Genomic DNA, 57,671 nt, shown 5'->3' with positions numbered 1-57,671 from the left:
CCCCGTCCACATCGGCCGCTTCATAAAGATCCTTCGGAATCGTAGTCAGGACACTCATAACGAGAAGCATGGATACCGGGATACCTACCCACATATTAACGATAATAACGGTCACTTTGGCCCAGACCGGATCGGTCAGCCATGGCAGGCCTTCCAAACCGAAATATCTTAAATACTGGTTGATCGGTCCGAATTGCCCGTTAAACATATTACGCATGACGAGCAAGGAAATCAGCTGCGGAATCGCATATGGAATGATCAGAATGACACGCCATACGCCTTTGAAACGAATTCCTTTTTGTTGAATAAGGAGTGCAACGAGCACACCGCCAAAATACGTCGTTACCGTTGCCAGCACTGCCCAGATGATCGTCCAGGTCAGGACGCCGAAGAACGTATGGCTCCATGATTTCAATGCAACGAGATTGGTGAAGGTTTTGAAACCGACCCAGTCAACCAAATTTGCCGGCGGCAGATTGTTTGGAGCAGAATAGTTCGTAAACGCCAGCATGACCATGAAGATAATCGGCATGACCGTAAAAAACAAAATACCGATGGCCGGCAGCGTCAGGAAAGATTGCGCGAATTTCCATTCAAAAATATAGTAAAGGGTCTGTCTGAAGTTGTTGGGTTTTCCACCCTGTCCCCTTAGTTTTCCAGCGTTATATGCGTTTTTGATATTGGCGTAATACCCAATAAGAAAAAGCGCAAACATAATCATGGTGATAAGTCCTTCAATCAGCAGATTGATGGAATGGTCACCTGCTACCATTTGGGTTAATCCGTTGACTTTCTCTAAATGGCTTCCCTGTTCCCCCAAAGTTGTCATTCCCCAGATGGCATCACCCAGGTTGTTGATGAAGTAATACAGACTGAATATACCTACGATAAGTAAAAGAACGCCTTTGATCCATTGCCGATTGTAAAGCTGACCCAGACCCATACAGATGGCTGATAATACGGCTGCTGTCGTACGATGTTGACGCATGCTCCCTCCATTCTCCTCTCCATATAATCGAGGAATCACCCGCCGGTTGTTCGGCGGGTGAACTTCTTCATCTATCTCGCATTATATAAGAACGTAATTACTCGCCAGCTCCACCACTGTTGAGATCTTTCACTTGACTTACAGCTTTATCAAGCGTTTCTTTCACGTCTTTGTTGTTATCCCAGATCTCAGCCAGTGCAGCGCCTACAGGAGACCATACGTTAGCCATTTCAGGAACGGATGGCATCGGTTGGGAAGATTTGAACTGCTCTGTGAATGCCGATACATACTCGTCATTCTTGATTTGATCATCTTGTTGTGCTTCGTTGTTAGTTGGAACCGATCCAACCAGTGCGCTCAGTTTCAATTGAGCTTCCTTGCTTGTCGCAAAGTCAGCGAACAAACGAGCGGCTTGCGGATATTTCGTGAACGAGCTTACGTACCAAGCTTTGATACCGGAGAACGATACAGCAGGCTGACCGCCGATGGTTGGGATTGGAGCAACGCCAAGCTTGTCGCCAAGCGCTTCTTTGTATCCGCCGAGCTCCCATGGTCCGTTAATGTCCATAGCCAGGTCGCCGGCCGTGAACAATCCGCGTTTGATATCAGGCGTAATGTCGCCGGATTTAACCGGAAGAATTTCTTTCAGGCTTGCATACACTTCCATACTCTTGACTGCGCCTTCGTTGTTGAGGCCGATATCGTTGACATCTGCGCCGCCGTTACCGAAGATGTAGCCGCCATTGGAAGCAAGGAATGGATATGCGAAGTACAGGTTGCCTGTTTCGAACATGATTCCATATTTGTTTTTGGATTTGTCTGTGAAGGTTTTGCTGAACTCAATAACTTCTTCCATCGTTGTTGGAACTTCTTTTACCAGGTCCTTGTTGTAGTACATCAGGTATGTTTCAGCAGCGCGCGGGTATCCGTACAGAACACCGTCGTAGCTTACGCCTTGGATAGCGGCTTCCGAGTTGCTGCTCTTCGTTTTTTCTTCGAAGTAATCATTTGGGAGAACCAGGTTGGTAGCTACGGCCTTACCCAGATTATCGTGAGGGAACAATACAACGTCAGCGCCCAATCCGGATGGCCCGTCTTGTTGAAGCTTGGTAACTTGGTCGGTTGGAGACAATTCTTCGATGGTTACTTCAACGCCGTATTTCTCGGTAAATTCTTTAGCAACCGCATCGGTGTAGGCTCTTTCGTCTCTACTTTCCCATACGATCAATTTAGCGCCTTCCTCCGGCTTAAGTTCCGGTGCTTCTGTATTTTCGGCCGGCGTCTCCTGGGCTGGTGGATTCTCAGCAGGTGCCTCAGCAGCGGGAGCAGGTGAATTTCCTCCGCACGCTGTAATGGAGAACGCCAACGTGAAGGTTGCAGCTAGCGTAAGTAGTTTCTTCATCTTCATTCCATGATTACCCCTCTCAATAAATGATCAGAAAATGTTGGAAATCTGCGCAAACGATTTCAGAAATTTTCAGCGTCTCTTTTTCTATGTAGCATCTGGCGAGATACTCAGGAAAAATCCCGTCGAGAAAGCGCTTCATTCACTGAAAACATCATACAACATTTATTATCGAATGTAAAAACGTTTGCACAGATCATTTTTACCCGTTTTAAGCATATAATCTCTTGTTACCTTCACTATTCACTGTATTTCGTAAGTTATCATAAAAATAGTTGTGCATATGCAGTGCAATTCAGTCATTCTACTCCCCAAATCGGACAAGAATGGCTGCAAAACGCTCCAATGTTGCACAAACGTTTGCGCAATAGTTGCGCTTCTTTCTTTCACTGATATATATATACCATTGACGCCCTTAAAATTAGACGTCACCCCGGTTAGAAAGTAGCCCAGCCCCATCCTTATCTTTCATATGCGTTAATAAGCTTGATTATTCCGTGACCAGGGGGCCTTAGAATATAATAGACCCTGGTGTTTGCTGCACCAGGGCTAAAGAAACTTATTTATTATCAATATGCTAGCAAATGGGCTACAACCAATCTCTTTTTTCAACAAAACGCTTCCCCATTAACAAATATACGATACCTGTAAATAACACGATGAACCACAGGCTATAAGGTTCAACTCGCGGCGCGTAGAGCGCTGCCTGTGGCATCATGACATAGTAGGGAATCGTGAATGGAAGCCAAGCCCCAATGGCAGAATGAAAACCTGTCAGCACGATATTCGGCACCACATATCCCAGAGACATCGCCAGGGAGGCTCCAAAATTCCGAACTCTTATTGAAACGATAAGCTGTAAGGCAGCAAGAGGTAAAATACCGATCCATCCTCCGATAATGGAATAGAGTAACGTCTCCCACGGAATCTCACCAGGCGCTTCAACAAGATATCCCGTTGCTACATAACCGAGTAAAAAAACGACCTGCACCAGCCCCAAAATCCCAATGAGCATCATATATTTTGCATAGAAGAGCCTGTTGCGGGGGATCGGCATACTCATGACTATCTTCCAGCCCCCGTCCCGGTGCTCATATAAGCATAATAAGGAGGCTATAATTGCGCTGTACAAAGGATAGAAAAACATAGAGTGTAAATTAACGCTATGGATATAGAGCGTCAACCAGCTGGGCGGGAAAAATTCCTTTAAGCTCTCAAGCTGCATCGCTCCCATCGCTGAGTTAATCAGCGTGTCCAATACGATGAGCACTGTGATGACACTCCATTGAAGCTTGATTCCTTCAGCACGTATCAGCATTCTCATAATGGCAGCACCCCCTATTCAAATTCTCTTCTGGCAAACAGGAGAGCTCCCAGCACCGTCAGCATGAACCCTACTCCAAGTGAGATTCCTATCCACTGCATATGGCCAGGGATCAGCGGGCTGGATAGTGCCGGATACGACCAGGGAAGGATTTGAATGATAAGAGAATTGCTTCGCGCTAAAAACAAGCTGGTTATGGAGCCGAATATCCCGAGAGCCAGCGGTAAAGCCTGGTTCGAAAACACCGTGGACAGCCAGAGCTGAATAGCCATCATCGGCAATGTCGATAAGCAGGCGAACAGAGGCTGCAATATCATGATTCCCCAAGGTATCGGTTCATTCGAATACAGAACCCAAATCAGGCACATCCCCATGATCGTAATGATTGCGGCACATAACTGTAATACAAGGATCCATAAAAGTTTAGCCAGATACACAGACGCTTTGGGAACAGGCATCGCAAGCAGCTGCTTCCATGCCTTGGTTTCGTGCTCGGTACCGGCCATAATGCTGGCTAGAAGCGTAATCCCCAATAAAAAAACGAAAGACAAAAACATGTACATGACCGCAAAGCCGGCATAGATTCCACCTGGACCTTGACGAAAATAAAGATACCACTCCAAGGCCGTCATGCTGATCAGGATTATGCCCTGGATTACAGGCATCCACCGGCATAATAACTTAAGTTTTAATCCTTCTGCACGCATCAGCTCCAGCATCATAAGCTGTTCTCCTGACCGGTTAATTCCAGGAAGATTTCCTCAAGGGTTTTCTTCTTCTCCGTTACCCGGTAGACATCATACTGATGATTGACAAGGAAACGAATCATTTCGGCTGATTGCGGCCTGTCGATCATGGAGGTACGGATCTGACCTGTTGTTATTTCCGGCACCGCATCAAAGCCTTGACTATTCAGAGCTGCTGCTGCTTCCAGGGGCCGGTCCATCTCCACCCAGACATAAGGCTTACTGCGATCCGTTAATTCCTGCAGCGGTCCTTGGAAGATCAATTCCCCTTGATTAATAATTCCTACCCACGTTGCAACCTGCTCGATTTCACTCAGCAAATGGCTTGAAAGCAGTACAGTGATATCAAAATCGCGGGGAAGTCGTGTAATCAGCTCTCGAATTTCTTGAATTCCCGATGGATCAAGTCCATTTGTGGGCTCATCTAGAATCAACAATTTGGGATTTGTAATAAGCGCCATCGCGATCCCAAGCCGCTGCTTCATACCAAGAGAATAACTTTTGACCGGCCGATGAGCCGCCTGGCTCAGTCTCACCCATTCCAGAACCTCCTGAATCCTGGATTCTTGTATTCCATGGATTAACGCCATAATCTTCAGATTCTTATATCCTGATAGGTGAGCATAGTATGAAGGGGATTCTACGAGAGAACCGACATCCTTTAAAATGTCCATTCTGTACTTGTTCAGATCCTTGCCTAGGATACGAATATCACCTGATGACGAACGGATCAGTCCAAGGAGCATTCGAATCGTTGTTGTTTTACCAGCGCCATTGGGCCCCAGAAATCCATAGATTTCCCGCTTAGGGACCTTCAAATTAATCTGCTTAACCGTTTCCCGCTTCCCGAACCGTCGGGTCAACTCCTGTGTATCGATTGCATAATCGTCCATTATTAATTCCTCCTGCTTGGCATTGCTAATACTTTAAGTTTAGCAACGGAAAATTAACAACAGGTAAACAAGGAATGAACGATATAATAATTTACAGGCGGACCGGCAACACAATTTCAACACGGGTGCCCTTACCCTCTGCGGGCAGAATGCTCATGCAGCCTGCATGGGCTTCCACAAAGGCATTGGCTATAGCGATTCCTCTACCGGATTGATCCAAAGCCTGTCTTAATACCGTATCCTCGATCCCGTTTCCATCATCCTCGATCACAATGAAACATTTGTTTCCTTTAATAGAGATATTGCATTTAACCTGGGTGCCGGACGGATTATGGATAACCGCATTCATTAATACATTTTGAAAGGCTCGTCCTAACAGATTTCTGTCAAAATCCATCAAGCAAACATCCTTTTCGGTAGTAAACATAAATGACGCATTCTCAGCTAACGGGTGGTTTGCGATATCTATCATCATATCGCGCAGAAAATTCACTATATCATCAGATTTTCTATTCATCGGGAACTGTTCGACTGACCACCGGCCTGTTTGGTTTAAATCATGAATTAGCTGCTTCATTTCCATGGTCTTGCCGCTGATCTGCCTGCTAAAATTCTGTTTCTCCTCATCGGTCCAATCATAATCGGCGGCTGAGAGCATATGAGCATAGCCTTCGATGTACGACAAAGGCGTCTTGAGATCATGGCTGATCGACGCAATCCATTCCTGCTTCTTGACTTCCATATTTAATCGCTCGGTCTCACTTTGCAGGAGTTGATTCGATAATTGCGTCATTCGATCAAATAATTCTTTATATAAGATATACGGATAACGATAGTTGTTATGAGGTAATGAGCCTTCGCTCGGCTGATGGAAATGTTCCTGCGGCTGGCTGTAATTTCTTTCGGATAATTGGTTGATCCAGCGTATTAAATAAGTAAGCGGTTTGCCCACGCACCAACCGAAAGCCATGAAAAAAATAGCCATTAACACGATGCCCGTAACAGCTAAAAAAGTCTTCATGGATATCGTGCCCCGGGGACTCATCCAATCCTGAAGATATATAAATATCACCGTGCATAAAATAAAACTCAGGACAAACATCATCACCAAAATAATGGTTATCTTGATAAAGCGAAAAGCCATTGTGACCATTGGATTCATTCTTTTTCCTTTCTTGGGGCCAGCATTTTGTAGCCAAGTCCACGAACGTTAACAATAAACCTTGGGTTTCTGGAATCAGGCTCCACCCTTTTTCGCAGTCTGAAAATATGGATTACAACCGTCTTCTCATCTCCAAGGTAGGGCTCCTTCCAGACCGATTCGTATAATTGACGCGTACTAAAAATACGGTTCGGATGTCGGCACAGAAATACAAGCAGCTCCCATTCACGTGCCGGGCACTCCACTTGCTTGCCATTTACGATCAGTTCCCCGGCTGCAAGATCCAGCCTAAAATAACCAAAATCCAGTTTGAGTTAATCGCGGCTGAGCCTCTTGTTCCCGCTGTGTTTTATATTTCAGACGAGCTTTGGTGCGGGCAACAACCTCCAACGGATTAAATGGTTTCGTAATATAATCGTCCCCGCCAATGCCAAACCCCATCAGCTTGTCCAAGTCAGCATCCCGGGCGGTAAGAAAAAGGATCGGCGTTTCGGTCATTTTGCGAATTTTTCGGCACACCTCGAAGCCGTCCTCATCCGGAAGCATGACATCCAGTATGATGACGTCCGGATTAAACTCCGTTAATGTTCGCACCGCTTCCTGCCCTGTGCCCACACTTCGAATATGCCGAAAGCCTTCCTTCTTCAACACGGTAGTCAACATATCGCATAAGCCTTGTTCATCATCTACAAGCAAAACCGAAATGTTATCCATAGCATTTTTCTCCATCTTTTCATATTTCAACAAACAGTTGCTTTTATTATATAACAGAGTCAACTCCCAAAGACTCAGAATATCTGTTGAAAGGTGCTGGGAATGGATCAACTCTATCCTTTCTTATTCATCCTATCTATGCAAAGTTAACATTAGGTAAACAGAAACTGAACGAAGCATAAATTAATACAAGGCATCATCGTGCAGCGTACGGCTATCTGCTCCTATTACGGACAGCGCCTATGGTCCCATTCCAGACAGACACATTTATGTTAGAGTTAAGTTTATGCAAAATAATCAACTGACCAAAGAGGTCTGAATAGACGTTAGGCCCGTGAATCCATTTATGAATACAAACAAAAGGAGTCTTCTTCAAGAAGACTCCTTTTGTTTCAATTATATTTATTTTATCAGTCAAAAAAATGACTCTACACAAGCGCCTTCAGCGCAATATCCGTCCGGTTCTGCTTGCCTTCAAACAAAATCGCTTCTGCACGCTCATACGCTTTCGCCCGTGCGGATGCGATATCTGCCCCTAGTCCGACAACGCCCAGGACACGGCCGCCATTCGTTCTCCACGTTCCATCAGCATCGCGGGAGGTTCCCGCATGAAATACAATCGTTCCGTCCTGCTCGTTATCCAGCCCATTGATGGCAATTCCTTTTGGATACGATGCAGGATACCCGCCGGAAGCCAGGATGACGCATACCGCTGCTTCGTCACTCCACTCCAGTTCTAAATCAGCCAGGTTTCCGTTAACGGCAGCAAGGAATACCTCAAGCAGATCCGTCTTCAAGCGCGGCAATACGACCTGTGTTTCCGGATCGCCAAATCTGGCGTTGAACTCAATGGTCTTCGGTTTTCCGTCCGGCGTAATCATCAATCCGGCGAACAGAACGCCCCGGAACGGACGACCTTCCGCAACCATCGCTTTCGCTGTGGGCTTGATAATCGTCTCAATGGCCTCTTCAATGACAGATGACTGAATATGAGGCAATGGAGAATACGTTCCCATCCCACCTGTATTCGGTCCCAAATCTCCATCATAAGCCGGTTTATGATCCTGTGCCGCCGACATCGGCTTCACGGTTTCACCATCCACAAAGGCGAGGATCGACATTTCCTGGCCTTCCAGGAACTCCTCGATGACCACCCGGCTTCCCGCATCGCCAAACACCTTCGATTGCATAATGTCGCTGAGCGCCTGCTCGGCTTCCTCGATCGTCCGCGCAACGGTAACACCCTTGCCGGCTGCGAGCCCGTCCGCTTTCACGACGATCGGTGCGCCTTGCTGGCGCAAGTAAGCTAGCGCCTTCTCGTAATCGTCGAACTTCGCGTAGGCTGCCGTCGGAATGCCGTATTTATGGAGCAAGTCCTTCATAAAAGTTTTGCTGCCCTCAATTTCGGCTGCATTTTTGCGCGGACCGAATACCGGGATGCCTGTAGCGTCGAATGCATCTACGATGCCGTCAGCCAGCGGATCATCCGGACCGACAACAATGAGTCCCACCTGCTTCTCCACGGCGAATGCCGCCAGCTTCTCAAACTCCGATACCGCGATCGGCACGCACTCGGCCAGCTGTCCGATACCGGCGTTGCCGGGTGCGCAGTAAATCTTATCCGCTTTCAGGCTCTTTGCCAGTGCCCATACGATGGCATGCTCTCTTCCGCCACCTCCGATAACCAAAATATCCATGGTTTACCCCTCCCAATTCATTTCAACTTTACCGTCAACATTTCATAACATGAATGATTTACAGGGCGAAGCGTGAGATCATCTTCACCTTCTGGTTCCCTTAAACTTAAAGGCGGCGCGCTCGAAAGAGCGGCGTCGCCTCTATATGTTGCTGATTGAAAGGTGATCTTCAGCTGCAGCCTCATGGTTGCAGCGAAGCCCCTTTTTATGCTCATGAATTAGTGTTTAAAATGCCGCACGCCAGTAAAGACCATGGCGATCCCGTATTCGTTGGCTGCCTTGATGGATTCCTCATCCTTAATGGAGCCGCCCGGCTGAATGATGGCGGTAATGCCGGCTTTCGCTGCAAGCTCCACGGTATCTCCCATCGGGAAGAACGCATCGGAAGCGAGAACGGCTCCCTTGGCTTTCTCTCCTGCCTGTTCCACCGCAATACGCGCCGAGCCGACACGGTTCATTTGGCCTGCGCCAACGCCAACGGTCATGTTGTCTGCAGCCAATACGATCGCATTAGATTTCACGTGCTTGACCACTTTCCAGCCGAAGAGCAGCTGCTTCAGCTCTTCTTCCGTTGGTTTCCGGTCCGTTGCAACTTTCAGATCAGCGGCGTCCAGGGAATGCACATCGCTTTCCTGTACGATCATGCCGCCTTCGATGGTTGTCACCGCAAGTGTGCTTTGGCGCTCCTTGGCCGAGCCGAACTCGCCCATCTTCAGTAGACGGATATTTTTCTTTTTCGTCAGAATCTCCAGCGCCTCCGGTGTGAAATCCGGTGCCAGGATAATTTCAAGGAAAATATCCTTCAGCAGATCCGCCGTCGGAGCGTCAATTGTCCGGTTCGCCGCCACGATGCCGCCGAAGATGGATGTCGGATCAGCGTTGTAAGCTTTTTGGTAAGCTTCCAGCACATTTGTCCCGATGCCGACGCCGCAAGGGTTCATATGCTTCACGGCCACCACGGTTGGCTCATCGAATTCCTTCACGATCTGCAGGGCTGCGTTCGCGTCATTGATATTGTTATAGGAGAGCTCTTTGCCGTGCAGCTGCTCCGCGGTCGTCAAAGTACCCGCTGGTGCCAGCGGTTTACGGTAAAATGCCGCTTTTTGATGTGGATTCTCGCCGTAACGAAGGTCCTGAATTTTCTCGTAGGTGACGCTAAAGCGCTCAGGAAGCGGATCGCCCGTTACATTCGACAAATAGTCGGAAATCAACGTATCGTAGGCCGCCGTATGACGGAATACCTTGGCTGCAAGACGTTTGCGGGTTTCCAGCGTCGTGTCGCCGCCGACGCGGATTTCCTCGATCACGCTGCCATAATCCGCCGCATCGACAACCACGCTCACAAAAGCATGGTTTTTCGCAGCCGAACGCAGCATCGTCGGCCCGCCAATGTCGATATTTTCGATTGCATCCTCATACTCGACACCCGGCTTCGCGATCGTTTCCTGGAATGGGTACAGGTTCACCACGACCAGATCGATGTAATCGAGGCCCAGCTCCTGCATCTGACGTTGATGCTCCTCGCTGTCGCGAATGGCAAGCAGACCGCTGTGCACGGCTGGATGAAGGGTTTTGACGCGTCCGTCCAGAATCTCAGGGAATCCGGTCACATCGGAGATGCCGATGACAGGAACTCCTTCTTTGGCGAGGAGGTTCTTCGTTCCCCCTGTCGAAATGATCTCTACACCCAATGAAGACAACTCGCGGCAAAACTCCACGATGCCGGTTTTATCCGAAACGCTGACCAAAGCTCTTTTGATACCCACGTTCATACCCCCTATTATGAATGAAATTAACTAAGTAAGCCTGTCTTGATTCCGTAGATGCTGTCGAAGATCCATAATTGCAAATTATTTCCCGAGAAATATCGAACATGTCGATTCACCGAAAGACCTTGTCCGCTTTTATTACAAAAGCCTATTCGGTAATCGTCACATTCCGCCCGTTCAGCGAAATTCGCCCCTGGGCGAACCAGGAAACGACTTCAGAGTATAACTTCTGCTCCACGGCATGAATGCGTTCTGCCAGCACTTCTGCCGTTTCGCCTTCCTTGATCTCTACGGCTTTTTGAGCAATAACAGGTCCGGTATCCATGCCGCCATCCACAAAGTGAACCGTGACACCAGTCATCTTCACACCATAGTCCAGCGCTTGGCCAATCGCGTCTTTTCCTGGAAAAGCAGGCAGCAGCGATGGATGAATGTTGATGATCCGGCCGCTATAGAACTCGACAAAGGACGGACTCAATAACCGCATATATCCTGCAAGAACAATCAATTCGACACCGCGCTGCTGAAGTTCTACCGCAATTTCACGTTCGTAATCTTCCTTCGAGGCATAATCCTTCGGCTGAAAGGCGAATACATCCACATTCGCCGCTTGAGCCAGCTCCACGACGGGAGCCTGTGGCTTATCGCATACCAGGATGCTGATCACGCCGCCCAGGGCCCCCCTGTGCTGCGTATCTACCAAAGCCTGAAAGTTACTGCCCCTGCCGGAAGCGAAAACCGCAATCCGAAACGGCATCATTACACCTCAGCTCCCGTAAAGGTTACGATGCGCTCGCCTTCGGTGACCCGGCCGATCACATAAGCCTCTTCGCCTGCGGAGCGGAGGTATTGAAGCACTCCGTCTGCATCCTGTTCTTTGACGACAAGCACCATGCCGATTCCCATATTAAATGTCGTAAACATATCCTTGTTCGAAATGCTGCCTTTTTCCTGCATTAGCTTAAAGATCGGCAGAATCGGCCAAGAGCCGTATTCGATGTCGACATTGACGCCATCCGGCAGCATACGCGGAATATTCTCGATGAATCCGCCGCCCGTGATATGCGCCATACCCTTTACTTCGATCTCTTTCAACAGTCCGAGCAGCGGCTTCACATAAATCTTGGTCGGAGCGAGCAGTACGTCGCCAAGACGTCCGCCCAGTTCCGGAAGCTCTTGCTGCAGGGAGTAGCCTGCGTCCTCCAGAAGCAGCTTGCGAACAAGCGAGAAGCCGTTACTGTGCACACCGCTGGATGCTAGACCAATCACCGCGTCGCCTGCCGCGATATTCGACCCGTTGATCATTTTGCTTTTGTCGACAATGCCTACGGTGAAGCCCGCGATGTCATACTCGCCTTCACTGTACATGCCCGGCATCTCTGCCGTTTCCCCGCCGATCAGGGAACATCCCGCTTGGTTGCATCCGTCGGCGATCCCTTTGACAATGGATTCGATTTTGGACGGAATGACCTTATCACAAGCTAAATAGTCGAGAAAAAAGAGCGGTTCTGCGCCTTGCACCACAATATCGTTCACGCACATCGCTACCGCATCAATGCCGATGGTATCATGTTGGTCCATCGCGAATGCGAGCTTCAGCTTTGTGCCGACGCCATCCGTGCCTGAGACGAGTACCGGCTCTTCATATTGGTCTTTATTCAGCTTGAACAGTGCGCCAAAACCCCCGAGGTCGGTCATGACTTCCGGTCTGAAAGTCGTTTTGACATGCTTTTTCATACGCTCTACCGCTTCATTGCCTGCAGCGATATCCACGCCTGCTTGTTTGTAAGTATCCGACACGCGCTCAACACTCCTTTTTCGTTATGACGAAAGTATCTGTTCACACATCATTTATGGGCTTAATCAATAACCAGCTTAAAGAGGTTGTTCAAACCAACCTTCTCGGTGCTGAAAACCGACCTTTTTGAACACGCATTTAATGGGTGTATCCGAGAAAAAATGGCTGTCCACTGCAGAATCAGCAGCTGCAGCCCATCTTCTCTTCCCCGTTAAAATCAATCTGCGTCGGGTAATCATTATCAAAGCATGCCATGCACAAGCCGCCTTTAGGGCTGTGCTCATCATAACCGCCAATGGCGGATATAAGTCCCTCCGGGCTCAGGAACGATAAGGAATCCGCGTTGATCTCCCGGCAGATTTCCTCGACGCTTTTCTCGGAAGCGATCAGCTCTCTGCGGTCCGGCGTATCGATGCCGTAGAAGCAAGGGTTCTTGAATGGCGGCGACGTAATCCGCACATGCACTTCGGTCGCGCCCGCTTCGCGAAGCAAATTAACGATCCGGCGGGACGTGGTTCCCCGTACGATGGAGTCATCGATCATGACCACCCGTTTGCCTTCGACCACGCGCCGTACCGCGCTCAGCTTCATCTTCACGCCCTGTTCGCGCAGCTCCTGGCTCGGCTGAATGAACGTCCGGCCCGTATATTTATTCTTGATCAATCCCAGCTCGTAAGGAATGCCCGTTTGCTCGGCATAACCGATAGCGGCCGAGATGCTGGAATCCGGTACGCCTGTAACCACATCGGCATCCACGAACGATTCCAGGGCCATCTTGCTGCCCATCCGTTTACGGGCCGAATGCAGATTGGAGCCGTTCAGATCGCTGTCCGGACGGGAGAAATAAATATATTCCATCGCGCACAACGCTTTGCGTCCCGCTTCCGTATACCGTTCTTCCCGAAGCCCGTTCCGATCGAGAATCAGCAGCTCTCCGGGAGCAACATCGCGGATCGCTTCCGCCCCGATGACTTCAAGCGCGCAGGTCTCCGAAGTGAAGATATACGCATCGCCCAGACGACCCATCGTGAGCGGACGGAGTCCGTTCGGGTCCGAGGCGACGAGCAGCTTGTCATTGGTCATGAGCAGAAAGGCGAACCCGCCCACCAAGCGCTGCAAGGCATCCTTGGCAGCCTCGACAAAATCCTTCGGCGAACGCGCGATCAGATGCGCAATGACTTCCGTATCGCTGGTCGTCTGGAATATGGAGCCCTCCATCTCCAGCTCGCGCCGAAGCTTCGGCTCGTTGACGATGTTGCCGTTCGTAGCAATCGCCAGATTGCCCTCGCGATATTTAAAGACGAGCGGCTGCGCATTCGTCAGTCTGCTGTCCCCGCTGGTCGAGTAACGGACATGCCCGATCGACATGCTGCCCTGCAGCGATTCCAGCTTGTCTTTATCAAACACTTCTTTTACAAGTCCCATCCCGCGGTGATAATTGAAATTCTCGCCGTCGGCTACGCAGATTCCTGCGCTTTCTTCGCCGCGGTGCTGGAGGGCGTGAAGCCCGTAATAGGAAAGGGAGGCGGCATCGGGATGCCCAAACACCCCGAATACGCCGCACTCTTCTTTTAATGTATCAAAAATATCGCTCTGACCTGTTCCCTCATTGTAGTAATCCCCTGTCCACAGTCCTTCGGGTATCAGTTCATGAGACATGGAATGGCATCCTCCCAGACGGATTTCAAAGCCTCCACGGATTCTTCCAGCGCAGAAGCACCGTTAATGTTAATGCTAAGCTTATTCCCGCCGACTACGCCAAGCGCGGTAAATGGAACGTCCGCTTCTTGCAGGAGCTTCTCCAGCGCGTTCTTATGATCAGGAGACACCGACAGCACGATCCGGGATTGGCTCTCGCTAAAGAGCGCTACGTCGTTACGCAGATCGGTTGACCATTGCACGCTCGCCCCAACGTTGCCGCTGATGCAGCTCTCCGCCAGCGCGGCTGCAAGTCCCCCCTCCGACATATCATGCGCGGATTGTACCAGACCGGATTGGATGGCCTTCAGTACGCCGCCGAGCAATTTCTTCTCGGTATCCAGGTTCAGTTCCGGCGGTCTGCCTTCCGATACTCCATGCATGATCGCTTGGAACTCGCTGCCGCCCAGTTCCGCACGGGTATCACCCAGAACGTAGATGGCATCGCCTTCCGCCTTGAAGCCTTGTGTCGTAATATGATCCGTATCATGGATCAGGCCGACCATGCCGACAACCGGCGTCGGATAAATCGCGCCTTTGGCATTCTCGTTGTAGAGACTCACATTTCCGCCGATGACCGGCGTTTCAAGCTCACGACAAGCTTCCGCCATGCCGTCCACGGCTTTTTCCATCTGCCAGAAAATTTCCGGCTTCTCCGGGCTTCCGAAGTTCAGGTTATCCGTAATCGCCAGCGGCTCGGCGCCGGAGCACACGATATTGCGCGCTGCTTCGCTGACCGCGATTCTGCCGCCAAGCTCAGGGTCGAGGTAGACGTAACGTCCGTTACAGTCCGTTGTCATCGCCAGGGCTTTGCGCGTTCCCGGCACCGTTACGACAGCAGCATCCGAACCCGGACGAACGGCCGTGCTGGTGCGAACCATATAATCGTATTGGTTGTATACCCATGCTTTGCTTGCAAGGCTTGGCGAACCGAGCACCTTCTTGAGGGCACCGCCCAAATCCTTCACTTCTTCATAACGAAGCGTATCCACCGCAGCCTGCTCTTGGTAGTAAGCCGGTTCTTGGGATGGTTTGTTATAGATCGGGCATTCGTCTACGAGCGCTTTAACCGGCATGTCGCCTACCACCTCACCGTGGTGGATCAGCTTCAGGCGGCCATCGTCCGTCACTTTGCCGACTTTGGCGCAGATAACGCCCCAGCGTTCGAAGATTTCTCGGGCTTGCTCCTCATGCTTCGGCTCAACCACGAACAGCATCCGTTCCTGGGACTCCGACAGCATCATTTCATAAGGCGTCATGCCTTCTTCGCGCTGAGGCACTTGGTCCAGGTACAGCTCAAGACCGTTGCCTGCTTTACTTGCCATTTCCGCGCTGGAGCAAGTCAATCCAGCCGCGCCCATATCCTGAATGCCCAGCACGATGCCGGAATCAATCAGCTCGAGGCAGGACTCCATCACGAGTTTCTCCATGAACGGATCGCCGACCTGAACGGCCGTGCGGTTCGCTTCGGATTCCTCCGTCAGCTCAACGGAAGCGAAGGTTGCGCCGTGGATGCCATCGCGGCCAGTTGGAGGCCCGACATAAAAGACCGGATTGCCTACCCCTTTTGCAACGCCGCGCTGAATCTTATCATGGTCGATAACGCCGACGCACATCGCATTGACCAGCGGATTGCCTTCATAACTTTCGTCGAATACAACCTCGCCGCCTACCGTCGGGATCCCGATGCAGTTGCCGTAACCGGCAATGCCGGATACCACGTGCTCAAACAAATATTTAACGCGATCGCTCTCCAGCTTGCCGAAACGAAGCGAGTTAAGAATCGCTACCGGTCTTGCCCCCATGGAGAAAATATCGCGGATAATGCCGCCAACGCCCGTGGCTGCGCCTTGATAAGGCTCTACAGCGGACGGATGGTTATGGCTTTCGATTTTGAATACAACCGCTTGGTTGTCGCCGATATCAACGATCCCGGCGCCCTCGCCCGGTCCCATTAGGACGCGCGGGCCGCTTGTCGGGAAACGACGAAGCAGCGGCTTGGAATTTTTGTAGGCGCAATGCTCGGACCACATGACACTGAATACGCCGATTTCTGTGTAATTCGGCTTGCGTCCCATGAAGGAACAGATCAGCTCATACTCGCTGTCCGAAACTCCCATTTGCTTGTAAATCTGATGCTCTGCGATCTGTTCTGCTGTCGGTTCCTTAACGGACGTTTGCTGCGCCATGAGTATCCCTCCATGCCTGTAATATGGATGTAAACATTGCTTTACCGTCATCCGAGCCGAGCAGGCTGCTGACCGCGCGCTCCGGATGCGGCATCATGCCGATTACGTTGCCCCGCTCGTTGCAGATGCCTGCGATATCCTCGATCGAGCCGTTCGGATTGTTTTGATACGTAAATACGATTTGCCGGTTGTCCCGGAGCATTTGAAGTGTTTCTTCATCACAGTAATAATTGCCCTCGCCATGCGCGATCGGAATGACAATCTCTTGCCCCTCCGCGTAATCGCGCGTAAACGGCGTTGTATTATTGTTCACTTTGAGCACCGTGTCATGACAGCGGAATTTCATCGAATCGTTGCGGCGCAGAGCTCCGGGAAGGAGTCCGGCTTCCGTCAAAATCTGGAATCCGTTGCAGATGCCAAGAATATACTTGCCCTCTTCCGCCGCCTTCGCCACTTCGCTCATAACCGGGGCGAATCGGGAAATCGCACCACACCGGAGATAATCTCCATAAGAGAATCCGCCGGGTACCAAAATGCAATCATATGGAGAAAGGTCCGTAGCCGTATGCCACACATAATCCACCGGCTGACCAATCGTCTCTTCTACCGCCTTATAACAGTCAATATCACAATTGGAACCAGGAAAGACCAGCACTGCAAATCTCATTGGTTTAGCCCTCCAATTCATAACGGTAGTTCTCAACCACCGTATTGGCCAAAAGCTTCTCGCACATTTCTTTTACTCGCAGCTCGGCTTCCTCACGGTTGTCCGTACCCAGCTCAAGTTCCATATATTTACCGATCCGCAGGCTTTCCACTTCCTTGTACCCTATCGAATGTAGTGCACCTTGCACCGCTACCCCTTGAGGGTCCAATACGCTCTGCTTAATCGTGACGTAAACCTTTGCTTTCAACATTGTATCCTGTTCCTCCTCGGTATATATGAATGAAATGGTTTATAAAAGCTTTACAGGCTTGCACCCGTGATTCGACTGTAAATATCGGTATAGCGGCGCGTCGTCTCCTCTACCACGGCCTGTGGCAGGGGATCCGGCTCACTGTTCTTATCCCAATCGGACGAAGCGAGATACGTGCGGACGGGCTCCTTATCCATACTGTCAATCTCAATGTCTAGCGCGTAATTCTTCTCATCCCAGAAACGGGAGGAATCCGGCGTGAAAATCTCATCGATCAGAATGATCTCTCCATCGATTAAACCGAACTCAAACTTGCAATCGGCCAAAATAATGCCGTGCTTGCTGCAATAATCGCGGGCGAACTTGTACAGCATCAGGCTTTTGTTCTGCAGCTGCAGCGCCAGCTCCTCGCCGACAAGCTCCTTCATGCGCGATAGCGGGATGTCCTCGTCATGACCGACATCGTTCTTCGCCGCCGGCGTGAAGATCGGCTCGGGAAAAGCCTCATTCTTGCGCAGACCCTCCGGCAGCTTCATGCCGTTAACCTCGCCAGAGGACTGATACTGCCTCCAGCCTCCGCCGGTAATGTACCCGCGCACCACGCATTCGATATCGATGCGTTCGGCCCTCCGGCACACCATGATTCGTCCATCCAGCAGCTCCTTATCCTTGACGGCATCGCCCAGGAGGTTCACGTCTGTATGCACGACATGATTGCTGATGAGCTGCGCCGTTTGTTCAAACCAGAAGGCGCTCAGCTTGTTCAGCACGGTTCCTTTGGCCGGCACGGGCGGCTCCAGCACATAGTCAAAAGCGGAAATACGGTCGGTTACTACAATGAGTACGTGCTCGCCCAGGTCGTACAATTCACGAACCTTGCCCTTATACAGCAGCGGTACGTTGACCAGATGAGTGGCGGTCGATAATGCCGTTAATGTCATGTGTTCCTCCCCCTTGGGGCGACGCGTGGCTCACGCATGAGTAACCGTCGCTCCCTATATTTCTGACGGATGAAAAATAGAATGCTCAGTAGCATGTTAAAGATTTTCAGCTTACTCATCACTACGAATGCGGATTGTTTTTCCGATCCCTGTTGCCCCCAGATTTATTATGAATTTTATTAATTTTGTTTAAATCCGGGGGCAAAGGGGACCTCTCGCGCTTCTCCAAAACAATTCCGCCTTCTCCGTTGTAGTGATTCTCAACTTCACAGAGCCTTCAGGCGATTAATACAAATTTCTTAACTATTCCAATCCCAGCTTGGCAAAAATCGTATCCACATGCTTCAGGTGCCAGCTTGGATTAAATGCATCTTCGATCTCCTCAGCGCTGAGCACCTCGGTGATCTCAGGCGTGGATTCCACGATCTCGCGGAATTGACGCTGCTCTTCCCATGCCTGCATGGCCCGAGGCTGAACGGTATCGTACGCTTGCTCGCGGCTGAAGCCCTTGTCGATCAGCTTCGTCATGATCCGGCCCGAGAAAGGAACGCCGAACGTGCGAGCCATGTTGCGCTTCATGTTCTCCGGGAAGACGGTCAGGTTCTTCACGATGTTGCCGAAGCGGTTCAGCATGTAGTTCAGCAGCATCGTAGCGTCCGGCAGGATGATACGTTCTACCGAGGAGTGGGAAATATCCCGCTCATGCCAGAGCGACACGTTCTCGTAAGCCGAAACCATGTGGCCGCGAATGACGCGCGCAAGACCCGAGATGTTCTCCGAACCGATCGGATTCCGTTTATGCGGCATCGCGGAGGAACCTTTTTGTCCTTTGGCGAATGCCTCTTCGACCTCGCGAACCTCACTCTTCTGGAGTGCGCGGACTTCGGTAGCGAACTTCTCGAGCGAAGTCGCGATGAGCGCAAGTGTTGCCATGTATTCCGCATGACGGTCACGCTGCAGCGTCTGGGTCGAGATCGGCGCCGGCTTCGTGCCAAGCTTGCGGCAGACGAATTCTTCAACCGAAGGATCGATGTTGGCATACGTTCCAACGGCTCCGGAAATTTTGCCGTACTGCACGCCGTCGGCCGCATGGCGGAAGCGCTCCAGGTTACGGATCATTTCTTCATGCCACAGCGCCATTTTCAAACCGAAGGTTGTCGGTTCTGCATGCACCCCATGCGTTCTGCCCATCATCGGGGTATGCTTGTAAGCCAGTGCCTTCTCTTTCAAAATACCGATAAAGCGCAGGATGTCCTGCTCCAAAATATCGTTGGCTTGCTTGAGCAGATATCCCATCGCGGTATCCACCACATCCGTCGAAGTCAAACCGTAGTGAACCCATTTGCGCTCCTCGCCAAGGCTTTCCGAAACCGCGCGTGTAAAGGCGATGACATCATGGCGGGTTTCCTGTTCGATTTCATAAATCCGATCCATATTAAAGGTTGCATTCTGGCGAAGCTTAACGGTATCTTCCTTCGGAATGACGCCGAGATCCGCCCATGCCTCGCATGCGCACAATTCCACTTCCAGCCATGCTCTGAATTTGTTCTCCTCGGTCCAAATCGCCCGCATTTCCGGTCTGCTGTAACGTTCAATCATCGTTTAATCCTGCCTCCAAATATTAGTTTTCTCTACCCATTCGAGCGCGTCATCGACATCCCCGCACAAGAGGTTGATATGTCCCATCTTGCGGTTAAGCTTCGATTCGCTCTTGCCGTATAGATGAAGCTTAGGCACAACGCCGAGAGACTCTGCAAGCGCGTCGTGCTCTCCAAAGCGCCATACCGCTTCCTCCAGATGCTGTCCCAGGAGGTTCACCATGACGACCGGGCTCAGCAGCGTTGTGTCCCCGAGCGGCAGATCGCAGATCGCTCTTACATGCTGCTCGAATTGAGAGGTTGAGCATGCCTCCATCGTGTAGTGACCCGAGTTATGCGGACGAGGTGCAAGCTCATTCACGTACAGCTCCCCATCCTCGGTCACAAACATCTCGACAGCCAGCAGGCCGACAGCTCCCATGCCTTCAGCTACGCGTTCCGCGAGCTGACATGCTTTGCGCTGTACTTCGCTTGTCACGCGAGCAGGCACAATCGACAAGTGCAAAATATTGTTGACATGCACGTTCTCAGCCGGGGGAAAGCTCTTCACGATGCCGCTGGGCGTACGCGCCGCGATCACGGAGATCTCGCACGCGAACTTCACGAACTTCTCCAACACCAGCTCCGTCCCGCTGGCAGCCAGCTCTTTGTAAGCTGATTCCAGCTCATCTTCGCTGCGGAGAACCGCTTGCCCTTTACCATCATAACCCCCCATGGCGGTCTTAAGCACGCACGGAAGTCCAAGTTCAGAGGCGGCGGACTGTAAATCTTCCAAGCTTGTTATTTCACGATACGGCGCAACCGGTACGCCGGCCGCTTCAATTGCGGCCTTCTCGCGCAAGCGGTGCTGCGTGGTATACAGCAGCTTGCTTCCCTGGGGGACATAAGACTGTTCCTCCAGAAGCTGGGCGACGCCTGCATCGACATTTTCGAATTCGTACGTAATGACGTCCGCTTTGACGGCGAGCTGCCGGGCAGCCTCGACGTCGTCATACCGGGCCGTAACCTGCTCAGCCATCTGGCCAAGCGGGGAGTTCGGCGTCGGATCAAGGGTGACGAACGAATATCCCATCCGGATCCCGTCCAGCGCAATCATCCGTCCGAGTTGTCCCCCGCCAAGTACACCAATGACGGAACCTGGCAGTAGCTTTTTGCTAGAGACCTTCGTCTGCTGTGCTCCGTTCTCCATCATAGGTTATCGCTGCTTTCCAGCACTTCGTCACGGATACGGTCCCGGCGCGCTTGCACTCTTTCCTGAATCCCTGCATCCGAAGTGCCTAAAATCTGGGCGGCGAGCAATCCGGCGTTGGTTGCTCCCGCTTTACCGATCGCTACGGTTGCTACCGGAATGCCGCCCGGCATCTGCACGATCGACAACAATGAATCCAGCCCCTTCAGCGCTTTCGATTTAACCGGAACGCCGATAACCGGCAATACCGTCTTCGAAGCGACCATTCCGGGCAGGTGAGCGGCCCCGCCGGCTCCGGCGATAATGACGCGAAGTCCTCGGCCCTCCGCTTCCTCGGCATACCGGAACATCAAGTCCGGCGTCCGGTGAGCGGATACGACTTTTTTCTCATAAGGAATTTCAAGCTCGTCTAGCACCTGGCATGCATGGGACATCGTATCCCAATCTGATTGGCTTCCCATAATGACTCCTACTTGTGCTGTCATGAGTTACCCCCGCTTTCTTCGAAATTCGACAATATAATGGCTGCTGCTGAAAAAAAAGTCCGATCCCGTAAACACAAATTCTGTGCAGGTCTCGGACATACAAGGATTACGAACGCTGCTGCCTGCGTCAAGCAGAAGAGTCTTGCGCATCCGCCGCCAAAGAGGCAAACATGAAACCAAGCCCCGTCGTAGCCGCACCGTTTGTATTCCCTCGTAGTCCGAAAATTTACGGTTTCCGGGTAGAGACTTCCGGGCCATATCCCCGGCTTTATACGAGAAATATTAAATTTCATCAATCACGCTTTATAAGTTATTTTGAACCTCAACATCCTCAGTTTATCAATTTCTGACACCAAATGTCAACCTAAACACGAACAATCGGATTTACATAAAAAATAATGTTCGTATCTAGGGAGTGAGCAATACTGCAGCAAAAACTTCTTGGAGATTGCGGGCTTTATTGAAGGCAAGGGCAACGGTCGTTCATAAAAAAGGTGTGGGCAGTGATGGCAGCGCTGCGCTGACGAATCGTGATTCCGATCGCTGTTAAACACGGGAAACTGGATTGAACAATATAGGGTTGTTTCCCGTGTTTAAAGGCGAACGCTTCGCTTCTCCATCCACGATTCGTCCGCTCCGCTGGAGCGAGAATCTTTTTTGCTGCTGCATAGAGGGTAAGGGAAAAGTATTATCGCAGAATAAAATAAGACCGTATTCTGCTCTTTAATTGTAGCTACTTACAAGGAAGATGGGGTCGAGTGTCGAAATCTTATCATCCGACATGAGTATGAAATACGACAGAACTTTAATTCGATATCTATATTTGAATATTACTAAGCAGAATCTATTTCTAAGGAGGAACCAATGGCTATCTATCTCGTAAGGCATGGTCAAGATGAAGAAGGGTACCGCGGAGGGTGGAGCCAGCGCGGGCTCATAGACGAAGGGATCAGGCAAGCGGAAAAGCTGGGGCAATACTTAAACGAACACAAGCATGATTTTAATATCCACCGAATCGTATGCAGCGATTTACAGAGAGCCTATCAGACTGCCTCCATATTGGCCGATAAGCTTGGCCTTCCGTTTCATGGTTCCGAGGATTGGAGGGAGATGAATAACGGTCTGCTCGCTGGAATACCTAACTCTTTAGCGGAAGAGAAGTTCCCTGGATTGTATTTTTCCAGCTTACGAATGGACGAAAGATACCCGGGCGGTGAAAGTCCGCAAGAAAATTTCCAGCGGATTAAGGAAACCTTCACGAGATTATGCCAGGATCAGCTTGAAACAAATGATCACGAGAACGTATTGGTGGTCACTCACGGGGGAGTGATTAACATCATTTATCATCTAATCAAGGATATGGCATGGAGCAATAAGAATCCGCTCTTCCCGGCGGCGAACACCGGGCTGCACAGGGTGGAGTTCCGGGGCGGGCGCTGGGAGTTTACCCTGGAGAATGCAGCACCTCATTTGTAATCGGGAAACCGCATTTCTTCCCACGACCCGGTTCTACCGCTCCCCATGCTTGATAGCATCTACATATTGCTTGGCTTCGACCCAAAGACAACCCTAACTCTTCCCTTACGATTTTAATCGCTTTAATGTCCTGCCCATCCGCCAGCAGCTGTCTGACTTCCTCATGAACCGGCGGTTCAGGTATTCCTAATTGGTTTGCCATTTGATTTAACGTGTTCTGCTGCTGCCTCATTCGCTTCTCCATTGCCGTCATTCGACTGGAGACCATAAGACCGACCAGAACAACCAAGACCATAAGCAGAATAATTTCCATATGAACCTCCTCTGACAAAAAACACCTATCGTCTTAACGGACGCTTCGAAAGATACGCCCAAATCGCGTACGATAAATATGAAGCCGCAGCTGCGGATGCAAAATCGGAAGAACCAATCTCTATAAAAAAGGGACGCCTAAGCGTCCCAACAACATTATTTTACAACCAGCACCGGAATCTTTGCATGCTGCACTACATTATGGCTGACACTGCCCAGTACGAACTCGCGGATACCGCCAAGACCGCGGCTGCCGATGACAATCAGGTCACTGCCGTTCTGATTCGCATACTCCAGAATGACTTCAGCCGGAGGACCCTGGATCATCTCCACTTGGCCGTTAACGCCTGACTTCTCAATCCGCTCGCGGATTTCCTCTGTCGTCTGCACAGCAAGATCGTAGACATCTTTATTAAGTGAAGCTGGAATTGGGGCAAGCCCTTCCCCAACGAAGAAACGCGGAAAATCGTAAGCATGAATGACATCCAGCGTAGCTCCCGGTGTTACCTTGGCAAGTTCAACCGCACGTCCGAGCGCTTTATTCGCTGCTTTGGAGCCGTCGTAAGCTAGAAGAATTTTAGTAAAAAGCATACAGGCCACCTCTTTCTATAGTTAAGAGACCTACTACAGTTAAAAGACCTACTACTTATTATTAAACAACTTCATACCGTTATGAAACGAGCTTGCTCACTCGCTGAGATATTCCTATGTAGTTCAGATTAAACAGATTATCCCCAGAAGTACGTGTAGAGCGCGACATTCACGACTAACAACAGCGGCACGCCCATTTTAAATGATAAATGCCTCGTTTTATGACGCTTGCGGTACATGGCAATCCATACACCCAAGGCCCCGCCTATGGCAGCCAGCAGAAACAGCGTTCTCTCCGGAACCCGATCCCGTCCCATTCGGGCACGCCGTTTATCCTCCGACATGACCAGGTAGGCTACCGCATTGATAAAAATAAACCAAACGATCAGTGCAGGTCTCACGTTGGTTCACGCACCCCCATTCCAACTGATCGATCTTCCCCAATCAGCCATTTGCTATACATTCTATGGCTATTATAAAACTGCAGGCTAATGAAGACAATGCCGGCTAAATAATCTTGGATCATGCCCATCTATGAATGCCATTATTAGGACACGGCCGACGTCATAATTCCAACGAACCCGTGTCCGGCATAATGACAACCAGGCCATGCTCAACCACTACTCAAAACTTATGATTCATTCTTGGATATTTCATTCAGGCTCGGAACATAGTCTGCAGCCTTTTTCGGTTTGAGGGTCTTGCTCTCCTCAAGAATGCTTGATTTGTTCTGCTGGTTTTCGCTTTTTCTTGCTTTATGATTCGGCATGCAAATCACCCCCTGTCCGTAGAATGAGCCATTCTACCCGAGGTTATGCTAGCGATGGCAAGAAAATCGCTTTTCAAGCAATTGGGAGAAGCCTTATGCAGATTATTCCTTCCCCTTCTGCTCAAGAGCCGCCTTCAACAGGTCGCCCAGGTTCGAACCGATCGACTCCTGCTTACTATATTGCTGAACGAGCTTCCGCTCCTCGCGTTTGTTCACATGCTTGGCATCCTTCTTCAGCGTTTCCGTAATGCCGCAGCCCAGGCACTGCACGAACAGCCCCGCCTTGCCTTCTTTCATCTCCATCTTCTTGTGGCACTGCGGACATCGGCGATTGGACAGACGCTTCTCGCCTGAACGCTTGTATCCGCAATCGTCACTCGGGCAGACAAGCAGCTTGCCGCGCTTAGTCTTCTTCTCCAGCAGTCTTGTCCCACAATCCGGACAGTGGCTGTTCGAGACATTATGCGGTTTGTACTCCGCTTCGCTTCCCTTTACATCCGTGACCAGCTTCTTGGTCATGTCCCGAATTCCACGCAAGAACGGTTCCGGCTTGCCTTGCCCCTTCGCGATCCGTTCGAGCTCGGCCTCCCAGCGTGCCGTGAGCTCCGGTGTTCTCAGCTCTGGAGCGACAAGCTCGATCAGCTGCTTGCCTTTGCCTGTCGGATGGAGGGTTTGCCCCTGCCGTTCGATCGTATCCGAGCTAACCAGCTTCTCGATGATATCAGCCCGAGTCGCTGGGGTTCCCAGGCCGTGCTTCTCCATCTGGGAGAGCAGCGCCGCTTCGTTATAACGCTTCGGCGGCTGGGTGCGTCCCGGTTTCAGTACGCAGCGGACCACCTTCACCGACTCTCCTTCTCGCAGCTCCGGCAGGAGCTTGCCTGAAGACTGGCCCTGAACATCGTCCTGCTCGTCTTCAGCGTCATCGTCATAATCGCCGCCGTATACCTCGCGCCAGCCGCTGTCCTTGATCGTAGTTCCTTTTGCGTAGAGCTGTTCTCCCTCAATCTGAACGGTAACCGATACGTTATCGTAGCGGGCAGGAGGATAGAACAAGCTGATGAAACGGCGTACGATAAGATCGTACAGCTTGCGTTCATCCACTGACAGCTGATTCAGCAGCACGGTCTGTTCGGTTGGAATGATGGCATGGTGATCCGTAACCTTGCTGTTATCCACGACCCGTTTGCCCGGCGATAAATTTTTACGCAGCAGCGGACGTGCAATGGAAGCATAGGGCCCGATCGCGATGCTCGACAGTCTCTCCTTCAACGTTCCGACCATATCCGATGTCAGGTAACGGCTGTCCGTACGCGGATAGGTGACCAGCTTATGCTGCTCATACAGGCGCTGCAGCACGTTCGAGGTCTGCTTGGCAGAGAACCCGAATCGGCGGTTGGCATCCCGCTGTAATTCGGTCAAATCATAGGCCAGCGGATGCGGCTCGGTTTTCTCGCTCTTTTTCACGCTGACGATTTTACCGGTGCTGCCCTCCAGCTTCTGCTTCAGCTTGGCCGCCTTATCCTTCTCGAATAGACGACCGTCTCCGCCGGCCGGACGCCACGAAACCTCAAAATTCCCAAGATCCGCCTGCAGCGTCTCATATTCCTGAGAGCGGAAATTCACGATTTCCTTCTCCCGGTCCATGATCATCCCGAGCGTTGGCGTCTGAACCCGGCCTGCCGACAACTGTGCATTAAATTTGGTCGTCAGCGCACGCGTCACATTCAGTCCAACCATCCAATCCGCTTCCGCCCGGCAGCGTGCGGACTCATACAGCCGGTCGAACTGCTGCCCCGGCTTGAGTGATGCAAAACCTTCCTTGATCGCCTTATCCGTCTGGGAAGAAATCCACAGCCGCTTGAACGGCTTGTTCCACTTCGCCATTTTGAGGATCCAGCGTGCAAGCAGCTCCCCTTCACGGGCCGCATCCGTGGCAATAATCATTTCGCCGACATCCGGGCGCTTCATCAGATGCTGAACCGTCTTGAACTGGTGGCTTGTTTCCTTCAGCACCTTAAGCCTCGCGTTATCCGGAAGGATCGGCAAATCCTCCAGCGCCCAAGTCTGGTACTTCTTATCATAGTCCTCGGGTTCGGCAAGTCCTACCAAATGTCCAAGCGCCCAGGTCACAATATATTTCGGTCCTTCAAAATAATTCTTCTGCTTCTCGCGGCTGCCCATTACTCTCGCAATTTCCTTGGCAACGGACGGCTTCTCAGCCAATACTAATACTTTCATAGCCCTCCCCTTCCTCTGTCCTCCTATTATAACCTCCCCCCGATTGTTTCCACAAAGATAAGTCAGATCGTTTTCTTAGCCAGCCATGTGAACGTAAGATTGGCACATACGGGACAGCCCTGCTTCTTCAAATCCTCGATCGTGGAATAATCACCCTGCACGCCCACCTGCAGCTCGCCCTGACATTGAATGCATCTGTAGGTTCGGACCGTTCGCCTAACCTCGCCTGTGTAGAGCTCCTCCTCGAAAGAATCCGTAATATGCGGCTCCGTAAATTCCGTCGTTGTTAGCACGATCATCTGACCGCTATTGCCGATCATCTGCGCTCCGATATATTGATTGAAATGAAGCAGCACCTGCTTTACCGACAAACCCATACGTACGAATTCACGCTGCATGGACCATGTGAAATCGGGAGATTTGTGGGCGAAGGAGAGAAAGATGGGGCATCCCTTCTCGTGTTTCAACGCGCTAATCCCTCTGGATAAGAACAGGGTCAGCCCTTGAAGCGTGTACGGCGGATCCGTAAAAAAGCAATCATATTGCCCGTTCCAGCCCTCAGGCAACGGCTGCCTGAGATCGATGTGTCTGCATGTAACCGATAAGCCTTCTTTTGCAGCTGCACGCTGGATAAACCGCAGGAATCGCTCATCGATATCCATTACGGTAATGGCGGCTCTCTGGTCCTTTGCGTTCGGGAACAGCCGTTTAAGCAGCAGACCCAGCGAGATGCTCACAAGGTCGTCATCGCCAACGCACAGGATGTTCTTGCCGATCAGGCTGTGCTCCCTCAGACACAGAACGGCTCTCCGAAGACTCGTCTCCACCGTGCATTGGGATTGGTCGATCTGAACATCGACTTGGGGGCGCTGCTCCAGGATCTCCGTGAGCCTCGCTAGTACATCAGAAAGCTCCGGCTGCCAATCGTGTTCCTCGGCCATAAGCTTCTGATACAGATCCTGATCGATCCCTCCGTATCCCAGTTCATGTTCAACATACACCTTCCCGGCAGAGGTGCAGCGAACTCCCCGCTCTTGAATGAGAGCACCTGCCTTGATGAGCTCCTTCTTGATTGCGGCAGTGATTGGAACGGGTAGATACGTATGTCGTGCCAGCTCTTTGGTTGAAATACCGGGCCGCATATAACTCGCTACCAGCAGCTGTTCAATCACCTGAACGCCTTCCTGCAAACGAACCTTGGTTTTCACTTCTTCTATATAATTCATCATGTGAATCACGCTCTTTTCCTGAATATGGGGTGGTTATTGCCCCTGGAAAAGAACACACGTAACCCCATACGTGCTGCAGTAATAAAAAAAGGACAGAAGTCCATGAACCATCGTCCACCTTCTGTCCCCCAGCGGGAAGCCGTGCCCGGGGCACGGCTGTACAGTCAATATATAAGGGATGGCTGTTGTGTTCTTAACCAGGTGGACTCAGAGCCTTCGCGCCATGACAAATAAACCTCACGTAAAGTGGGTTTTTGCCAAAAGACAAGCAGAGAGTCCTATACAATTTGGTTAGTTAAGAACACGCACCGACATCAAGACAGCTCCCCTATTTTCAATATAAATCCCGCCGACTAAAATCTGTTGGCCATAAAAATGATATCCTTCTTCACTTCAAAACCGTGTTTCCGATAAAAATCTTCCGCCGGAAGATCCTTTTCCGTAAGCAGCACCATGCAATGAATGTTAATCGATTTCAAAAACTCCTTTATGCCATGCATTAATGCCGAACCTAGTCCGCCGCCCTGCAGATCGGTATCGATATAATACTCCTGGATATAGTATTCCTTACCGCTATACCAGCTCTTCGTATGACCAAAACAAGCTCCCAGTATCTGACCATCCTGTTCTATAACAAATCCCAGGAATACCGGATTGTCCATAAATTCTCCGAGGTATTGCTGTACATGCTGCACGGAGTCCCACTGATCGAACCAGGGTTCGCCGCTAAAGACCTTGAGCATCAGCTCGGAACATGCTCCAAGGTCGGGTTTGTCCATCAATCTGACTTTCTGTTTCGTTTCCATCAAGCCGTTACACCCCATGATCTGTGAATGATATCGTAATTGCCGATAAGCCTAACCGTCCGGATCATCATGAGCATAGGAGCAAAGTTCTTCAGACTCGGCTCCTTACATACTATCGGGTCGTGGCTCACGTTCCTTTCCGTGGAAGGATCCAATCTTTCCGCCAATATGGCACGCGCCCGGTACAGCCGGGATTTCACCGTTCCTTCCGGTATACCTACCATCTTGGCGATATGGTTGATCGGTATATCCCGATAATAGTGAAGCTGAATAACTCTGCGTAAATCATCTTCCAGATGGGTCACGGCTTCGTTGAGTTCGATCGCTTCATACGGCAGTGCATCGGCACCCCCATTGGCAAGTTCAACCGTCCGCAGCCGCTGCTGGGAGCGCAGCAGTTGCAGGCATTCATGAATAAGAATGCGGGACAGCCATGTTCTAAAATAAGCAGGCTGCTTTAAGGTCGACATCGCTGCGAAGGATTTATAAATCGCTTCCTGTACGGCATCCGCGCAATCCTCTTCCCGCCTCAGATACAAGCGGGCCAAGCCATACAAATAACGCTCACAAGCGTGGACCAGCCTGCTAAAGGCTTCCCGATCCCCATGCTTGGCAAGCTGGACATCGCGTACTATATTGGATTTCTTGTTCACATTGGGAGACCTCCTCTGCAACACTTCCTTGGCCTTACATAAGTTAGATGCCTGAGAGCGCGATTAGGTTCACGCCAGTTCATCTTTTTTTTAAAATCTGGTGTTGCTATCACCTTCATTTTCGCACAATTCCGTTAATCATTTCCATATTGAATATTCAGCCTATGAAAAAACACCGCAAGGCCATCGCCCTTACGGTGTCTCGTTCAGCCTATAAAACGTTCATATCATGAAACGGATGATTGATCCGTCCTCATTCAATTTGGTTCCTCATCCACATACCGACCTTGCTCGGGAACGGCCAAACGATCAAAATCCCGAGCTAACCGTTCGAGTGAAGCGGTAAGCTCCTCACCCCGCATCGAAACTCCGTGTCCCGTGATCAGAACTCCGGGATTCAAGCTTGACAGGCGGCGAACCGACTCCCGCGCAAGATCCCAATCCGGGGTAAAATACATCGGCGGACCATGCAGCTCCTTCTCCTGCCCGATGACGGCTAGCGCCGACTCTTGCTTCACCGTAATCACCGCGTCTCCCGCAACGAGGACTCGATCCCGTTCGCGGAACAGGGAGATATGGCCGGGGCTATGGCCCGGTGTCGGCAGCCATTTAAATTCAGAAAGACCCGGCACGCTGCCGTTCTCCGGCAGCGGTTGTATCCTGGAGCCCAGATCGATGGCTTTGCTCGGATACATCGGGGCAACGCGGGCCATCAATCCGCCGCCCACGCTTGGATCACCTGGTGGATAGTCTTCTTTTCCCGTAAGGAATGGGAGTTCATCCCGATGAGCGTAGACAGGTACACTCCAGCGGTCCGCCAATACCTTCACATTCCCGACATGGTCGAAATGGCCATGGGTGAGCACAATGCAAACCGGCGGCTTTCCGAATCTTTTCTCAGCTTCTTCTACAATGGACCCTTCAAAATTTCCGAGTCCCGTATCAATCAGTACCCAGTCGCCCGTCCCCCGCGTACCGATCATCTGGACGTTCACCATAACCGTACGCAAGGATAGTATATCCGGCGTAATCTCTTCCGTCTCGACTGCACCCGTCTTTAACATGCTGTGATCATTCATTATGGAATCGCCCCCACTTCTCGTTGTAAATGCTTCTTGTAATAACATACCCGTTTTGGCACTTTTCAACGAAGAAATGGCGATTTTTACTGAATGATTTTGTTGAGACGGTCCAGATAACGCCAGCGAGTAATAAAGAAATATATGACCTGGATGCTCAGGAAGAAGATAAAGATCTTCAAACTGTGCCCAACAATCGAGAAGTCTACCAGTTGCTGCAGGGCTACGAAGGCAACGCCGCTATGAATGAGTGCGATCAGCATTGGTAAAAAGAACATAATGACAAGCTGCTTGGTAATGATAGTGCCAAGCTCTTTTTTGCTGAGTCCGACCTTCGCAATCATGCGATACTGCTGTTCGTCCCGGGCAAGATCCGCGTACAGCCGGAAATAAACAAAGCTTGCCGCGAAGGTGAAGAACACGATGCCGACCAAGCCGCTTACCATAAGCAGAATGCCGTTCTGCTGCTGAGCACTTTTCCAATCCATATACAATGATTTTACATAATAACTGTAGTCCTCATTCTCGTTGAGACGATCCAGAATCGCTCTGGATACATCCCCAGTATTCTTCCAATCCTGTACGTAAAACGTATGGTATGCCGCATAACCGTACTCCTCATCCTGATCCTGCTGTGCCTTGAACGCATCGTCGTACAAGCGGTCGGATACGACCAGCGTCTCGCCATAGGTTGCCGGTACGGCAATAAACGTTTCGGCTTTGAGCACCTTGACGATTTCCGATTTCTTGCCGTTTAATACCTCGAACTGACTATTTAAAGGACCGTTGATTCGGTAGCTGTTCTTCTCCGAGACCGTTCCCGGAGTCAAGATTCCTTCCAGATCGCCCAATGTTTCTGCCGGGTAACCCAGTGACTGAATGAGACGGTTATATTGGCTAAGCTTAACCAGCTGCACCCCGTTATCCGAGAAAATCGGGGTAACCTCCGCCTCCTTATAATCGAACCCGCCTTTTTTAAGCTCCTCCCTGATGATATCAAGATGCCTATTCCCTTTATCAGCGTCCTCATCATACATGGAGTATGTGTAGGCATAAGGATTCTCCATGGCCGACAGCCCCGGATCTCCAATTGCGAGCGTGGTCCCGATACCGGTAAAGGCAGATGCCGAGATAACCGAAACGAGGAAAAACATCACCGCATTGTCCTTGATTCTGTACAGGAGCTCCGAGATTGTCAGCAGATTGGTTCGACGGAAGAAAAATCGCTCCTTCTTCTGCAAATACCGCATGAAATATACGCTGAACTGGGTGAAGAGAAAATACGTGCCGATGACAACGAGAACAACGCCTCCAAACAGCAGAATAAAATTAAAGATTTGGAGAATCGCAAAGGCCAAAACCATACCGTATCCGGCACCAATCAACAGGACAGCCAGCACGGCCAGCCAAGGAGAGGCTTTGGGCTGCGGTTTGGGACTTTCCTCCGCTTTAACGAGCGCAAGCAGCGTGCCCTTCCTCAGCATGAACGAAGAACACAGTGCAATCAGCAGGAACAGGACGGCATAAGCCGCTGCTGTGATAAGAAGCGCTTTGAGCGGAAAATAAAACGGAAGTCCATTATCCACGGCCAGCAGCTTCGCGCTGATTAACAGAATCAGTTTCGAGAACAGAACGCCCGTCCCGATCCCGGCTGCGATCGCCGCAACGCCAATCAATATATTTTCGATGAACAGCATTCGGTTCAATTGCTTGCGGGACATCCCGAGAATCAACAGTATGCCGAATTCCTTCTTCCGGACTTTAATAAAGGCCCCCACGGAATAGAGCAGGAAAAAGAACGAAAAGACAAACACAATGTACTGGGATACCGTCATGCCCATCGTGCCCAGCATGGACATGGTATCACTGGAGGACACCAGGCCATCCTTCAGCTGCGGATGAAACGACAGCAGCCCGTAGGTAAAGAAAATCATGACCGAGAAGGCGCTGCTCAGGAAATGGGCGATATACGTGCGCTTGCTGCGCAGGACATTGTTAATGGCGAACTGGCGAAAATTCATGTCCCGAACCTCCCAGCAGCGATAACACATTGATGATTTTTTGATAAAAGGCCGATTGGCTCTCGCCGTATGTGATTTCGTTGTACAACTGACCGTCCTTGATAAACACCACCCGATTGCAGTAACTTGCGGCAACCGGATCGTGGGTGACCAGCAGCATCGTCACTTTGTCCTCTTTGTTTCTCCGGTCCATAATCTCCATGACGTCGCGCGCCGATTTGGAGTCCAGATTCCCCGTCGGTTCATCGGCCAGGACCAGCTTCGGTACATGGATCATCGCACGTGCTACGGCCGTCCGCTGCGCCTGTCCCCCGGATATTTCGTAAGTCCGCTTATCCAGGATCGATGTTATGCCCAGCTTCTCGGCCAATATCCCTACCCGGCGATTCATCTCATCCAGATCTACCCCGTCCAGCGCCAAGGGCAGCAGGATGTTCTCCTTCACCGTCAGCGTATTCAGCAGGTTGAAGGACTGAAAGACAAACCCGAGCTCACGGCGGCGAAACATCGCGAGTTTATCCTGGGATAAACGGAACGGATCTTCCCCGCCAATAAGAATCTCCCCGGATGTGGGACGGTCGATGGTGGATATCATGTTAAGCAGCGTTGTTTTTCCGCTCCCGGATGGTCCCATGATGCCAACGAATTCCCCTTCGTTGATGCTCAGATTGATATTGGAAAGCGCCTCGTGGGACACCGCGGCCTTGTAGACTTTGCCCAAATTGCGCACGTTTAGTATTTCCATCTTGTAAACCTCACCTTCGTTATTCATATCTTGTAAGGTTAGTGTATAGCATCCGGCGGAGCTTCTCCTATCGATCACTCTTTCACCAATCTTACATCGGTGTAAGATTCATGTTTTACTAAAAGCGTCCCATCGAATAAATCATTTTTGCGCTTCGGCAGACCGCTCCGAGTGCGTAACTGTTGCGATTCTAAAGACTGCTCCAAGTACGTAACGTTCCTACGATCGCTGTTGCCCCCAAATTTTCTGAACGATTACGCTGTGGTAAAAATTCGGGTACAAAGGCGACCGCTTCGCTTCTTCGGAATCGTTTCGTCCTCTTTCGCTGGTGTGTAACGATGCCTACTCATTATTTAAAACAAAAGAAAGAACCTTATCTCAGGGCTTCATGATGTTTCAACAACCATCTTTTACCCCAGATAAGGTGCTCTCATAAAGTATTTAGGTAATTTACCGTATGCTTCATAATCTATGAATAACTTAGATATGGTCTGACTAAACCCTACTCGGCTTAATCCATACCGTCATCTCGATCTTAAACAACCAACAACGTACTCGACATCTTAGCCTGCGCCAGTCAGACGCCAACAGGACTCTCTATTGCCAGTCTCACCCTGAAAAAATCAACCTCACGGTCGTTCCTTTCCCCTGCTCGGATTCCAGCTCGATTTGGTGGTTCATTTTATGAACAACCTCCTTGACGAGATATAAGCCCATGCCGGTGGATTCCTTCAGCTTGCGTCCGTTTTCCCCGGTATAGAACGGGTCGAACACCCGCTTCATGTCGGATTTGGGTATGCCTATCCCGCGATCCGTGATCTCCAGCACAACATGACGGTGATCCTCGCTCCGGTGGGCTTGGATCGTCACTTTAAGGCCGGTACCGGCGGAATATTTGACGGCGTTGGACAGCAGCTGCAGCATGATGAAACGAAGCCACTTGGCATCCGTCTGGACGGTGAGGTCCGGGTTGATCCGGACTTCCGGATACACATGGCTGTGAATAAAGTAGCGCTTGTTCTCGTGAACTGCATCGACTGCAATCTGGTAGAGCTTCACAGGCTCCACGCTGAAATCCTGTTCAAATGTTTCAAGCCTGGACATGTAAAGCACCATCTCAAGCCCGCGCCGAATCCGGTCGGACTCTTCGGATATACTCTTGAAGGAATCGTTATCATCTTCTTGCGTGATCACCTCAATGACAGACAGCGGCGTTTTCATCTGATGTACCCATTGATTCATGAAGATCATATGCTCTTTCCGCCGGCGCTCCCACTCTTCCATGACCGTTCGGTATTGACGGTATTGCTCTTCCATAAGCTCGCTAAGAGCCGTGGGCAGCGGGGCGGATTCATTATGCTTGATCGATTCCTCCAGCGACCTGATAGGCTGTGACAGCCGCTCATAGAAATCCCGGTGCGTGAAGTACCGGAATGCCAAGTATCCGCCCAGAATGGTCAGACCGAGGAAAACGGCATAGGCCGCTGTCACCGGATGATCATAACCGTCATACCAGAATACGAGCAGCACCACAAACAACTCGGCGACCGTAAATAGTATCAAGGGCAGTTGCTCACGCCAAAACAGCTTTTTCATAGCCTTCCCTTACCTCTTCCAAACCGTGTGCAGTCGGTATCCCGAGCCGCGGATCGTTTCCAGCGCATTCTCAATCCCTAACTCCGCAAGCCGTTTGCGCACCCGGTTAATATTCACGCTGAGCGTATTATCGTCAACGAATGTATCATCCCACAGCTTCTCCAGAATCGTCTCGCGCGTGACCAGCCGGGGGCTCCGGCTCAGCAGCGTTTCCAGGAGGATGGTTTCTTTTTTGGTGAGTATGGATGTCCGGTCCTCAAGGATCAGCTCCATCCGTTCGGGATACAGGACCAGCCCGTCCTTCTCAACCGTACGCTCGGCGGAAGCTGCTGCATAATCACCGTATACGCGTCGAAGCTGGCTGTGGATCTTGGCGATGACGATATCATAAGCAAACGGCTTGGTGATATAATCATCCGCACCGTTCTCCAGCGCCCGTAACTGATCAGGGGTCCCGTTCCGAGCAGATATGAAAATAATCGGACAGGTTGATACCGACCTGATCTGGCGGCACCAATAATAGCCGTCAAAGCTTGGCAGATTCACGTCGAGCAGAACAATATGCGGCTTTATCTCATGGAATCGCTCCAGCACATGATCGAAATCTTCGATGATGGTTCCATCATTTCCGTACCGCTCGATATGCGATTGCAGCAGCCCCGCCAGCTTCGGGTCATCTTCAACAATCATGATTTTGTACATCCGTTCACCCTCCATGAAGCGTCAGCCGCTCTTTCCCTTCGAAAGAATTCGCCTGATGGTTTATGATTCCCTAACGATAGCCGCTTCAAAAAAGTTGGTTCCGTCCGGCGACGTGCCTTGTACGTACACCCTGTTGTTCTCTTCTACCGAACGTCGGATCAGCATCGTATCCTTCAGCCTGGCCTCGTTATGATATGTAATCTTGAAGCCGGTCACTTGCCCTTCCCGAAGCTCCTGCTCACTCAGCACGTCAAAGCACAGATCTGCATAACGGGCATTATTCAAATGACCATTCGTATCGATTCCGCTGTACCGGACCATGTACGTATAAGCCTCATCCAGCTGTACTCCTTCCGGTAATACGGCTTTGTTTGGCAGTTCTCCAACCGTTTCCTCACCGATCGGCACCTCATATGGAAACATGGACGGACGCAAAATTTTCCGTTTATGGATATCTACCAGGGCCCATACCGAGCGGGCTTCGCCCAGCATTTCTCCAGAGCCGTTCTTTATCCGATAATCCCGGTGCCACAGCGCTCCTTTGGACCCGCGGCTCCAGGTGTCAACATATACTGTGTCCATATCCCTTGGCATCTGCCGCATATCAAGCTCAAGCGTTATCAGCATCCAGCCCATTCCCCGCTCGATCATCTCCTCGCGACTGATCCCGAGCGCCTCAATATGCCGGTCAGCCGCTCTTTGCAAAATACTGAGCAGCGAAGACCAACGGCAATCCCCTCTAAAATCCGCATCAACGGATTGAATCGTATATTCTTCAGTCCATTTCTCAACCATGAGTCCCATGCCAGCTCCTTTATTATTCTCAACCTAACGATAATTCAAGCATAATCAAAAGCCCAGCATTTATCAAAGAATGACACGATATTTCGTCTGCTGGAAAAAAGTGATTTTGTCATCATCCGGTTTAAAAGTCACGTCTTTGGTTAATAGTAAGGCACAAACAACTATAACTTATACGAGGTGATAAACAATGAGTTTTCTTTGGTCATTAATCGTTGGTGGTATCATTGGTTGGATTGCGGGCTTGATTATGGGCAGAGACATTCCCGGCGGTATCATCGGTAACATCATTGCTGGTTTTGTCGGTGCTTGGCTTGGTGGGCTTCTGCTCGGATCTTGGGGACCGGAAATGGGAGGATTCTTCATCCTGCCTGCTCTGATCGGTGCCGTGGTGCTTGTCTTTATCGTCAGCCTGATCATGGGTTCGATGAGACGCGGCCGTTCCTAACTTGATTGAATAGGATGAAGACTTTCATGGTGCGATTTACCGGCAACTGCCACGATTCAGATTACGCAGCGGATAAATCCACAACCAAACAGGGTGACCTATTCGCCATCATGGCGGTAGGTCACCCTGTTTTACATGCCCTTTCTTTTATAAAAGAGGAAGGCCTTGCTTCTTCGCATAATTCCCCCAATGCGGCCTGCGTCCATCAATGTCGCTAAATCCGTATTCATCCGACAAATCCCAGCTGGAGAGCGCCTTGCCGCTCTTGTCGGCTACATTCGGATCGGCTGCGAGCGCAGCAATGCCCTGCGCAAGGAAATACGGGGTCTCCGACTCGATGAAATGCGGCTCTTGCGCTGCGGCATCCTGCCAATTGTCTTCCGTCACGCCAAAGTGATCCAGCATTTGCTCGGAACGCAGAAATCCTGGCGTAACAGACAGCGCAGTTACCTGATAGGGACGCAACTCTTCCGCCATGGCAGCAGCCAGGTGGATCGCCGAAATTTTTGCCAGGCTGTAGTACAAGTTCCCGCGATACCGATACGTAGATCCATCCGTAACTTCAATGACCAATCCCCCGCCGCTGTCCACCATCAGCGGAACACCGTAATAACTTGTGATCATGTGCGTGGTAACCGCCCGCTCCTGCATTAACAATCCATCGGACAGAAACTGCTCCCAGAACGGGATATTCCAGTGCGTGAGGTTCTCGCCTCCCCATATATCATTAACGAGGATGTCCAGCCGTCCTTGCTGCTCCTCGCGAATCCGTTCAAACAATGCCTTTACTTGCTCCTCATCGGTATGGTCACATTGCACGGCGATGCCGATCCCGCCCCGCGCCGTCACCATATCCGCCGTGTCATCAATCGTCTCAGACCGTTTGATATCCGACACCTGACCACGTACGCTCCGTCCCGTGCAATACACCGTTGCCCCTGCAACACCCAGCATCACCGCAATGGCGCGGCCAGCCCCCCGGGTCGCTCCGGCAACGACGGCTACTTTACCTTGTAATGGCTTATACTCATTCTTATTCATAGCGTAACCTCCAACCTGTATACTGAATAATCTCAACATCCTTATCCTATCAGTCATATATGACATCCCTTGTCTTATATCCGTGCTACAATACAATTATCTTCTACAGATAGTAAAGAGGTGACATGACTTGAGGGCGGATCGTCTATTGTCCATTATGCTGATGCTACAGAACGGGGGTAAGAAAAACACCCGCTATTTAGCGGAGCAGCTCGAGGTATCGGAACGAACGATCATACGCGATATGGAAAGTCTAAGCTCGGCTGGTATTCCCGTCTATGCGGAAAGAGGCTCCCTTGGCGGTTGGGTGCTGGAAGAGAGCTATCGAACGAACCTGACCGGGATGACGCCTGATGAGCTCATCTCCCTGCTGGTCTCCAGTCACAGCCCGCTGATCGGAGATCTAGGAATCCGCAAGCAATTTGATGCGGCCTATCAGAAATTATTGGCCTCTTCCCCCAGCTCCGTTAGGCAGGACGCCGAAATCATTCGGGAAAAAATCCATATTGATGGCGCAGGCTGGCACTCCTATCGCGAATCGCATCCGTATCTTACAGTGCTTCAGGAGGCGCTGTGGCTGGATCGCATCACCCGAATCCAATATATGAAGGGGGAGGAGCGGGTAGAAAGAAACATTTATCCGCTCGGGCTGGTTGCCAAACGCAGCACCTGGTATGTGGTCGCGGAATCCGAAGGCGAACGGCGAACCTACCGTGTATCGAGAATCGTGGATGCCGTCATGTCCGAGGATACCTTTGAGCGCCCGACCGATTTTAATCTAGCCGAGTATTGGGAGGAGTCGCTGACACGGTTCATGCAGAATCTCCCGAAGTATCCGGCACAGGTTCGAATGACCGTCTCTCTGATCAAACGCTTTGAGCGGGAGCGATACGTAAAAATAATCCGATGCGACATGGAAAGCCAGAACGACGGGTGGATAGCGGCCGATTTGGAATTCAACACCTTGGAATCGGCTTCCGCATTCCTTCTAAGCTGCGGAGCGGAAATCGAGGTGATTGCTCCGCAGGAGCTGCGCGAGCATGTCGGCACGGCCGCAAAAGCCATTTCACAGCTGTATGAATAGATAAAAAAAGCACCCGGCAGATGCCTCAAAATGGAGGCTTGCCCGGTGCTTGTTGCTGCGCATATATACGCCATTATGATTGATTGGTATGAAGAGGCTTCAGGTGCGCTTCAATCTGTTCCCGCTTCGGCTCAAGGAACGGCGGCAGCGCTAGCGATTCGCCGAGATGATCGATATGCTCATCCGTGTCAAAGCCCGGGCCGTCGGTAGCCACCTCGAACAAAATACCGTTAGGCTCTCTGAAATACAAGGAACGGAAGTAGAAGCGATCGACAAACCCCGAATTCGAAAAACCTACATCGCCAATCCGGTCGATCCATGCCCGGAGCTCCTCCTCGTCCTCTACGCGGAATGCAACGTGATGAACGCCGCCCCGACCAAGCCGCTCCTGCGGAAGGTCCGTTCGTTCCTCGACGTGCACTTCCGCTCCCGTTCCGCCTTCCCCTGTCTCAAAAACAAGGATATCCGGCTGCCCGTCTACAGGCGAGGCATACTGACCTTTGTAGCGGAAGCCCATCAGCTCCGTCAATACCTTCACGGTTTGCACCGGATTAGGCACGGTAAGCTGCACCGGACCTAATCCGATAATGGCGTATTCCGTCGGAACCGGTCCCTTTTCCCACGGGATGCCCCCAGGAACGCCCTCATTATGTTCATCCGAAACCAGAATGATGCGCTGGCCCTCGAAATCCCTGAAGAGAAGTGTCAATCGGCCGGCACGTTCCTTGATCTCCTCGCGTTCTACACCGTGCTCATCCAACCGCCGGGTCCAATATTCCAAAGCGCGGTCACTGGGCACGCGAAGGGATGTTGCCGAGATGCTGTTGTTTCCCTCACGGGTCCGGCCGGCCATCGGAATTTCGAAGAAGGTAAGCTCCGTCCCAGGGTTTCCTTTTTCGTCGCCGTAAAACAGATGGTATACCGAGACATCGTCCTGATTCACCGTCTTCTTAACCAAGCGCATGCCAAGAACCTTTGTATAAAATTCGAAGTTCCGCGAAGCCGCAGCCGTTAACGCGGATACGTGATGAATTCCTTTAAACTTCATGACTTCAACCTCCATCTATTTTTTTATTTATTCTTCATTAACGAAACCATGTGAACCATCCAAGGCACCTGTCCTGTTATAAATAAACGCCTTATTCAAAAAGCTGCTTCACCCTTACTTCTTCAACTTATCTTGTGCATCTGGTGCTTAATCTCAGTTTAGTATTTAACTCAGGAATCGTCAAGTCTTAATATTAAGATATTTAAAATAAAAATAACAGAACTCTTTTTCCCTGATCAACTCCGGAAAAATGGATCTGTTATTCATTCCCTGCTATGCTGAAACCTATCCTCGCATGATTGGCCCGTTAACACCACGAACGGGGCTTCGCCTCTTTAAGTCTTGGATATCGCCTCTTCCCGATACTCGGAGGGCGTTTTCCCTGTTATTTTTTTGAACACCTGCGTAAAATAGCGCGGGTCCTGATACCCTACCATTGGCGCTACCTGATATACCTTCACATCCGTATTCAGCAGTATGCTCTTGGCCTTCTCGATCCGGCATTCCGTTAAGTACTCCAGAAACGTATATCCCGTTGTTCCCTTAAACAGGGTACAGAAATGGCTGATGCTCAAATCCGCCAGCTCCGATACCTCTTCAATGCTGAGATCCTTCTGGTAATTTTCCGCGATGTACTCCTTGGCTTTGCCCATAACGGCCTGAACATTGTCCTTGGCCTGCCCGGACCGGCTCTCGGCAATCCACTTGCTGAAATGGCTTTTCACGACGTCCATCAGCTGCTGAAGGGTGCCGGACGCATGAAGCTCCTGCAGCAATTCCTCCAGCGACCACTCAAACAGCACCTTCATATGCTCAAACTGCCGATACAGCACGACACTCATCTCCAGCAGCACCCGCTCGGTCATCTCCCGGCTGAAGGCATGCTCCTCGATATAAGCCTTGGTCTCGTCAAAAAGCTCCAGCAGCCGCTCCTTGTGAAGCGTGCGGATGCTTTCCACCATGAGCGACTCGAGATGCTTCGGATACTTCGCTTCGCTGGCCGTTTCCATCATGGAATCGGGCGTTCCGAGAAACACCCCCTCTTCCCCGGAATAAAACCGCTGGTATAAGGCGCGGACGGCGGTCTCGTAAGCCGTTCCCAAGCGGTCAATCCCGGCCATGCTGGGACTGAAGCCGACCGAGCAGGACAGCTTCGTATTCCGCTTGATCAATTGCACCAAATCCCGGCCGATCTCCTCCTGCCGCTCCCTCGTCAGGTTCGGAAACAGCAGCACCCATTCCCCGCTGCGGAAAGGAAATACCGTCAGTCCGCCATGCTGCAAGGACCATTCCTCCAGGACGTTCCGTACGGCAAACAGCCACAAGCGCTTCTCGTCCATGCTCCATAACTCGTTAAGCCGCAAGTAATGATCCAACTGAATGACGGCCATCGTGTATCCATGCTCCAGCTCGCTGTCTTCCAGCCACTGCATATGCTGCAGGGGGCTTCGGTTCCCCTCGATAAATTCCGTAAGCATCCTCTCCCGGGCCAGCAGAGATAAAACCTTGATCGAATGCAGCATTTGATCATCCGCAATTTGCTTCTCCAGGGTTCTGGCCGCCTTGGCTATCGTTTCCGTCAGCTCATCGTGATCGATCGGCTTGAGCAAGTAATCGAAAGCCCCTTCGCGCAGCGCTTCCCTTGCGTATTCGAATTCGCCATACCCGCTAATGAAAATAATGATCCGCCGTGCCTGATCCGCCTTCAGCTCCTTCATGAGCGTAATGCCATCCATTCCCGGCATCCGTATATCACTGATGATCATATGCGGCGATACTTCACGCGCCAGCTTGAGAGCGCTGTCCCCTGTCTTGGCCTCCCCAACGACTTCGAGATCCAGCTCATCCCAGGGGATGGCTGCCCTTAGACTGCGCAGAATGATCGGCTCATCATCGACCAGCATAACTCTGAATTTGCCTTCCGATCCGCCCATGACGTTCCCCCTGTCTTCTGTTTACTCTGCTGTCGTATTCCGCCTAAGCTTCCAATACCGCACCGAGGACTTCTGAATTTGCTCCAATGCGCCGGCAGCATCGATCCGTCCTCCAATCATATCCTCGATCACCTTAAGGAACGAACTGTTTACCTCGGGTGATAACGTGTTGTCGTAAGGCAGAAAGGTGCTCGTGGACTCCTCCATCAATTCCGTGACTTGGGCAAACACCGGCCCGGTTTTCTTCGAATCATAGTCAATCTTCATCGAAGGGACGCGCAGTCCTTCATACACCAGCCGAGTCTGCACCTCTGGAGTATAGAACATGCCCAGCAGCTCCAGAGCCGATTGCTTTTTCGTTTCATCCAAGTCCGATGACAGCCCGATGCCGATCGTATATCCCCCTGCCAAGGACCGTTCTTCGCCAGGAAAAAGCGACGGAAAGGGAATGACGCCGATCTCGTTCTGAAAATCCGGGTAATCCTCATTCTGCAGCAGCGTAATATCCCAGCTGCCGTTCATATACATCGCAGCTTTTCCTTCCGTGAACTGGGCAATCGCTTCTTCCGTGGAAAGATCGTTCGCGTTCGGGCTGAACGCCCCTTCTTTGATCCACAGCTCCAAGTGCTCAAACGCCTCCAAGTAGGACTCTTGCACAAAGCTGACCTGATCATCGCCTTCGACCAGCCGGTCAATCAGTTCCGGCCCGGCGTAACGATCCATGAAATAGTGGGCAAAAATTCCCGCCGGCCACCTGTCTTCGTTGCCGACCGCAAAAGGGATGATATCGTTCTCCCGCAGAACACGAATAGCTTCGTCCATCTGTCCCAGCATCTTCGGAGGCTCCAGCTTCAGCTGCCGGAATAAAGCCCGGTTATAATAGATCGGCTCTGCGTGTCCCTCGAAGGGCAGGCCATAGATCCGGTCCTCGAAGGTCCAATGGTGCAGATCCTTGAATTGCTCCTTCAATCCGGTATCCTGCAAAAAATCCGTTAAATCCATCAACCGGTTCGATCTGGCATAAGGCACGATCTCGGCTCCTCCGAACAAAACAAACATATCCGGCGGCGTGCCGGTCACCATCTCGCTCTTCAGCTTTTGTTCCCGGTGAATCGTCTGATCGATGCTCTCGAAGTTCACCTTAACATTTGGATGCGCTTTCTCATACGTGCGGACGATGCTCTCGAATACGGCCAGCACCGGCCTGTCATGCTCCTTGTTCCAGAAATGCCGGAACGTCAGCGTAATTTTCTCCGGCTGTTCCTCCTGGGCCGGTCCCTGATTCTGTACCGTCACCCACACGACAGACAGCGCCAACAGAGCGGCATATCCGACGATCCAGCCCCAATTCCAAAACCATCTCACCCTGCAGCCCCCCTGTCATGTCAGTATTTTCGGTATTCGGATTCGGATCAAGGAGCCGTAACCTGGGGAGGAACAGATCATCAGGCCGTAACGGCTGCCAAACCGGATCCGCAGCCTTTCATGGACATTCTTCAATCCGACTCCGTTCTCGCGATACTTCTTGAGCTGTCCCGGATCCGAATTCCACAGCTTCATCAGCGTTTCCGGATCGAAGCCCGGACCGTTGTCCTCCACGTCAATCACGATATCCTCGCCGTCCTCGGACACACGAATGGAGATCAGTCCGCTTTCCTCCATCGGCTCGATCCCGTGATATAAAGCGTTCTCAACAATCGGCTGAATAATCAGCTTTTGCGTAACGTAGTGCCTCAGTTCATTCGGAAGCTCAATGCCGTAATCGAATTTTTCTTCAAACCTGAATTTCTGTATCCGCATATAGTGCTGGACATGCTCCAGCTCCATGCTAAGCGGTATGAGTTCGTGATGCTCGCTGATGCTGATACGCAGCAGCTTTCCAAGGGAAACCACCATCTTGCTGATATCCTTGTTACCCTGAAGCACGGCCATCGAATTGATCGATTCCAGTGAATTGTAGATAAAATGCGGATTGATCTGAGCGACCAGCGCCTGCAGCTCCGCTTCCTTTTTTCGTGCTTGTTCCGTCTCGACCTGTCCAATCAGCTCCTGAATCTGGGTGCTCATCCGGTTAAAGCCGTCGATTAACAGATCCGTCTCGTCTTCCGCCACGTTATGCGACGGGATCGGGACGAAGATGCCCTGCTTAACGCGCTTCATCCCGTTCACCGCGCTGATGATGCTGCGCACCATTCTGCGCACAAAAAAACGGTCGAACAGGAACGCCGACACGAGCGAGATCAACCCCAGGATCAAGGCTAGGTTGCGAATCGGGACCGATTCGGCCGAAATCAGTTTACTTGGCGTGATGGCGACCAGAAACCAATCTTTATTATGTGAAGGTGAATATGTGATCAGCGATTTTTCGCCTGCATATTGATCGATATAGTAGCCTTTTCCATTCGTCTTGTAACTATCCGAGAGAAACGGGAACTCCGTCCGCTCCCCGATATGCCCGCCTGACTTGCTAAACACGATGTGCCCCTGCTGATTGACCAGCAAAATGTCTCCCTGCTTCAGCGTTGCCGCCTCCCAGAACACCTGATCGAGGAGATCCGGCTTCACGTAGATCACCACGGTTCCGATATCCTCCAGCGAGTAATAGTCCTTGATGACCCTGGATTGAATCAAAACGGGAGCGCCGTCAGCCGCAGAGCCGTTCTCGCCGGGTCCGACCCATACAGGACGCCCCTCCGCCTTCTCTACCGCTTCATACCATGCCTGCTGCCTCAGTTCCTGAAGCTCCATTCCGCCATTCGTGTTATACATCAACCGGTCATTCGAATAAAAAGCAAACGACGCAATCATCGGATGATTGATCAGATTGTTGATCTCCTGCCGCCGTTCATAGGTAACCGCGTATTCCGGCTGTTTCAGCATCTGCTGAACCGATTGCTGGGTAATCGCCGAGTTCGAAATCGTCGTGATTTCGTTCAAGGCAAACTTCAGTTTGCGATCCGTTTCCAGAAGCGAAATCCAGTAGAAATCATTCGACTTCTTCTCCATCGCTTCCGAAAAGCTGTAATAGGATACCCCGCCCAGCGCGATGACCGGAATGAAGACCAGAAGAATAATAGCCAGCAATATCTTTCGGCGGAGTTTCATGGATCCTTCCTCCCTCCACTCTACTATGTCTATTATTCTTCATGACAGGCCGCATTCCTTGTCGACTTCACCTTGCTTGTTAACTTTTTATGGCGCCTGATGTCAGTCCCGCGATGACGTAGCGGCTGAACAATAGAAACACAATGAGAAGCGGCAGCGTCGCCGTGAAGGTGGCCGACATGATCATTCCGAAATCAAGGCCGTCCTTATTGGTGAACAATTGCTGCAGCGCAATTTGAATAGTGTAATTTTCTCTGTTTTTCAATACGACGAGCGGCCAGAAGAAATCATTCCACACATTCATGAAATTCAGAATCCCCAGTGTAGCCATCGCCGGTGTTACGACAGGAATGGCGATGTTCCAGAAAATCCGGAAGTGTCCGCCGCCATCAATCCGCCCCGCTTCGATCAGCTCGGTATGAACGGCGGAAGCGATGTACTGCCGCATCCAGAAGATGCCGAAGGCATTGACCATGGCGGGTACGATCAGCGCTTTGTAGCTGTCGATCCAGTGCAGCTTGGCCATGATGACGTACTGTGGAAGCACGCCCAGTTGGGCAGGTACAAGCATCGTGGCAATGACAAAAACAAACAGCGTCTTCTTCAAAGGAAATTCATACTTGGCAAAAGCATAACCCGCCAGCGTACAGAGGAACACAACGGACAACGTAACGGCTGAAGACACAACGACCGAGTTCATCAACGCCCGGAAAAAATCCGTCCGCTCCAGCACGCGCGAGAAGTTATCCAGGAATTCCGTTCCGGGCGTAAGGAGCGGCGGAATATGAAATGCCGCATCCTTGTCATTCGTAGCCACGACAAACATCCAGTAGAACGGGAAGATCGAGACCAGTGCGCCAAGGATCATAAAGAGGTAGAAGAAGAATTTGGCGATAAAACCGGGTTCATCCGGTTTTTTCTGGCTTATGGCGACTGTGCTCATGCTTTTTTACCTCCCGTATCTTTACCTTCGCGGCCCACCATCATGTTTAATACCGAGAATAGAATGGTGGCGATAAACAAGAGTACCGCCGTTGCCGCAGCTGTACCGAAAAATCCGTTCTTAAATGCTTCATTATACAGATACGTGACCATCGTGACCCCTTCCTGCCGCGTAGAGCCCGTGCCGGACTGACCTAGGAATACATAAGGCTCCGTAAACAATTGGAGCGCCCCGATCGTCGATACCAAGGTAACGAACAAAATGAATGGCCGAAGAAGCGGCAGCGTGATATAGAGCAGCTGCTGGCCTCGGGTGGCACCGTCGATTTTGGCCGCCTCATAAATATCGGTCGGAATGCTCTGCAGACCCGACAGAAAAATAATGGCGTTATAGCCCATCCACCGCCACATGACCATGGACGATATTGCGATTTTGACTCCCCACCAGCCGGAGTTGAACGGTACGCTTTCCGCGCCGAAGGTGTTCAGGAGCCAGTTGACCATCCCGTTGTTGCCAAACATCGTACTGAACACCAGCGTTACGGCAACGATGGAAGTGATGTTCGGCATAAAATACAGAATGCGGAACGTGTTCTTGAATCTGTTCAAGGCCGAGTTGAGCATAACCGCAACAAATAATGCCACAATCAGCTGCGGCACGGTTCCCATCAAAGCCATAATGAGTGTGTTGCTGAAAGCGATCCAGAAGGTCGGGTCGCTTGTAATCAGCTCGTAGTTCTTGAAGCCGACGTACTTCATCGGTCCGAGTGCATCCCATTTGAAGAACGACAAATAGATGGTAAAAAGAATCGGATACAATCCAAAAATTGCGAACAAGATGAAGAATGGCGATATGAACGTATAAGCCGTAAACCGGCTGCGCACGGTCTCCGTCAACAAGCGCCGCCTCGGGGGCACCGGTTGCGGTGACTCTGCTGTAACTGTGTCTGCCATGAATGCACCTCCAGGTAGATAAGGATAAATCCGAATCCGAGCGAAGAGAGCTTCCTCCCTACTCGGATTCGGACGGATGACGGGCTGAATGAGCTGGCGAGGAATGCTCCTTTTCCTAGCTGCGATCAACCAGCGTCTTGATTTGTTTCATTGCGCTTTCCCATTCTTTTTGCGGGTCGGCTTTTTTCTCCAGCACGTTTTTGAGCGCGTTCTTGATAATCGTGTCGGTCTGGTCGTGAAGAGGTCCGTAGTAAACCGGCTTGATGCGTTCCGCCGACTTGGCATACGCTTCGGAAATGACTTGACCGCCGAAGAATTCATCCTTCTCCTCCGTGAATGAAGGCTCGCTGTAAACCGCCGGGATGGATGGGAACAAGCCGCTGTCCTTGAACGATTTCAGCTGATTCTCTTTGTTGAGCACCCACGAGATGAATTCGTAGGCTTCCTTCGAATGTTTGCCTTCCTTCGGCAGGGTCAGGAACGAACCGCCCCAGTTGCCTGCTCCTTCAGGAAGCTGGGCAATCTGCCATTTGCCTGCGGTATCCTTCGCATTGCGGATCGTACCGGCAATCCAAGCCGGGCCGAGCATGACGCCAAAGTCTCCATCATTGATCGCTTTTTGCCATTCAGGAGACCACAGAATCCAGTTGCCGATCCAGCCTTCCTGAATTCCTTTTACCGTAAAGTCGTAAGCTTTTCTCACTTGCGGGTTCGTATCTCCGATAAAGGAGCCATCCTCTTTGTTGAAGTAGATTTGATCCGGGGATTGGTCGCGCACCCCGTTATATACCAGGTCCGTTAAGTCGGCGAACGGCTTTCCTGTTTTACTTGTGAAGTCCTTGGCTACGCTGGCGAATTTGTCCCATGAATCAATCGCTGCGCTAAACCCGTCCGGATCCGTCGGCAGTCCGGCTTGCTCTGCCAGATCCGTACGGTAATATACGACCGTAGGACCGATGTCTGTTGGCAGACCGAGTTGGAAGGTGCCGTCAACCGAAGTAGCCTGCTTCCATTTCCACTCCAGGTAGTTGCCTTCTAAGTCTTTAGCGCCAAGATCGTACAGATTGTAGAATTTATCCTGGTTGTTGATAAAACGCTCCATAAACGCGATTTCTAATTGGAAAATGTCAGGCGCGCCCGAGCCAGCGGACAATGCTGTCGTCAGGTTGTTGTGATGTGCGGTTTGATCCGACGTATTCTGGAATTTGAACGTGATGTTCGGATGCTCCTTCGTATATTCCTTTGCCAGATCCTCATAGTTGGTTGTTCCCAGCGACCAGAAGGAGAGCTCGATTTTCTCTGTGGACTCGGTTCCTTCTTTCGTATTGCCCGTCTCTTCGCTGCTTCCTCCCCCCGGAGATTCAGCCGTACTGCTTCCGTTACCGCCCCCGCCTCCACATGCGGCCAGCGTAAACACCATGATGACACTCAGGAGCAGCAAGCTCCATGACTTAAACCTTTTCATCGTTCTACCCCTCTTCCATGAAACGTATTTTTCTTCTTTAGTCTAATGAAAGCGGCGCCAAATTTTGAGGTGGTAAACTTTCGAATTTGAGTTGAATTTATTACGATTCAGGCTCGGTCATCCAAAAATCGCAGCACAAAAAAACCGCATATCGTATGTCGATAGCGGTCTTATAGATATTAAGGGAATCATATCGTCCATTTGACGATGGAGCCGGCATAGGTCATTCCCCCGCCAAACCCGTAGAGTAAGACATGGTCTCCCGCTTTGAGCCGTCCTTCATCCACCGCCAGCTGAAGTGCAAGCGGAATGGAGGCTGCCGACGTATTCCCGCGGTACTCGACGCTGGTTAAAGTGCGATCCATTGTAAATGGCCCACGCTCGTTAATCGCCTCGATCATGCGAAGATTGGCGCTATGCGGGACAAACCAATCCACTTCCTCCGCGGTCATGCCTCCTTTGGACAGAAGAGATCGGACGCCGTCCGGAATGTTCCGAATGGCCCACTTATAAATTTCACGACCATTTTGAACAAGACAGCCGCTCTTTAATTCCGTGCCGTCCATTTGCTCAGAGAGCGCTGTTTTATACAGATGTATGCCGCCCTCCCCAAAAGTTCCCGATACAGATGCTATGACACTTGGCGAATCCTCATCTTTCTCCAACAATACGGCACCGGCGCCGTCCCCAAACAATACGCATGTCGTTCGGTCGGTGTAATCCGTAATCTTCGATAAGGTTTCTGCGCCGATAACCAGAATCTTACGGTAGGCTCCCCCGGATATTAATCCGTCAGCCATCTGGAGTGCATATACAAATCCCGCACAAGCAGCATTCAGATCCAGGGCACCCGTGCTTGCAATGCCCAGCTTCGATTGAACCCGTGAAGCTGTACTGGGAAAAGAATATTCCGGCGTGCTTGTGGCCACAAGAATCATATCAGCATCCCGCACGGTAACGCCGTATCGATCAACCATATCCTCTACAGCCTTGATGGCGAGATCCGACACGTACTCATCCGGGGCAGCAATCCGGCGCTCCCTCATGCCTGTTCGCTGCACAATCCACTCATCACTCGTTTCAACCATCTTCTCTAAATCCGCATTGGTTAATATCCGTTCAGGAACATAGGTCCCGATTGCCGAAATTCTTGACTTTGATTGGCTCATCGTTCACACCTCCAAGTTTATAACTATTATATCACCAAGTACTAGTACTTGGTACTAATTTATTTTTATATATGTTCATTACAGCCTTCACCAACTTCACCTGCATCTAAACACATAACAGCCATTCCACAAAAAACCTTTATCGCGAAAGCAATAAAGGTTCTCTAAGCACGACTAGAAATAGACTTCCTCACCAACCGACATGGAATAAATGTGAAGATTGGGGTTCGGTGCTTCCTCTGTCAGACGGGCTCGTAACCGGTCCGTTTCTCCTTTGTCTGCATGGACGAGAACGGTATGCAGTGCCGGAACGCCGGTTATCATCTGACGCACATCCGCCAGGCCCTGGTGTACCTTATACCTGATTTTCGTGACAGAGCAGGCACCGTACGAAGCCGGATGTTGAAGGAGGCGATGTCCAAAGGTCCCCTGGGAAACATGGCCTGTGAGGAGAACCAGATTCCGGGTATCGCCGGACATCTGGCGGTAGTACCACTGCGCAAGCTTCGACTGCATCATCCCATCCGTTACGAACCATAGCGATGCCCCGTGCTTATGGAGCAAGGACACACGTTCCGCTTCGCTAGCGGGTACGATCCAATCGTTCCGGTTCAGCAATAACTCCAGCTGATCCCTCATTCCCTGATCGGATTTCTGGCTGCGAAGCCACTCCGAACGAGCAAGCAGTCGCTTCATTCCTTCGATCAGCGGCGCTTCGATCATGATCGGCACATTTCCCCAATTCCTGTATGCCCATAGGATCATTTCCTGCCCTCGGCCGGCGGCCGGCACCGGTATCAATACCTTCCCGCCAGTTTGCAGTGTGCTCTCAATCTTATATTCCAACTGCTTTAGCTTATCGGCCTGTGAAGTAGCGTCCGTCCCGTAAGCCGCATCCACTATAGCCAGATCCAGCAGCATGGAAGAGGACTTGTCTACCAGCGCTGGGCTGTCATCCTCAAGCAGCAGCGATTCCGATGTGTAGTCGCCAGAATAGAAGATCCGTTTTCCTTCAGCCTGTAACAAGAACCAGACAGCCCCTACCATATGGCCGCTTCGTCCCCACATGATCTCAACGCCCGGAAGCGCCTCAAACCATGTCAACTTCTCAGCCTCTTCCTCCAGATACCGGTAGCGGATCGCCAGCTGATCCTCCTCCATATAAGGAAGCTCTACGCCTGCCCTTGCCGTGTACTCTTTCCAGGAGGCAAAGTAGGCCGTTAACTGTGCTGCCGTCTCCCTAGTGGTCCATACCTCCCCTTGATAGCCAAGCCGGTACAGGAGCGGAATCGCCACCGAGTGGTCCTCGTGGGCATGTGACAGAAACACGGCATCCAGCTTCGGCACATGTTCTTGCTGGATCATGGGATAGTCCCCTGATCCTTCCTTCTTGACACCGCAATCCAGGAGCAAATGGACCTGCCTGCCGCTTAGTAAATACGCGGAGCGGCCATGCTCGCCTGCACCGCCCCATACCGTCAGTTTCATCATGATGCATTCCACTTTCTTTTAGAATTCATAGCTTCGACCAGCAGTAACAGCAGCACCGTCATACCGACGGAGACAACGGTCATCGCCATCCCGAGAGATACCTGTCCCTGCTCAAACTGGGCAAAAATATACGTAGCCGATGTCTGCATCGATGGCGGCAGAATGAGCAGTGATCCGACCAGCTCACGTGAAGCAATCGTGAAGGTCATGATCCATCCCGCCAGCATGCCGGGCATAATCAGCGGCAGCAGAATGCGCCGCAGTACAAGCAGCGGACCGCCTCCAAATACTTGACCCGCCTGAAACAGAGTACCGTCAATCTGCGTAAAACTGGCCTTTACATATTGCACCGTATAGGGGAGGAACAGCACGACGTACGTCAGCACCACCATCCCATAGGTATTGTAGAGCGTAACCGGCATCCATGGCGCATTCCAGAGCAGGATCAAACCGACCACCATCACAATGCCGGGAACCGTATTCGGCAAGAGACTTAACAGATCGATGACCCGCTGCATCCGTGCCTGGGACTTGCCGATCGTCAGGGCAAAACCGGTACCGAGCAGAACGGCAACGGTAGATGCTGCAAGCGACAGGCCCAGACTGTTACCGAGCGCTTTCTGGCTGACCGATCCCCAGGACAGCAGTTCCTTGTAATGAGCAAGCGTCAGATTATCTAAGGACAATCCCGCTCCCCGGAGTTTCATCAGAGATGCCGCAATGACGGAAAAATAAGGAATGCCAACAGACAATACGAGCAGCAAACCGATGTAAAGAGCGCAGATGGCACCTTTGCTTCCGCGCAGCGAATATCTCTTGGAGCGCTGACCTTTGCCGCCGACTAGACGGTAGGTAAATCTCCGGCTGATCGTAGACTGCATGTACCACATCACCAGACAAACCGACAGCAGAACCGATGCCAGCGAGGTCGCTTTACCGAAATCGATGGGCCAGCTTGAAATATATTTGTGGATTTCTGAGGTCATTACATAATAGCCGATGCGACGACCGAACGTTGCCGGGGTGCCGAATTCCGCAATGGTTTTGACGAACACCAGCATCGCGCCCATGCCGTAAGAGGATAACAGCAGCGGCAGTATGATTCTTCTAAACCGGTATCCAGCGCTTGCGCCGTGAACCGCTCCGGCCTCCTCCAGATTACCGCCGATCCGAATCAGAGCGTCCCGCAGCAGCAGATAGAGAAACGGGAACAAATGCAGACTCATGATCAGCACCATACCTCCGAAGCTGAAGAAGGAATCGCTCCATCTCGCGGTTCCCGGCAGCCACTGCTGCAAATATCCGCCCTTTTGCATAAACAGAATCCAGCCCATCGAACCGATATACGGCGGGGTCATGAACGGAATCATCAATATCACGTCCACCCACTGATGCTGTCCTAGCCGTGTTTTGGCCATCATCCAGGCGAGCGGCAGCGCGAGCAGTGTCGATCCTGCCACCACGCATACCCCCAGCCAGATGGATTGCAGCAAAATACCAGACAGCTCATGACCGGCTATCGTTCGTATCGGCGCCAGCCAATCGAAGTGTTGATCCGGGTATACACTTTGCCAGAAAATAAGCAGCAATGGCACACCGATGCCTATAATAAGAAGAAAAAGGGCGAGAATAACGCCCATTTTTCGTAAAAAACGCTGACTGTCCATGATGACAGGTCTCACTCCTGGTTCACCTCACATTGCCTTCCTGTGCTTCACTCTAATACACTTACTTAAATACTTCGGAAAAACGTGCCGCCGTCTCATCCCCATGTTCGTTCATCCAAGCCCAATCCACTTTAAACACCGGAATATCCTTCAGATTGGTCCGGCCTTCAGCCTCCACATCCTCACGGCCCGGAATCAGATAGGCGTCCGCCACCAGTTTCTGTGCTTCGTCCGACAGCAAGTAGTCGATGAAAGCCTTGGCATTATCCACGTTCGGACTGGATTTCAAAATCGCAGCCGGTCTCGGGCTTACGACGGTTCCTTCCTCCGGGTATACAATATCAAGCGGCTCGCCTTTGGCTTTGGCCGAATATGCCATATAATCCACGCCTGCGGCAACCAAGCTTTTGGCACCGGTGATCACCGGGTCCAGCGCTTCCTGATTCGCTCCTGCCATAGCCGTGCCATTGGCTTTATAGTCCTCGAACAGTTTCCAGCCTGCGTCGCCCTTCACACTCAAATAACCCGTGATAAAATCCAGCGCCGATCCCGACAGCGTCGGATCCGGAATATTGACCGCATCCTTCCACTCCGGCAAGCCCAAGTCAGCCCAGCTTTGAGGCGGCGCAGTGACCAGATTGGTGTTGTATACAATCCCCAGTGCCGATGCGCTAGTGCTGAAATAGTTTCCTTCGGCGTCGGACCAATCCTTATTCAGCTTGTCCGCATTCGCGGCTTCAGGATAAGGCAATGTCAGACCATCCGCCTTCAGCGCCTGTGCGGAGGGGAGAGATGCAAGAATGACAACATCCGCAACCGGATTCGATTTTTCCGCTTCCATCCGTGCCAAAATTTTGCCCGTTGTGCCTTGGAACATCTCTACCTTCACGCCGGTCTTGGCTTCAAAACCGCTCACAATATTGTCGGCAAGCTTTTGAGGACCTGCGCTGTATAGAACGAGCTTGCCTCCGACTTGCGTACTCCCCGATGCAGATGATTTGCCTGTATCCTGTGCCGGCATAGTAACGGAATCCCCATTTGGGGCACTGCCGCATCCAAACAGACTTAGGCTCATGACAGATACCAGCAACAGCATCGCGCTTTTTCTCCGTAACTTCAATTGACTCATTTCTCCCCAACTCCTCTTCATCTTAGCCTGCAGCAGCAGGCGTGCGTTTTGCTGTATTTTGATGCATGTCTGTATTCTTATCAGGACTTGTTCCTTCACCCATCCGACAGACCTTATGTGGAGACACATACAGATCTACGCGTTCTCCGACAGACACCCTCTTGTCCAGGTAAGCGGTCCACTTGTCCAAGCCCTCCACCTGCAAGCGAATTTCGTATCGCTCGCCTACATAGCTCACGCTTAGCACGGTTGCCTGATAGCATACATCCTCCGTGCTTGTCCTGCTCCAGGTCACATGCTCTGGTCTCACCATGGAATGATCCACCGTCAGCCAATTGGGCTTGCCGATAAACGAAGCCACAAAGGGATGGCTAGGTGTTTCATATATCATCTCCGGGGTTCCACGTTGCAGGACTTCTCCCTTCCGCATGACCACAATTTCATCCGACATCGACATGGCTTCCACCTGATCGTGTGTGACATAAAGGGCAGTCAGCCCCATATCCTTCACAAGCGACATCATTTCGATCCGCATTTCCTCCCTAAGCACCGCATCCAGCGCACTTAGAGGCTCATCGAACAATACCAGTGCCGGACGAATGGCTACTGCTCTGGCAAATGCAACCCGCTGCTGTTGTCCACCGGACAGCTGATGCGGATAACGTTCCTCCATCCCCTCTAAGCGGACCATGGCCAGCGCTTCGGTTACTTTTTGTCTGAGATCCGCCTTAAGCTTGGCCGCTTTTAATCCGAAGGCAACATTCTCGTATACCGTCATATGCGGCCAGAGGGCAAAATCCTGAAATACCATCCCGAAGTTGCGTTTGTGCGCCGGCACGTCAATCCTTTTGTTCATGGAGTAGATACACCGGTCTTCCGCATAGATTTCTCCTCCGTCCGGCTGTTCCAGCCCGGCGATCATCCTGAGCAGTGTCGTTTTGCCGCAGCCTGACGGCCCGAGCAATGTGGTGAATTGACCGTGACGCAGTTTTAAATCGGTAGGAAGTAACGCGGGTGTGCCCTGAAATGATTTTTGAATGCCCCTGATTTCAATATCCACTTTCGATCCCAACCTGTCTTCTTAAGCTATTTCCAGTGTAAGGGCTACGTTTAAGCGTTGTATTAGACTAATGTAAACTTGGAATTAACTTTTTGTTTGAATTCTGTTGATACTCATAGATTAAATCTATATAGAGAGCATAAATAAGGAATAATCAAGGGAGAGATATACGAATGAATCTGATGAAGCTGCAAATTGTGGAGCTGATCGACCGCCATCATCATATGACCAGCGTGGCAGAAATACTTGGCATTAAGCAGCCCACGGTTACTTTTCATATGAAGTCACTAGAAGAGGAACTACAAGTCCGGCTGTTCGAGTCCCGAAGCGGAAAAACATTTCTCACCGAGGCTGGACAAGCTCTGCTGCATTATGCGGTAAAAATAAACGCGCTTGCCAAGGAATCGGAACGAGTCGTCCGCGAATACGACAGCTTATATCGGGGAACGCTGCACATTGGAGCCAGTTATGTCCCTGCCACCTATCTGCTGCCCGCGATATTGAATGCCTTTGCCCGTGAGTTTCCCGGTATACGGATCTCCTTATCCGTCAAGCCTTCACCGGTTATCCGCGACATGCTGGCCCGGCATCAGATTGATCTGGGCATTATTTCTTCTGAGCCCTTTACGGGTCCCAGTCTCCACGCCGAGTCCTTGTGCAGGGATGATCTGACGCTAATATGTTCGCCCGACCATCCGCTGGCCAAAACGGATTCGCTGCAGCCCGAGCAGATCATTCGCACTCCCTTTGCCTTGCATGGAACCGAATCCAGCACGAGACAGCTGACGGACCTGTGGCTTGCGCAGCATGGTTTGCATATGAGGAGTCCGGTAGAGCTGGACTCGCTGGAAGCGATCAAGCAACTTGTATTGTTAGGGGACCATATTTCCTTTATGTCGCGGATGGCGGTACAACGGGAACAGCAAGAAGGCTTACTGCACGTTCTGCCGATTCCCGGCCATCAGGCATCCCGCCATATATACAGCGTCCGTAATCGAGACCGTCTTCCTTCCGTACAAATTCAGCGTTTTCAAGAGGTCTTGCGCGAAGTGGGCAAACAATTGGAGCAGGTCCTGTAATAATAGGGACTCTGTAAGCCATCTGGATGGATTAACAAAAAATGTATGCCGCTATTCATTAATTCTATACATATTTGATACAGTCGCCCTCCCCCGTTAACAGCTCACAATTATTCAGCGTTTAAAGTAAGCTGTGTACCTAAATCCAGCTTATGGGAGTGATTGTATTGAGAAAGTGGAAACAGCTGACGTTGTCTTTCATGGTAGGTTTCGCGGCTCTAGGAAGTGGATTAACCGGACTGCAGACAGCGGAGGTTTCGGCCGCCGCCAATGCCGTTCCTTCCTATGAAGTGAAGCTTCTTGCCAAACCAGAAACCGTGCTGGAATCCGGTGGAAACCTCCGGAGCGAAGTCATTCAAGCATTCGGAATAGCTTCTGCACCCCAGGCAATCGGTGTAGCTTACTATGACACGAACAATTTGGGGCTGAATGCCGAAGGCTGGGACGTCCGTTTTCGGAAAAAAGAGGATAAAGATAACTACGAGCTTACCTATAAGAAACGGTATCCCATCGTGAATGGAGATATTAACGCCGCACTCAGCTTGGCAAACCAGGAAGGCTTTGATGCTTCGGATGACAATTACGAGGCCGAGATTGATTGGGGCTACGGCAAACAAACGCTTAGCTTCTCCAACACCAAGAAAATAAGCACGAATACAACCGGCACTACGCTCCCATCCGAGCAAGACGCCTTGGCTTTACTGCTGGACAAACTGCCAGGAAAGCTCAAAAAATGGTCCTCCCCGAATTGGGGTGAACAAGAGCTCTCACAGTCCCGAATCCATGGACCGCTGACGTTCTACCGCTATGAAGGATCTTGGCATGGCCAGAAAATGAGCCTCGAAGTTTGGCCGATTCGTAATGCAGATGGCACAGGAACCGAGAATTTGATCGAAATCTCTTTTAAAACACCCGATGTCTCGGTAGCTTCCCAGCTCCGATCAGAGCTTATGGACACCCTCGAGTCTAACGGTTGGCTGCTTCCTATGGACGGCTTGAAAACACAACTGATATTGGAAAGATATTAAGCTAAGAAAAACATGTTAGATAAGGAAGCTATTAAGGTAAAGAAAAGAAGGGCGCCCCTTTATGAGGGCGCCCTTCTTGCTGATGTTACATGATTCCGTTCAGATGTTCATAAGGGTATAACAAAAAAGACCGCTATCGATGACTCGATAACGGTCTTTATGGTTGTTCGCTTGGCGACGTCCTACTCTCCCGGGACCCTTCGGTCCAAGTACCATCGGCGCTGGAAGGCTTAACGGTCGTGTTCGGTATGGGAACGCGTGGAACCCTTCCGCCATCGCCACCAAACGGCTCAGATGCTTGATCACCTGAAAACTAGATACGAAACGAAATTTGCGTTGATTAGAATCCGTAGCATTACCCGATGTGGTATCGGGGTCCCCGAAAAGTATTCGGTGTCAGCTTCAAAGCTTCACTTCACTTTTTGGGGTGTTTTTTGGATAAGCCCTCGACCGATTAGTATTGGTCAGCTCCATGCATTGCTGCACTTCCACCTCC

The 57,671-nt window shown here is 51.1% G+C and carries 50 protein-coding genes, 2 rRNA genes, 1 pseudogene and 1 riboswitch (2 of these 54 only partly in view); of the genes and pseudogenes, 5 read left to right on the top strand and 48 right to left on the bottom strand.

Annotation, left to right across the window (positions count from 1 at the left end; all coding sequences use genetic code 11):
* The 19 genes and pseudogenes from BJP58_RS24770 to purE form a co-directional block, all read right to left on the bottom strand.
* On the bottom strand, positions 1–988 hold the 5' portion of the coding sequence (locus BJP58_RS24770; protein WP_194540977.1) for a sugar ABC transporter permease. Its footprint begins 326 nt before the window's first position; the window shows 988 of its 1,314 coding nt (coding positions 1–988); its start codon is at positions 986–988; the stop codon falls past the left edge of the window.
* Between the two features lie 97 nt (positions 989–1,085).
* The gene (locus BJP58_RS24765) at positions 1,086–2,396 is read right to left on the bottom strand and encodes a sugar ABC transporter substrate-binding protein (protein ID WP_194540976.1); all 1,311 of its coding nucleotides are present in this window, start codon (positions 2,394–2,396) and stop codon (positions 1,086–1,088) included.
* Positions 2,397–2,982: 586 nt separating this feature from the next.
* Positions 2,983–3,717 carry an ABC transporter permease gene (locus BJP58_RS24760; protein ID WP_194540975.1) on the bottom strand — a complete coding sequence of 245 codons (735 nt, stop codon included), beginning with the start codon at positions 3,715–3,717 and terminating at the stop codon, positions 2,983–2,985.
* 14 nt (positions 3,718–3,731) lie between these two features.
* A complete protein-coding gene (locus BJP58_RS24755) occupies positions 3,732–4,439 on the bottom strand; it encodes an ABC transporter permease (protein WP_194540974.1) in 708 nt (235 codons plus the stop codon).
* Positions 4,436–5,356 (bottom strand): ABC transporter ATP-binding protein, encoded by a 921-nt coding sequence (locus BJP58_RS24750; RefSeq protein ID WP_194540973.1) that lies wholly within the window; start codon positions 5,354–5,356, stop codon positions 4,436–4,438. The genes BJP58_RS24755 and BJP58_RS24750 overlap by 4 nt, the downstream gene beginning before the upstream one ends.
* A gap of 91 nt (positions 5,357–5,447) precedes the next feature.
* On the bottom strand, positions 5,448–6,377 hold the full coding sequence (locus tag BJP58_RS24745; protein WP_194540972.1) for a sensor histidine kinase: 930 nt from the start codon (positions 6,375–6,377) through the stop codon (positions 5,448–5,450).
* Positions 6,378–6,514: 137 nt separating this feature from the next.
* Positions 6,515–7,232: pseudogene (locus BJP58_RS24740) on the bottom strand (response regulator transcription factor).
* 428 nt (positions 7,233–7,660) lie between these two features.
* Entirely contained in the window at positions 7,661–8,929 is a 1,269-nt protein-coding gene (purD, locus tag BJP58_RS24735; RefSeq protein WP_194540971.1) for a phosphoribosylamine--glycine ligase, read from the bottom strand.
* A 218-nt stretch (positions 8,930–9,147) separates the two neighbouring features.
* On the bottom strand, positions 9,148–10,695 hold the full coding sequence (gene purH, locus BJP58_RS24730; RefSeq protein WP_194540970.1) for a bifunctional phosphoribosylaminoimidazolecarboxamide formyltransferase/IMP cyclohydrolase: 1,548 nt from the start codon (positions 10,693–10,695) through the stop codon (positions 9,148–9,150).
* 151 nt (positions 10,696–10,846) lie between these two features.
* The gene (purN, locus tag BJP58_RS24725) at positions 10,847–11,458 is read right to left on the bottom strand and encodes a phosphoribosylglycinamide formyltransferase (RefSeq protein ID WP_194540969.1); all 612 of its coding nucleotides are present in this window, start codon (positions 11,456–11,458) and stop codon (positions 10,847–10,849) included.
* On the bottom strand, positions 11,458–12,498 hold the full coding sequence (gene purM, locus BJP58_RS24720) for a phosphoribosylformylglycinamidine cyclo-ligase (RefSeq protein ID WP_194540968.1): 1,041 nt from the start codon (positions 12,496–12,498) through the stop codon (positions 11,458–11,460). The genes purN and purM overlap by 1 nt, the downstream gene beginning before the upstream one ends.
* A 178-nt stretch (positions 12,499–12,676) precedes the next feature.
* The gene (gene purF, locus BJP58_RS24715; protein WP_145039121.1) at positions 12,677–14,155 is read right to left on the bottom strand and encodes an amidophosphoribosyltransferase; all 1,479 of its coding nucleotides are present in this window, start codon (positions 14,153–14,155) and stop codon (positions 12,677–12,679) included.
* Positions 14,140–16,383, bottom strand: a complete 2,244-nt coding sequence (purL, locus tag BJP58_RS24710; protein WP_194540967.1) for a phosphoribosylformylglycinamidine synthase subunit PurL — start codon at positions 16,381–16,383, stop codon at positions 14,140–14,142. The genes purF and purL overlap by 16 nt, the downstream gene beginning before the upstream one ends.
* Complete coding sequence (purQ, locus tag BJP58_RS24705; RefSeq protein WP_194540966.1) at positions 16,361–17,050, bottom strand: phosphoribosylformylglycinamidine synthase subunit PurQ; 690 nt, start codon at positions 17,048–17,050, stop codon at positions 16,361–16,363. Before purQ ends, purL begins: the two co-directional genes overlap by 23 nt.
* Before the next feature lie 4 nt (positions 17,051–17,054).
* Positions 17,055–17,300, bottom strand: coding sequence for a phosphoribosylformylglycinamidine synthase subunit PurS (gene purS, locus BJP58_RS24700; RefSeq protein ID WP_012819094.1), 246 nt, complete (start codon positions 17,298–17,300; stop codon positions 17,055–17,057).
* A 50-nt stretch (positions 17,301–17,350) separates the two neighbouring features.
* On the bottom strand, positions 17,351–18,241 hold the full coding sequence (locus tag BJP58_RS24695) for a phosphoribosylaminoimidazolesuccinocarboxamide synthase (RefSeq protein WP_194540965.1): 891 nt from the start codon (positions 18,239–18,241) through the stop codon (positions 17,351–17,353).
* 303 nt (positions 18,242–18,544) lie between these two features.
* Positions 18,545–19,840 (bottom strand): adenylosuccinate lyase, encoded by a 1,296-nt coding sequence (gene purB / locus BJP58_RS24690; RefSeq protein ID WP_113061551.1) that lies wholly within the window; start codon positions 19,838–19,840, stop codon positions 18,545–18,547.
* Positions 19,841–19,843: 3 nt separating this feature from the next.
* Positions 19,844–21,031, bottom strand: coding sequence for a 5-(carboxyamino)imidazole ribonucleotide synthase (gene purK, locus BJP58_RS24685; protein WP_194540964.1), 1,188 nt, complete (start codon positions 21,029–21,031; stop codon positions 19,844–19,846).
* Positions 21,028–21,513 (bottom strand): 5-(carboxyamino)imidazole ribonucleotide mutase, encoded by a 486-nt coding sequence (gene purE, locus BJP58_RS24680; protein WP_194540963.1) that lies wholly within the window; start codon positions 21,511–21,513, stop codon positions 21,028–21,030. Before purE ends, purK begins: the two co-directional genes overlap by 4 nt.
* 194 nt (positions 21,514–21,707) lie before the next feature.
* Positions 21,708–21,809, bottom strand: a riboswitch (purine riboswitch).
* 568 nt (positions 21,810–22,377) lie between these two features.
* Between purE and BJP58_RS24675 the strand changes: the two genes are divergently transcribed.
* Positions 22,378–22,989, top strand: a complete 612-nt coding sequence (locus tag BJP58_RS24675) for a histidine phosphatase family protein (RefSeq protein ID WP_194540962.1) — start codon at positions 22,378–22,380, stop codon at positions 22,987–22,989.
* Here the strand turns inward: BJP58_RS24675 and BJP58_RS24670 are convergent.
* The 14 genes from BJP58_RS24670 to BJP58_RS24605 all read right to left on the bottom strand — a co-directional run bounded on the left by BJP58_RS24670 (position 22,958) and on the right by BJP58_RS24605 (position 36,525).
* The gene (locus BJP58_RS24670; RefSeq protein ID WP_233354752.1) at positions 22,958–23,302 is read right to left on the bottom strand and encodes a hypothetical protein; all 345 of its coding nucleotides are present in this window, start codon (positions 23,300–23,302) and stop codon (positions 22,958–22,960) included. The two genes, BJP58_RS24675 and BJP58_RS24670, sit on opposite strands and share 32 nt — an antisense overlap.
* Positions 23,303–23,457: 155 nt before the next feature.
* Positions 23,458–23,892 carry a universal stress protein gene (locus tag BJP58_RS24665; protein WP_071221566.1) on the bottom strand — a complete coding sequence of 145 codons (435 nt, stop codon included), beginning with the start codon at positions 23,890–23,892 and terminating at the stop codon, positions 23,458–23,460.
* A 137-nt stretch (positions 23,893–24,029) separates the two neighbouring features.
* On the bottom strand, positions 24,030–24,293 hold the full coding sequence (locus tag BJP58_RS24660) for a DUF1294 domain-containing protein (RefSeq protein ID WP_071221567.1): 264 nt from the start codon (positions 24,291–24,293) through the stop codon (positions 24,030–24,032).
* Between the two features lie 230 nt (positions 24,294–24,523).
* Positions 24,524–24,661 carry a hypothetical protein gene (locus BJP58_RS24655; RefSeq protein WP_181469949.1) on the bottom strand — a complete coding sequence of 46 codons (138 nt, stop codon included), beginning with the start codon at positions 24,659–24,661 and terminating at the stop codon, positions 24,524–24,526.
* Between the two features lie 102 nt (positions 24,662–24,763).
* Entirely contained in the window at positions 24,764–26,899 is a 2,136-nt protein-coding gene (locus BJP58_RS24650; RefSeq protein ID WP_194540961.1) for a DNA topoisomerase III, read from the bottom strand.
* Between the two features lie 62 nt (positions 26,900–26,961).
* The gene (locus tag BJP58_RS24645) at positions 26,962–28,128 is read right to left on the bottom strand and encodes a bis-aminopropyl spermidine synthase family protein (RefSeq protein WP_194540960.1); all 1,167 of its coding nucleotides are present in this window, start codon (positions 28,126–28,128) and stop codon (positions 26,962–26,964) included.
* A gap of 353 nt (positions 28,129–28,481) precedes the next feature.
* Complete coding sequence (locus BJP58_RS24640; RefSeq protein WP_233354751.1) at positions 28,482–28,934, bottom strand: GNAT family N-acetyltransferase; 453 nt, start codon at positions 28,932–28,934, stop codon at positions 28,482–28,484.
* Positions 28,934–29,587 (bottom strand): sigma-70 family RNA polymerase sigma factor, encoded by a 654-nt coding sequence (locus BJP58_RS24635; RefSeq protein WP_194540958.1) that lies wholly within the window; start codon positions 29,585–29,587, stop codon positions 28,934–28,936. The genes BJP58_RS24640 and BJP58_RS24635 overlap by 1 nt, the downstream gene beginning before the upstream one ends.
* Before the next feature lie 257 nt (positions 29,588–29,844).
* Positions 29,845–30,666, bottom strand: a complete 822-nt coding sequence (locus tag BJP58_RS24630) for an MBL fold metallo-hydrolase (RefSeq protein WP_194540957.1) — start codon at positions 30,664–30,666, stop codon at positions 29,845–29,847.
* An 86-nt stretch (positions 30,667–30,752) separates the two neighbouring features.
* Positions 30,753–32,687, bottom strand: a complete 1,935-nt coding sequence (locus BJP58_RS24625; protein ID WP_194540956.1) for an FtsX-like permease family protein — start codon at positions 32,685–32,687, stop codon at positions 30,753–30,755.
* Complete coding sequence (locus tag BJP58_RS24620) at positions 32,662–33,432, bottom strand: ABC transporter ATP-binding protein (RefSeq protein ID WP_071221574.1); 771 nt, start codon at positions 33,430–33,432, stop codon at positions 32,662–32,664. Before BJP58_RS24620 ends, BJP58_RS24625 begins: the two co-directional genes overlap by 26 nt.
* A gap of 609 nt (positions 33,433–34,041) precedes the next feature.
* Complete coding sequence (locus BJP58_RS24615; RefSeq protein ID WP_194540955.1) at positions 34,042–35,028, bottom strand: sensor histidine kinase; 987 nt, start codon at positions 35,026–35,028, stop codon at positions 34,042–34,044.
* Positions 35,029–35,037: 9 nt separating this feature from the next.
* Entirely contained in the window at positions 35,038–35,730 is a 693-nt protein-coding gene (locus tag BJP58_RS24610) for a response regulator transcription factor (protein WP_071221576.1), read from the bottom strand.
* 60 nt (positions 35,731–35,790) lie between these two features.
* Positions 35,791–36,525, bottom strand: coding sequence for an acyl-[acyl-carrier-protein] thioesterase (locus BJP58_RS24605; protein ID WP_233354750.1), 735 nt, complete (start codon positions 36,523–36,525; stop codon positions 35,791–35,793).
* Positions 36,526–36,721: 196 nt separating this feature from the next.
* On the opposite strand from BJP58_RS24605, the gene BJP58_RS24600 reads away from it, so the two are divergent.
* On the top strand, positions 36,722–36,979 hold the full coding sequence (locus tag BJP58_RS24600; protein ID WP_006208269.1) for a GlsB/YeaQ/YmgE family stress response membrane protein: 258 nt from the start codon (positions 36,722–36,724) through the stop codon (positions 36,977–36,979).
* Positions 36,980–37,126: 147 nt separating this feature from the next.
* Here the strand turns inward: BJP58_RS24600 and BJP58_RS24595 are convergent, their stop codons facing one another.
* Positions 37,127–38,020 carry an SDR family oxidoreductase gene (locus BJP58_RS24595; protein WP_194540953.1) on the bottom strand — a complete coding sequence of 298 codons (894 nt, stop codon included), beginning with the start codon at positions 38,018–38,020 and terminating at the stop codon, positions 37,127–37,129.
* Positions 38,021–38,150: 130 nt separating this feature from the next.
* Here BJP58_RS24595 and BJP58_RS24590 point away from each other — a divergent pair, with 130 nt between their 5' ends.
* Entirely contained in the window at positions 38,151–39,104 is a 954-nt protein-coding gene (locus BJP58_RS24590) for a helix-turn-helix transcriptional regulator (protein ID WP_194540952.1), read from the top strand.
* A gap of 73 nt (positions 39,105–39,177) precedes the next feature.
* On the opposite strand, the gene BJP58_RS24585 is transcribed toward BJP58_RS24590, so the two are convergent.
* The 12 genes from BJP58_RS24585 to BJP58_RS24530 all read right to left on the bottom strand — a co-directional run bounded on the left by BJP58_RS24585 (position 39,178) and on the right by BJP58_RS24530 (position 55,068).
* A complete protein-coding gene (locus BJP58_RS24585; protein WP_194540951.1) occupies positions 39,178–40,152 on the bottom strand; it encodes a ring-cleaving dioxygenase in 975 nt (324 codons plus the stop codon).
* Positions 40,153–40,487: 335 nt separating this feature from the next.
* The gene (locus tag BJP58_RS24580) at positions 40,488–42,086 is read right to left on the bottom strand and encodes a response regulator transcription factor (RefSeq protein WP_194540950.1); all 1,599 of its coding nucleotides are present in this window, start codon (positions 42,084–42,086) and stop codon (positions 40,488–40,490) included.
* A 21-nt stretch (positions 42,087–42,107) separates the two neighbouring features.
* Complete coding sequence (locus tag BJP58_RS24575) at positions 42,108–43,451, bottom strand: ABC transporter substrate-binding protein (protein ID WP_194540949.1); 1,344 nt, start codon at positions 43,449–43,451, stop codon at positions 42,108–42,110.
* A gap of 15 nt (positions 43,452–43,466) precedes the next feature.
* Positions 43,467–45,191 (bottom strand): cache domain-containing sensor histidine kinase, encoded by a 1,725-nt coding sequence (locus BJP58_RS24570; RefSeq protein ID WP_194540948.1) that lies wholly within the window; start codon positions 45,189–45,191, stop codon positions 43,467–43,469.
* A 79-nt stretch (positions 45,192–45,270) separates the two neighbouring features.
* The gene (locus tag BJP58_RS24565) at positions 45,271–46,134 is read right to left on the bottom strand and encodes a carbohydrate ABC transporter permease (protein WP_194540947.1); all 864 of its coding nucleotides are present in this window, start codon (positions 46,132–46,134) and stop codon (positions 45,271–45,273) included.
* Entirely contained in the window at positions 46,131–47,087 is a 957-nt protein-coding gene (locus BJP58_RS24560; RefSeq protein ID WP_071221585.1) for a carbohydrate ABC transporter permease, read from the bottom strand. Before BJP58_RS24560 ends, BJP58_RS24565 begins: the two co-directional genes overlap by 4 nt.
* A gap of 115 nt (positions 47,088–47,202) precedes the next feature.
* On the bottom strand, positions 47,203–48,552 hold the full coding sequence (locus BJP58_RS24555; protein WP_071221586.1) for an ABC transporter substrate-binding protein: 1,350 nt from the start codon (positions 48,550–48,552) through the stop codon (positions 47,203–47,205).
* Between the two features lie 188 nt (positions 48,553–48,740).
* The gene (locus BJP58_RS24550; protein WP_194540946.1) at positions 48,741–49,721 is read right to left on the bottom strand and encodes a ketoacyl-ACP synthase III; all 981 of its coding nucleotides are present in this window, start codon (positions 49,719–49,721) and stop codon (positions 48,741–48,743) included.
* 174 nt (positions 49,722–49,895) lie between these two features.
* Positions 49,896–51,212, bottom strand: a complete 1,317-nt coding sequence (locus BJP58_RS24545) for an MBL fold metallo-hydrolase (protein ID WP_194540945.1) — start codon at positions 51,210–51,212, stop codon at positions 49,896–49,898.
* Positions 51,209–52,852: an ABC transporter permease gene (locus BJP58_RS24540; protein WP_194545050.1), complete on the bottom strand. Its 1,644-nt coding sequence runs from the start codon at positions 52,850–52,852 to the stop codon at positions 51,209–51,211. Before BJP58_RS24540 ends, BJP58_RS24545 begins: the two co-directional genes overlap by 4 nt.
* Positions 52,853–52,940: 88 nt before the next feature.
* Positions 52,941–54,008, bottom strand: a complete 1,068-nt coding sequence (locus BJP58_RS24535) for an ABC transporter substrate-binding protein (protein WP_194540944.1) — start codon at positions 54,006–54,008, stop codon at positions 52,941–52,943.
* A gap of 22 nt (positions 54,009–54,030) precedes the next feature.
* Positions 54,031–55,068, bottom strand: a complete 1,038-nt coding sequence (locus BJP58_RS24530) for an ABC transporter ATP-binding protein (protein ID WP_194540943.1) — start codon at positions 55,066–55,068, stop codon at positions 54,031–54,033.
* 173 nt (positions 55,069–55,241) lie between these two features.
* Here BJP58_RS24530 and BJP58_RS24525 point away from each other — a divergent pair, with 173 nt between their 5' ends.
* Positions 55,242–56,147, top strand: coding sequence for a LysR family transcriptional regulator (locus BJP58_RS24525; RefSeq protein ID WP_194540942.1), 906 nt, complete (start codon positions 55,242–55,244; stop codon positions 56,145–56,147).
* Between the two features lie 158 nt (positions 56,148–56,305).
* The gene (locus BJP58_RS24520; protein ID WP_374198214.1) at positions 56,306–57,175 is read left to right on the top strand and encodes a hypothetical protein; all 870 of its coding nucleotides are present in this window, start codon (positions 56,306–56,308) and stop codon (positions 57,173–57,175) included.
* Positions 57,176–57,344: 169 nt separating this feature from the next.
* Here the strand turns inward: BJP58_RS24520 and rrf are convergent.
* Positions 57,345–57,461, bottom strand: a 5S ribosomal RNA gene (rrf, locus tag BJP58_RS24515).
* Between the two features lie 148 nt (positions 57,462–57,609).
* A 23S ribosomal RNA gene (locus tag BJP58_RS24510) occupies positions 57,610–57,671 on the bottom strand (it continues 2,866 nt past the right edge of the window).

The organism is Paenibacillus sp. JZ16 (assembly GCF_015326965.1).
Taxonomy (GTDB): Bacteria; Bacillota; Bacilli; order Paenibacillales; family Paenibacillaceae; genus Paenibacillus_AQ.
The sequence above is the reverse complement of the archived record's forward strand: the minus strand, read 5'-3'. Positions and strand labels throughout refer to the sequence as shown.

Coding starts and splice junctions, on each gene's coding strand:
- BJP58_RS24595 (WP_194540953.1), bottom strand. CDS start 38,020: ATGAATAAGAATGAGTATAAGCCATTACAAGGTAAAGTAGCCGTCGTT.
- BJP58_RS24630 (WP_194540957.1), bottom strand. CDS start 30,666: ATGAATGATCACAGCATGTTAAAGACGGGTGCAGTCGAGACGGAAGAG.
- BJP58_RS24570 (WP_194540948.1), bottom strand. CDS start 45,191: ATGAAACTCCGCCGAAAGATATTGCTGGCTATTATTCTTCTGGTCTTC.
- BJP58_RS24550 (WP_194540946.1), bottom strand. CDS start 49,721: ATGAGCCAATCAAAGTCAAGAATTTCGGCAATCGGGACCTATGTTCCT.
- BJP58_RS24650 (WP_194540961.1), bottom strand. CDS start 26,899: ATGAAAGTATTAGTATTGGCTGAGAAGCCGTCCGTTGCCAAGGAAATT.
- BJP58_RS24610 (WP_071221576.1), bottom strand. CDS start 35,730: ATGTACAAAATCATGATTGTTGAAGATGACCCGAAGCTGGCGGGGCTG.
- BJP58_RS24745 (WP_194540972.1), bottom strand. CDS start 6,377: ATGAAGACTTTTTTAGCTGTTACGGGCATCGTGTTAATGGCTATTTTT.
- BJP58_RS24620 (WP_071221574.1), bottom strand. CDS start 33,432: ATGGAAATACTAAACGTGCGCAATTTGGGCAAAGTCTACAAGGCCGCG.
- purB (WP_113061551.1), bottom strand. CDS start 19,840: ATGATTGAACGTTACAGCAGACCGGAAATGCGGGCGATTTGGACCGAG.
- BJP58_RS24755 (WP_194540974.1), bottom strand. CDS start 4,439: ATGATGCTGGAGCTGATGCGTGCAGAAGGATTAAAACTTAAGTTATTA.
- BJP58_RS24640 (WP_233354751.1), bottom strand. CDS start 28,934: ATGGAAACGAAACAGAAAGTCAGATTGATGGACAAACCCGACCTTGGA.
- purL (WP_194540967.1), bottom strand. CDS start 16,383: ATGGCGCAGCAAACGTCCGTTAAGGAACCGACAGCAGAACAGATCGCA.
- BJP58_RS24555 (WP_071221586.1), bottom strand. CDS start 48,552: ATGAAAAGGTTTAAGTCATGGAGCTTGCTGCTCCTGAGTGTCATCATG.
- BJP58_RS24760 (WP_194540975.1), bottom strand. CDS start 3,717: ATGAGAATGCTGATACGTGCTGAAGGAATCAAGCTTCAATGGAGTGTC.
- BJP58_RS24580 (WP_194540950.1), bottom strand. CDS start 42,086: ATGGGCGGATCGGAAGGCAAATTCAGAGTTATGCTGGTCGATGATGAG.
- BJP58_RS24560 (WP_071221585.1), bottom strand. CDS start 47,087: ATGGCAGACACAGTTACAGCAGAGTCACCGCAACCGGTGCCCCCGAGG.
- BJP58_RS24535 (WP_194540944.1), bottom strand. CDS start 54,008: ATGAGTCAATTGAAGTTACGGAGAAAAAGCGCGATGCTGTTGCTGGTA.
- purK (WP_194540964.1), bottom strand. CDS start 21,031: ATGATGGAGAACGGAGCACAGCAGACGAAGGTCTCTAGCAAAAAGCTA.
- purS (WP_012819094.1), bottom strand. CDS start 17,300: ATGTTGAAAGCAAAGGTTTACGTCACGATTAAGCAGAGCGTATTGGAC.
- BJP58_RS24655 (WP_181469949.1), bottom strand. CDS start 24,661: ATGCCGAATCATAAAGCAAGAAAAAGCGAAAACCAGCAGAACAAATCA.
- purE (WP_194540963.1), bottom strand. CDS start 21,513: ATGACAGCACAAGTAGGAGTCATTATGGGAAGCCAATCAGATTGGGAT.
- BJP58_RS24645 (WP_194540960.1), bottom strand. CDS start 28,128: ATGATGAATTATATAGAAGAAGTGAAAACCAAGGTTCGTTTGCAGGAA.
- BJP58_RS24605 (WP_233354750.1), bottom strand. CDS start 36,525: ATGGTTGAGAAATGGACTGAAGAATATACGATTCAATCCGTTGATGCG.
- purD (WP_194540971.1), bottom strand. CDS start 8,929: ATGGATATTTTGGTTATCGGAGGTGGCGGAAGAGAGCATGCCATCGTA.
- BJP58_RS24765 (WP_194540976.1), bottom strand. CDS start 2,396: ATGAAGATGAAGAAACTACTTACGCTAGCTGCAACCTTCACGTTGGCG.
- purQ (WP_194540966.1), bottom strand. CDS start 17,050: ATGAGATTTGCAGTGCTGGTCTTTCCTGGTTCCAATTGTGATATTGAC.
- BJP58_RS24695 (WP_194540965.1), bottom strand. CDS start 18,241: ATGACATTAACGGCATTATCGACCGCCACTCATCTGGTCAACGTACCG.
- BJP58_RS24750 (WP_194540973.1), bottom strand. CDS start 5,356: ATGGACGATTATGCAATCGATACACAGGAGTTGACCCGACGGTTCGGG.
- BJP58_RS24665 (WP_071221566.1), bottom strand. CDS start 23,892: ATGCTTTTTACTAAAATTCTTCTAGCTTACGACGGCTCCAAAGCAGCG.
- purN (WP_194540969.1), bottom strand. CDS start 11,458: ATGATGCCGTTTCGGATTGCGGTTTTCGCTTCCGGCAGGGGCAGTAAC.
- BJP58_RS24540 (WP_194545050.1), bottom strand. CDS start 52,852: ATGGGCGTTATTCTCGCCCTTTTTCTTCTTATTATAGGCATCGGTGTG.
- purF (WP_145039121.1), bottom strand. CDS start 14,155: ATGTCTCATGAACTGATACCCGAAGGACTGTGGACAGGGGATTACTAC.
- BJP58_RS24625 (WP_194540956.1), bottom strand. CDS start 32,687: ATGAATTTTCGCCAGTTCGCCATTAACAATGTCCTGCGCAGCAAGCGC.
- BJP58_RS24670 (WP_233354752.1), bottom strand. CDS start 23,302: ATGGAAATTATTCTGCTTATGGTCTTGGTTGTTCTGGTCGGTCTTATG.
- BJP58_RS24545 (WP_194540945.1), bottom strand. CDS start 51,212: ATGATGAAACTGACGGTATGGGGCGGTGCAGGCGAGCATGGCCGCTCC.
- BJP58_RS24675 (WP_194540962.1), top strand. CDS start 22,378: ATGGCTATCTATCTCGTAAGGCATGGTCAAGATGAAGAAGGGTACCGC.
- BJP58_RS24565 (WP_194540947.1), bottom strand. CDS start 46,134: ATGAGCACAGTCGCCATAAGCCAGAAAAAACCGGATGAACCCGGTTTT.
- BJP58_RS24525 (WP_194540942.1), top strand. CDS start 55,242: ATGAATCTGATGAAGCTGCAAATTGTGGAGCTGATCGACCGCCATCAT.
- BJP58_RS24585 (WP_194540951.1), bottom strand. CDS start 40,152: ATGAAGTTTAAAGGAATTCATCACGTATCCGCGTTAACGGCTGCGGCT.
- BJP58_RS24600 (WP_006208269.1), top strand. CDS start 36,722: ATGAGTTTTCTTTGGTCATTAATCGTTGGTGGTATCATTGGTTGGATT.
- BJP58_RS24615 (WP_194540955.1), bottom strand. CDS start 35,028: ATGAAAAAGCTGTTTTGGCGTGAGCAACTGCCCTTGATACTATTTACG.